General features: G+C 33.4%; 45 protein-coding genes, 2 tRNA genes and 1 pseudogene (2 of these 48 cut by a window edge). 26 read left to right on the forward strand and 22 right to left on the reverse strand.

Annotation, left to right across the window (positions count from 1 at the left end; translation table 11 throughout):
• From gldF to CHB80_RS08845, 8 genes are all read left to right on the forward strand, one after another.
• Positions 1-3, forward strand: the 3' portion of a protein-coding gene (gene gldF, locus CHB80_RS08810) for a gliding motility-associated ABC transporter permease subunit GldF (RefSeq protein ID WP_089371079.1). 723 nt of this gene lie to the left of the window's left edge; 3 of the gene's 726 nt are visible here — the last part of the coding sequence; the start codon falls outside the window, past its left edge; the stop codon is at positions 1-3.
• Positions 4-12: 9 nt separating this feature from the next.
• Complete coding sequence (gldG, locus tag CHB80_RS08815) at positions 13-1707, forward strand: gliding motility-associated ABC transporter substrate-binding protein GldG (RefSeq protein ID WP_089371080.1); 1695 nt, start codon at positions 13-15, stop codon at positions 1705-1707.
• A gap of 122 nt (positions 1708-1829) precedes the next feature.
• Positions 1830-2948, forward strand: a complete 1119-nt coding sequence (gene dnaN / locus CHB80_RS08820) for a DNA polymerase III subunit beta (protein ID WP_089371081.1) — start codon at positions 1830-1832, stop codon at positions 2946-2948.
• A gap of 124 nt (positions 2949-3072) precedes the next feature.
• Positions 3073-4146, forward strand: a complete 1074-nt coding sequence (locus CHB80_RS08825; RefSeq protein WP_089371082.1) for a M28 family metallopeptidase — start codon at positions 3073-3075, stop codon at positions 4144-4146.
• Between the two features lie 109 nt (positions 4147-4255).
• Positions 4256-4331 (forward strand) — tRNA-His (locus CHB80_RS08830).
• Positions 4332-4683: 352 nt separating this feature from the next.
• Positions 4684-5298, forward strand: a complete 615-nt coding sequence (locus CHB80_RS08835) for a DMP19 family protein (protein ID WP_089371083.1) — start codon at positions 4684-4686, stop codon at positions 5296-5298.
• A gap of 154 nt (positions 5299-5452) precedes the next feature.
• Positions 5453-5902 carry a hypothetical protein gene (locus CHB80_RS08840; RefSeq protein WP_089371084.1) on the forward strand — a complete coding sequence of 150 codons (450 nt, stop codon included), beginning with the start codon at positions 5453-5455 and terminating at the stop codon, positions 5900-5902.
• Positions 5903-5984: 82 nt separating this feature from the next.
• Positions 5985-6410: a VOC family protein gene (locus CHB80_RS08845; RefSeq protein ID WP_089371085.1), complete on the forward strand. Its 426-nt coding sequence runs from the start codon at positions 5985-5987 to the stop codon at positions 6408-6410.
• Positions 6411-6489: 79 nt separating this feature from the next.
• Here CHB80_RS08845 and CHB80_RS08850 read toward each other — a convergent pair whose 3' ends face one another.
• Positions 6490-7881 carry a CotH kinase family protein gene (locus CHB80_RS08850; protein ID WP_179218120.1) on the reverse strand — a complete coding sequence of 464 codons (1392 nt, stop codon included), beginning with the start codon at positions 7879-7881 and terminating at the stop codon, positions 6490-6492.
• Positions 7882-8099: 218 nt separating this feature from the next.
• Here CHB80_RS08850 and CHB80_RS08855 point away from each other — a divergent pair, with 218 nt between their 5' ends.
• The 3 genes from CHB80_RS08855 (at position 8100) to CHB80_RS08865 (ending at position 10554) form a co-directional block, all read left to right on the forward strand.
• The gene (locus CHB80_RS08855) at positions 8100-9197 is read left to right on the forward strand and encodes an acyloxyacyl hydrolase (protein ID WP_089371087.1); all 1098 of its coding nucleotides are present in this window, start codon (positions 8100-8102) and stop codon (positions 9195-9197) included.
• Complete coding sequence (locus tag CHB80_RS08860; protein ID WP_089371088.1) at positions 9194-10000, forward strand: head GIN domain-containing protein; 807 nt, start codon at positions 9194-9196, stop codon at positions 9998-10000. Before CHB80_RS08855 ends, CHB80_RS08860 begins: the two co-directional genes overlap by 4 nt.
• A gap of 176 nt (positions 10001-10176) precedes the next feature.
• Positions 10177-10554, forward strand: coding sequence for a LysM peptidoglycan-binding domain-containing protein (locus CHB80_RS08865; protein ID WP_179218121.1), 378 nt, complete (start codon positions 10177-10179; stop codon positions 10552-10554).
• Between the two features lie 133 nt (positions 10555-10687).
• Here CHB80_RS08865 and CHB80_RS08870 read toward each other — a convergent pair whose 3' ends face one another.
• The 5 genes from CHB80_RS08870 to CHB80_RS08890 all read right to left on the reverse strand — a co-directional run bounded on the left by CHB80_RS08870 (position 10688) and on the right by CHB80_RS08890 (position 17039).
• Positions 10688-12730: a DUF349 domain-containing protein gene (locus tag CHB80_RS08870; protein WP_089371090.1), complete on the reverse strand. Its 2043-nt coding sequence runs from the start codon at positions 12728-12730 to the stop codon at positions 10688-10690.
• 117 nt (positions 12731-12847) lie between these two features.
• Positions 12848-13594 carry a shikimate dehydrogenase family protein gene (locus tag CHB80_RS08875; protein WP_089371091.1) on the reverse strand — a complete coding sequence of 249 codons (747 nt, stop codon included), beginning with the start codon at positions 13592-13594 and terminating at the stop codon, positions 12848-12850.
• A complete protein-coding gene (locus CHB80_RS08880) occupies positions 13587-14606 on the reverse strand; it encodes a DUF368 domain-containing protein (RefSeq protein ID WP_089371092.1) in 1020 nt (339 codons plus the stop codon). The genes CHB80_RS08875 and CHB80_RS08880 overlap by 8 nt, the downstream gene beginning before the upstream one ends.
• On the reverse strand, positions 14596-15570 hold the full coding sequence (locus CHB80_RS08885) for a DUF368 domain-containing protein (RefSeq protein ID WP_089371330.1): 975 nt from the start codon (positions 15568-15570) through the stop codon (positions 14596-14598). Before CHB80_RS08885 ends, CHB80_RS08880 begins: the two co-directional genes overlap by 11 nt.
• 77 nt (positions 15571-15647) lie before the next feature.
• Positions 15648-17039 carry a tetratricopeptide repeat protein gene (locus CHB80_RS08890; RefSeq protein WP_089371093.1) on the reverse strand — a complete coding sequence of 464 codons (1392 nt, stop codon included), beginning with the start codon at positions 17037-17039 and terminating at the stop codon, positions 15648-15650.
• A 280-nt stretch (positions 17040-17319) separates the two neighbouring features.
• On the opposite strand from CHB80_RS08890, the gene CHB80_RS08895 reads away from it, so the two are divergent.
• On the forward strand, positions 17320-17736 hold the full coding sequence (locus tag CHB80_RS08895) for a DUF2141 domain-containing protein (RefSeq protein ID WP_089371094.1): 417 nt from the start codon (positions 17320-17322) through the stop codon (positions 17734-17736).
• Positions 17737-17888: 152 nt separating this feature from the next.
• Entirely contained in the window at positions 17889-18830 is a 942-nt protein-coding gene (locus tag CHB80_RS08900) for a LysR substrate-binding domain-containing protein (RefSeq protein WP_089371095.1), read from the forward strand.
• A gap of 54 nt (positions 18831-18884) precedes the next feature.
• Here CHB80_RS08900 and CHB80_RS08905 read toward each other — a convergent pair whose 3' ends face one another.
• Both CHB80_RS08905 and CHB80_RS08910 read right to left on the reverse strand, forming a co-directional pair.
• Positions 18885-19082: a hypothetical protein gene (locus CHB80_RS08905; RefSeq protein WP_089371096.1), complete on the reverse strand. Its 198-nt coding sequence runs from the start codon at positions 19080-19082 to the stop codon at positions 18885-18887.
• A gap of 173 nt (positions 19083-19255) precedes the next feature.
• Positions 19256-20056 (reverse strand): TIGR00266 family protein, encoded by an 801-nt coding sequence (locus tag CHB80_RS08910; protein ID WP_089371097.1) that lies wholly within the window; start codon positions 20054-20056, stop codon positions 19256-19258.
• Positions 20057-20393: 337 nt separating this feature from the next.
• On the opposite strand from CHB80_RS08910, the gene CHB80_RS08915 reads away from it, so the two are divergent.
• Complete coding sequence (locus CHB80_RS08915; protein WP_229746857.1) at positions 20394-20987, forward strand: YqgE/AlgH family protein; 594 nt, start codon at positions 20394-20396, stop codon at positions 20985-20987.
• On the opposite strand, the gene CHB80_RS08920 is transcribed toward CHB80_RS08915, so the two are convergent.
• A complete protein-coding gene (locus CHB80_RS08920) occupies positions 20984-21829 on the reverse strand; it encodes an aminotransferase class IV (RefSeq protein WP_089371098.1) in 846 nt (281 codons plus the stop codon). The genes CHB80_RS08915 and CHB80_RS08920 overlap by 4 nt on opposite strands.
• A 54-nt stretch (positions 21830-21883) precedes the next feature.
• Positions 21884-22276 carry an START-like domain-containing protein gene (locus tag CHB80_RS08925; protein ID WP_089371099.1) on the reverse strand — a complete coding sequence of 131 codons (393 nt, stop codon included), beginning with the start codon at positions 22274-22276 and terminating at the stop codon, positions 21884-21886.
• 163 nt (positions 22277-22439) lie between these two features.
• Here CHB80_RS08925 and CHB80_RS08930 point away from each other — a divergent pair.
• Positions 22440-22513: transfer RNA gene (locus CHB80_RS08930), tRNA-Met, on the forward strand.
• Between the two features lie 672 nt (positions 22514-23185).
• Here CHB80_RS08930 and CHB80_RS08935 read toward each other — a convergent pair.
• From CHB80_RS08935 to CHB80_RS08960, 6 genes are all read right to left on the reverse strand, one after another.
• Positions 23186-24883 carry a hypothetical protein gene (locus CHB80_RS08935; protein ID WP_089371100.1) on the reverse strand — a complete coding sequence of 566 codons (1698 nt, stop codon included), beginning with the start codon at positions 24881-24883 and terminating at the stop codon, positions 23186-23188.
• A gap of 128 nt (positions 24884-25011) precedes the next feature.
• Positions 25012-25752 carry a phosphodiester glycosidase family protein gene (locus tag CHB80_RS08940; protein ID WP_179218122.1) on the reverse strand — a complete coding sequence of 247 codons (741 nt, stop codon included), beginning with the start codon at positions 25750-25752 and terminating at the stop codon, positions 25012-25014.
• 18 nt (positions 25753-25770) lie between these two features.
• A complete protein-coding gene (locus tag CHB80_RS08945) occupies positions 25771-26973 on the reverse strand; it encodes a phosphodiester glycosidase family protein (protein ID WP_089371102.1) in 1203 nt (400 codons plus the stop codon).
• Position 26974: 1 nt separating this feature from the next.
• On the reverse strand, positions 26975-28615 hold the full coding sequence (locus CHB80_RS08950) for a LamG domain-containing protein (RefSeq protein WP_089371103.1): 1641 nt from the start codon (positions 28613-28615) through the stop codon (positions 26975-26977).
• Positions 28616-28624: 9 nt separating this feature from the next.
• Complete coding sequence (locus tag CHB80_RS08955) at positions 28625-29506, reverse strand: hypothetical protein (RefSeq protein ID WP_089371104.1); 882 nt, start codon at positions 29504-29506, stop codon at positions 28625-28627.
• Positions 29499-30245 (reverse strand): hypothetical protein, encoded by a 747-nt coding sequence (locus CHB80_RS08960; protein WP_089371105.1) that lies wholly within the window; start codon positions 30243-30245, stop codon positions 29499-29501. Before CHB80_RS08960 ends, CHB80_RS08955 begins: the two co-directional genes overlap by 8 nt.
• Positions 30246-30848: 603 nt before the next feature.
• Here CHB80_RS08960 and CHB80_RS08965 point away from each other — a divergent pair.
• From CHB80_RS08965 to CHB80_RS08990, 6 genes and pseudogenes are all read left to right on the forward strand, one after another.
• Positions 30849-31733: pseudogene (locus CHB80_RS08965) on the forward strand (IS982 family transposase).
• Between the two features lie 592 nt (positions 31734-32325).
• A complete protein-coding gene (locus tag CHB80_RS08970; RefSeq protein WP_089371106.1) occupies positions 32326-33285 on the forward strand; it encodes an ornithine cyclodeaminase family protein in 960 nt (319 codons plus the stop codon).
• Positions 33278-34348, forward strand: coding sequence for a proline racemase family protein (locus tag CHB80_RS08975; RefSeq protein WP_089371107.1), 1071 nt, complete (start codon positions 33278-33280; stop codon positions 34346-34348). Before CHB80_RS08970 ends, CHB80_RS08975 begins: the two co-directional genes overlap by 8 nt.
• 91 nt (positions 34349-34439) lie before the next feature.
• The gene (locus CHB80_RS08980; RefSeq protein WP_089371108.1) at positions 34440-36464 is read left to right on the forward strand and encodes an MGH1-like glycoside hydrolase domain-containing protein; all 2025 of its coding nucleotides are present in this window, start codon (positions 34440-34442) and stop codon (positions 36462-36464) included.
• A 103-nt stretch (positions 36465-36567) separates the two neighbouring features.
• Positions 36568-39708 carry a glycoside hydrolase family 2 TIM barrel-domain containing protein gene (locus tag CHB80_RS08985; RefSeq protein WP_089371109.1) on the forward strand — a complete coding sequence of 1047 codons (3141 nt, stop codon included), beginning with the start codon at positions 36568-36570 and terminating at the stop codon, positions 39706-39708.
• A gap of 5 nt (positions 39709-39713) precedes the next feature.
• Entirely contained in the window at positions 39714-40148 is a 435-nt protein-coding gene (locus CHB80_RS08990; protein ID WP_089371110.1) for a YybH family protein, read from the forward strand.
• Between the two features lie 34 nt (positions 40149-40182).
• Here the strand turns inward: CHB80_RS08990 and CHB80_RS08995 are convergent, their stop codons facing one another.
• Positions 40183-41475, reverse strand: a complete 1293-nt coding sequence (locus CHB80_RS08995) for an aminopeptidase P family protein (protein WP_089371111.1) — start codon at positions 41473-41475, stop codon at positions 40183-40185.
• A gap of 334 nt (positions 41476-41809) precedes the next feature.
• Complete coding sequence (locus CHB80_RS09000) at positions 41810-43192, reverse strand: vanadium-dependent haloperoxidase (RefSeq protein ID WP_179218123.1); 1383 nt, start codon at positions 43190-43192, stop codon at positions 41810-41812.
• Between the two features lie 323 nt (positions 43193-43515).
• Between CHB80_RS09000 and CHB80_RS09005 the strand changes: the two genes are divergently transcribed.
• Both CHB80_RS09005 and CHB80_RS09010 read left to right on the forward strand, forming a co-directional pair.
• Entirely contained in the window at positions 43516-44634 is a 1119-nt protein-coding gene (locus tag CHB80_RS09005; RefSeq protein WP_229746856.1) for a sensor histidine kinase, read from the forward strand.
• A complete protein-coding gene (locus CHB80_RS09010) occupies positions 44627-45307 on the forward strand; it encodes a LytR/AlgR family response regulator transcription factor (protein ID WP_089371114.1) in 681 nt (226 codons plus the stop codon). The genes CHB80_RS09005 and CHB80_RS09010 overlap by 8 nt, the downstream gene beginning before the upstream one ends.
• Before the next feature lie 180 nt (positions 45308-45487).
• Here the strand turns inward: CHB80_RS09010 and CHB80_RS09015 are convergent, their stop codons facing one another.
• The 3 genes from CHB80_RS09015 to gltB all read right to left on the reverse strand — a co-directional run bounded on the left by CHB80_RS09015 (position 45488) and on the right by gltB (position 52305).
• Positions 45488-46039, reverse strand: coding sequence for a hypothetical protein (locus tag CHB80_RS09015; protein WP_143337084.1), 552 nt, complete (start codon positions 46037-46039; stop codon positions 45488-45490).
• A gap of 296 nt (positions 46040-46335) precedes the next feature.
• The gene (locus CHB80_RS09020; protein WP_089371116.1) at positions 46336-47802 is read right to left on the reverse strand and encodes a glutamate synthase subunit beta; all 1467 of its coding nucleotides are present in this window, start codon (positions 47800-47802) and stop codon (positions 46336-46338) included.
• Between the two features lie 3 nt (positions 47803-47805).
• Positions 47806-52305, reverse strand: a complete 4500-nt coding sequence (gene gltB / locus CHB80_RS09025; protein ID WP_218823084.1) for a glutamate synthase large subunit — start codon at positions 52303-52305, stop codon at positions 47806-47808.
• A 438-nt stretch (positions 52306-52743) separates the two neighbouring features.
• Between gltB and CHB80_RS09030 the strand changes: the two genes are divergently transcribed.
• From CHB80_RS09030 to CHB80_RS09040, 3 genes are read left to right on the forward strand one after another with little or no spacing between them, the layout of a single operon-like run.
• Positions 52744-53772 carry a porin gene (locus CHB80_RS09030; protein ID WP_089371118.1) on the forward strand — a complete coding sequence of 343 codons (1029 nt, stop codon included), beginning with the start codon at positions 52744-52746 and terminating at the stop codon, positions 53770-53772.
• 15 nt (positions 53773-53787) lie between these two features.
• Positions 53788-54126, forward strand: a complete 339-nt coding sequence (locus tag CHB80_RS09035) for a P-II family nitrogen regulator (protein ID WP_089371119.1) — start codon at positions 53788-53790, stop codon at positions 54124-54126.
• A 5-nt stretch (positions 54127-54131) separates the two neighbouring features.
• On the forward strand, positions 54132-55427 hold the full coding sequence (locus tag CHB80_RS09040) for an ammonium transporter (protein ID WP_089371120.1): 1296 nt from the start codon (positions 54132-54134) through the stop codon (positions 55425-55427).
• A 217-nt stretch (positions 55428-55644) separates the two neighbouring features.
• On the opposite strand, the gene CHB80_RS09045 is transcribed toward CHB80_RS09040, so the two are convergent.
• On the reverse strand, positions 55645-57671 hold the 3' portion of the coding sequence (locus tag CHB80_RS09045; protein WP_089371121.1) for a phosphoenolpyruvate carboxylase. The gene runs 553 nt beyond the window's last position; 2027 of the gene's 2580 nt are visible here — the last part of the coding sequence; the start codon falls outside the window, past its right edge; its stop codon occupies positions 55645-55647.

Here is a 57671-nt window from a genome sequence, read left to right on the forward strand (position 1 = left end):
TAGTCCACTTTCGTGAAAACGTTTAAAAAAATACCTGCAATTATCCCCGCTCTCATCGTATTGATAGCGATTAACTTTGTGGCGACGCAATTCCATAAACGTTATGATCTTACACAAGACAAAAGATACACGCTTAGTGACCCTGCAAAAGCTATTATAGCCCAAGTGAAGAGTCCGCTTATTATAGATGTATTTTTAGAAGGAGAACTTCAACCTGAATTTAGAAAACTTCAAAATGAAACGCGTTATTTATTAGAGGAAATTTCAAATTATAATCCAAACGTATCTTTTGCCATTTCGAATCCTGTAGAAGATAATACAGATGCAAATGTCGTTGCACAGCAGTTTGCGAGTTTTGGGATGACTCCGCTCCCACTTACTGTAAAACGTAATGGAGAAGAAACTACACAAACGCTTTTCCCATGGGCGACGGCAAATCATAATGGAAAAGCAATCCCCATCTCTCTTATTAAAAATATTGCTGGAGCTTCTCGAGAACAATTTGTATATGCATCTATTCAAAATCTAGAGTATGCCTTTATAGATGGTTTTAATAGGTTACTAAATGCTAAATCGAAGCGTATTGCAGTATTAAAAGATAACGGAGAGCTTCCTGATGCTAAGATTGCAGATATGTTTCGTAAACTAGGAGAAACCTATAGTATCGCTCCGTTTCCTATGAGTACGGTATCTAAAAATCCTGAAAGAGCTTTACGCGCATTACAAAATACTTTTGATCTTGTCGTAGTAGCAAAACCCACCAAAGCATTTACAGACGAGCAAAAGTTTGTATTAGATCAATACATTCTTAATGGAGGGAATTCGTTATGGCTTATTGATGCTGTAGCAATGGAAAATGACAGCTTACGAAATCCAGATGGAAAAGCATTGGCCTTTCCTAGAAACTTGAATTTAAATGATCAGTTTTTCAAATACGGCATCCGAATTAACCCCGTGTTAGTTAAAGACTTATACTCCGCACCTTTAAGTCTTGCTTCAGGTGATGGTAGCCAATCAAAGTACCAACAACTTCCTTGGTTTTACCAACCGGTTACCCCTTCTTTTAACACACACCCTATCAATACCAATATAGAACGTCCAGTACGATTTAATTATGCAAATCAGATAGAATTACTTAACAATACTGCTGCCATAGAAAAGACCGTTTTATTAACCTCTAGTATTCTTACTAAGATTGAAGGAACTCCTAAAGAGATTTCTTTAGATGAAATTTCTATTGAGCCAAATGAACAGGATTATCAATCAGGCACACAACCACTAGCTGTACTATTGGAAGGTAAATTTGAGTCTGCTTTCAAAAACCGTATTCAACCTGTTACCTTAGACAGTATACGCTTTCGCGAAAGCGCAACAAAAGCTTCCAAAATGGTTGTGATTGCAGATGGAGATCTTATTGCAAACGAAGTAGACAGCAAAGGAAATCCATTAGAATTAGGATTTGATTATTTTACACGAAAACAATATGGAAATAAAGAGTTTTTGCTAAATACAGTCAATTATCTTCTTGATGATAATGGTCTTATTAACATACGTAGCAAAGAGATTGCCCTTCCATTTCTAGACACTCCAAAAGTTGTGAACAGCATTAACAAGTGGCAAGCCTTAACTATAGGGCTTCCGTTGGCGTTACTTTTAATTTTTGGTGCTTTATTTTTTACACTTCGCAAACGCAAATACGCAAGGTAGCTGTTAATAAGTTTCTTTCTTAGACCGTCGCATTTAAAATATATTTGTAGGTAGGTATTTCTATATCAGAAATTCCAATTTCAAATAATTCAAATTTTGCATTTGCAAACCCAACATTTACTATGAAATTTATAGTCTCTAGTTCATACTTACTTAAACAATTACAAGTTTTAGGTGGTGTTATCAATAATAGCAACACACTTCCCATATTAGATAATTTCTTATTTGAATTAGATGGTAATTCGCTTACGGTTTCTGCGTCAGACCTAGAAACGACCATGATGTCAAAACTAGAAGTTGAGTCTGAAGATCAAGGAACTATTGCATTGCCAGCAAGGTTACTTTTAGATACATTAAAAACATTTCCTGAGCAACCACTTACCTTTACTCAAGAAGAAAACAATACTGTAGAGATAAGTTCTAATCACGGTAAGTATGCACTTGCTTATGCAGATGGTGCTGAATTTCCAAATGCAGTATCCCTTGAGGATCCAAGTGTTGTAAAGATTCCTGGTGGTGTTCTTGCCACTGCTATTAGCAATACCATTTTTGCTAGTGGAAATGACGATTTACGCCCAGTGATGAGTGGTGTGTTTTTTCAATTTGCGACAGACGGACTTACTTTTGTCGCTACAGATGCTCACAAACTCGTAAAATATAACCGTACAGATGTAACGGCTTCTCAAACAGCTGAGTTTATCATGCCTAAAAAACCGCTTAATTTGCTAAAAAGCATTTTAGGGGCTACAGATGATGAAGTAACGGTAGCTTATAATGATTCTAATGCAAGGTATACTTTTGACAATGTAGAGCTTATTTGTCGTCTTATTGATGGGAAATATCCTAACTATGAAGCGGTAATACCTAAAGAAAACCCAAATAGACTTACCATAGATCGTAATCAATTTTTAAATTCTGTGCGTCGTGTTTCTATTTTCTCAAATAAAACAACACACCAAATACGTTTAAAAATTGCTGGAGCAGAACTAAATATCTCTGCAGAAGATATTGATTACAGTAACAAGGCAGAAGAGCGCCTTACTTGTGATTACCAAGGGGATGATATGCAAATCGGATTTAACTCGCGTTTCTTAACAGAAATGCTTAATAATATGAATGCCAATGATGTTTCTTTAGAAATGTCATTACCCAACAGAGCTGGTATTTTAACTCCTATAGACGGATTAGACGAAGGAGAAAGCGTGACAATGCTTGTAATGCCTGTAATGCTCAATAACTAGATTAAGTGTTAATTACTAAAGAGCGACTTCATCATAGGAAGTCGCTCTTTTTTTTGTACGTTGTTTTTCATCGTATTTTCCCATTAATTTTAAGTACTTTAGCTACTTTAATAATTTGATTTTAATGAAAAAAATATTTCTTGCCCTTGCCTGTGGTGCTATTCTAATGTCTTGCAAAGAATCAAAAAAGACAGTCACTACTCCTGAAAAACCTATTTATATTGATGTAACTTCACTAGAAGGTGATGGTGATAAAGTACTTCCTAAGTACATGGCTACTATTACAGAAGAAGAACTTAAGGAAATGCTCTATGTGTATGCTGGTGATGAAATGGAAGGAAGAAATACAGGAGAGCCTGGTCAGAAAAAAGCCGTTAAATACTTAACCGATTATTACAAAGAAATTGGCGTTCCTTCTGGAACACCAGATGGAAATTACCTCCAGAAAGTACCGAAAGAGTTTTTTAGAAGAAACAGTGGCTTAAATGATTCTGAAAATGTATTAGCTTTTATCAAAGGATCAGAAAAACCAGAAGAAGTTCTTGTGATTTCTGCACATTTAGACCACATTGGTGTAGACTCTAAAGGAAACGTATATAATGGAGCTGATGATGATGGATCAGGAACAATTGCATTATTAGAAATAGCAGAAGCTTTCAAACAAGCTATCAAAGATGGGTATCCACCTAAGCGTTCTATTCTGTTTTTACACGTAACCGGAGAAGAAAAAGGACTTTACGGTTCAAAATATTATGCTGAAAACCCAGTATACCCACTAGCAAATACGATCGCAAATTTAAATATTGACATGATAGGTCGTAATGATTTTGAGCATCCTAATGATAATGATTATGTATATCTTATAGGATCTGATAAATTAAGTACAGATCTTCACAACATCTCTGCAGCGGTGAATATGAAATATTTCAATATGAACCTGGATTACCGATATAATGCAGAAAACGAACCAAATCGTTTTTATTACCGTTCTGATCATTATAATTTTGCAAAACACAACGTACCTATCATCTTTTATTTTAATGGAGTGCATGAAGATTACCATAAGATAACAGATACACCAGATAAGATCAATTACCCGCTCTATCACAGACGCGTAAACCTTATTTTTGCTACTGCTTGGGAGCTTGCAAATCGCAAAGAACGCCCTGTAGTAGATAAGGCAGTGCCAAGACCATAATAACGCACTAACAATACACTAAAAGCTTCGTAAAATTTACGAAGCTTTTTTTTATAATAGTATTGCGATTGTAATGATATTGTTTATCTTTGCAGTCGCTAATTAAAATGGTGATTGTAGCTCAGTTGGTTAGAGCGCCTGATTGTGGTTCAGGAGGTCGCCGGTTCGAGACCGGTCTTTCACCCAAAACAGCAAAGCCTTTCAGAAATGAAAGGCTTTTTTTGTGAGTATACTTTCCTGAGTGCTTGACTACGCTTGAAATAGCGTTAGTATCACCGATGTACTTTCCTCCTACTTGAATCTTGACTTTTCTTTTTTCCGCTTTCGCGAAAATAACCACAACATGTTTTCTTGGTATTATAAGAAATTGTAAGGATGTAAATAGAAGTTACATTCAACCTAGTCTTTTATAACAAGTATATGACTATCAATTACATCCCTATATTTGGTAATAGACGCACAATAATGATTAATTCTATGTATGTGTGTTAGGCACAATGTAACCATCCAATAAATAAACAAAATATAATAACAATAATGATTCTATCTTCTATAGTAAGTTTTTTTGGCTTTAAAAAAGAAAAAGAGAAATCTGAAGTAGATCTTGAAATAGAAAAAGTATTGAACTCTGTAGATGATTGGAAAAACAGAAAAATCTATAAAGTTCTAACTAAAGAACTATTGGATTCTATTCCTGATGATGACCTTGAACAATCTATTTTCGATAATATTTACGAAATAATTGGGGGAGATTATAAAAATGAACTTGCGAATATTCAGAAACTGACTAGTGGACAACAAAGTTTTTGGTCAACGTGGATAATTGAAGGAGAAGTAAATAATGGAGGGTTTAATCAGTTCTATTTCAATTCGAGCGGACAGTATGCAAAAATGGCTGAAATTGGGTTTAAAACAATTGGAGCAGAGATGTATGCAGAATTAACTTCTCGTGCAAATAAAATTTATACAGAAAATAAAGAACAACTGGCTGAATTTGATGACGGAACAATGGAAAGCTTTAGTGAATCCTATAAAGATAATCCTTTGAATAAACTTGATGATGAGTTTTACGAATTAGAAAATACAGAAAGCATTAGCAATTTGCGAATTAAATATATTCGTAAACACTCAAAAGAATTTACAACTGAATAAAAACACAATAGATAATAATGACTATAATTCATCACTAGCACTCACTTACTCCTAAAAACCTACGTAAATTTTCTATTCGGTTTGTATTTACTAATTTAGAGCTAAAGCATCCTAACAAACCATACACAAACACGTCGTACACAATTAATAAAGAATGCACAAAGAAGACAATCCAAAAGAGGCAGCGATAATTGTAAGTAAAAAGTATATTAAGAAAGGTTATGCACTGGATTTTAGCATAGAGAGTTTAGAAAACGAGATAGATAAAATCTTAGAAAAAGAAAACCCGAAAGATTGGATTGAATCTGCAAAACTAGAATCTGAATTGACCGCATACATTGGAGAGACGATATGTCAAATTTTTGACGCAAAATGGAAAGGAGAATATTATTCAGAGAATAGTGGAATGAATTTCTATACTTGTAAAATTGAGAAAAACGGATTCGAATTCGGACCTAGTCATTTTGTTGGTTATTATTTGAGTAACGGAAAAGAAAGTGAAGGTAGTTTTGAAGAATATTTACATTCAAGAGATTATTCAAAAGGAATTTTTTACGATTTTTTAGGAGGCGGCCTGATAAATAAAATAAGTGGAAAGAAATGACTGCGTTTATAGTGAATGAAGTCTGGACTTCAATTGACATGCCTTCTGTTCACAAGAATAAATAGTCTTAAACTAAATATTTATGATAACAATAAATCCATACATCTACTTTGACGGAAATTGTGAAGAAGCATTTACTTTTTATGCATCCGTTTTTCGCAAAGAGATCAGCCATATTAGCAAATACAAAGACGTGCCAAAACCAAAAAGAACTATTTTTCAAGAGTCTGATGAAAAAATCATGCATGTTACCTTACCTCTAAGCAAAGAAACAATGCTAAATGGTTCAGATAACTCATTAGCTTATAAAGAAACTGTGCAGTACAAAACCTTTACACTTATCATTCATACCGATAGCAAAGAAGAAGTTGACCGACTATTCGGTGAGCTTTCTCAAAACGGACAAATAATAGTACCCGTAGGTTTGACATTCTGGGGTGCGTACTATGGTCAGTGTATCGATGCATTTGGCATCAACTGGAAAATAACATTAGCATCAGAAAATTAGCGTACATCACTCATACATAAAGAGAAAATCAGTCGTTAACATTGCAACAAGTCGTACATAATACATTACTTACCACTCTCTACTCCCCCATTTTCTTAATAAATCCATCCAGAAACAACAAGCGTTTTTCTGTCCAAGTTTGCATATATTCCAATCCTTCTTGATCATAGGCAAATGTGGACCATCGTTGCTCTTCGCGCTCATAGAGTAAATTATCTTTAAGCGATGCATAGATTTCTGATTGCCTTTGTTGTAATGCCTTGGTTTCAAAAATGCCTTTTCTAAGTTCGATCCAGCGATTTTGGAAACGCTGTATAAAGTTATCTGGATTTACAGCAATCAAACGCCTTAGAAGTCCATTAGTTAAGAAATCATCTGTAGTAGCTATTCGTTTTCCACTATAGATGGTACCGAAAGTTCCATCAAGATCCCAAGGAACATAGAAATACGGTTCATCTTCTTTATAACGTGCTACATAAATATTCTTTCCCATATTATCAGGTGCACGTAAGGCATTGATGAATAAAAAATAGTCAATCACATTCTCCATTTGGAATCGTGAGGAGATTTCTTTCGCGAAAGCGGTATCATCACTATGCAATACAAAATCGGTAAATGCATAGAGGTTATCCCATGGTGTATTAGTTGGAACGGGGTATTTAATGTCATAACCTCCCCAAGACAGCAGATAATTCTTTTTTTGAGGTATGGAGTCAAAAGACGAGGCGCCTAAATAACGAGCCCCTTGAAAAAGCTCTCCGCGTGTGGTATCTCCTTTTTGTTTTTTAAGCTTCAATAGTTTGCGGTCTACCTGTTCGCTTACTAGATACACCCCTTTATACCGATCATTGATAAATACCTCACAATAACGGGTGGTAACTCCTGCTTTGGCTTTAGGTTCTTCTTGAAGATAATAAGGCCTGTATATCTCTGTCCATAACTGATAAGACAGATGTGATCGCATTCTAAGCGGTTCGTTATGAATCGCATCTAGAATCCAATCATCATCACTACGCATCCTATCTATTTTGAGATCTTGATTAGACACCCCATCTGCCGAAGGATGTAAATTAATATCATACGTTTTTTTAGGAAATATCAACGAACTACTACCGCGTAACTCAATACCTGCATAGGTTTGTAGGATAGTATCTTTATCAGTATATGTAAGTGTTGCCATGCGTTTTGGCTCATTGATAATAGGTTTGTCAATGTAAAACTGAAACAACGGATGCTTTGCCACATATACGGCATACGCTTTTCCTCCTGCATCCGTAAGTCGGTATACATCTGATGTCGTTGCTTCCCCTTTGAACAACTCAAGTGTGTAGGGCTTATTTTTATAGGCAATCGTCACAGTACCACGCATATCTTTGAGTAGACTAGCATGTATCACCGCTATTGATAACGAATCATCAATAGCCATGGTTGGCATCTCAGATTGTGCATAGCTTGTTCTTACCGAAAACATACAACAAAGCAGCACAAAGCAACACAGCTTACAACTATTTGATATAATACGCTTTACACTATAGAGCATGCAGAAAATAAGATTGGTTAGGTGCGCAAGATATAGTATTGTTTTTTTAGCAACAAACAATGACATATATGAGATAGCTATCATAATTTAAACACAATCCTTAAAAAACCTTTCTATTTTTATATTTTCGCTTTTTATAAACACGTTTTATGCTCAAAAGAGTACTTCCCCTGTTGTTGATCATAGGCAGCAGTATTTGTATACAAGCTCAAGAATCTACCAACAAACCATTTGATGTAGATGTACAGTACTTTTATGGCAATCTCATTGAGCATAGTAAAGACATAGCACATCTTATTACTGAGCATCCTAAAGGGCTTCTTCTAAGCTATAATCGCAAAACCTATGGCTTGAACGAATGGGAACGTAGATATAACTATCCAGATTGGGGGTTTTCATTTATGTATCAGGATTTTGGAAATGAATTTGTCGGAAAGAACTATAGTCTTTTTGGTCATTATTCCTTTTATTTTTTAAACAGAAAGCTCCAATTCAGAATAGGACAAGGAATTGCTTATAATACCAATCCGTTTGATATTGATACGAATAAAAAGAACAATGCTTTTGGCACACATCTTTTAAGCGCCACCTACCTCCTACTCAATTACAAGCAACAACTCACCAACCAGATTCATGTACAGGGTGGTCTTACACTCACCCATTATTCAAATGGAAATGCACGAGCCCCAAATACTAGCCTTAATACTATTGCTGCAAATATAGGATTGACATACGTACCAAAAGATCAAGGAATACCGCCATACATCGCTTTAGAGAATAAGAAATATACTGAGCCTATTCGATATAATTTTGTATTACGAGGTGGTGCCAATGAGAGTGATAGATTGGGGCTTGGACAACATCCGTTCTTTATTGCCTCTGCTTTTGTGGATAAACGTATTTCCTACAAAAGCACGCTACAAGCTGGTATAGATGTATTTTTTGCGCGTTTTTTAAAAGAACAAATCGAATTTGAGGCCGTTGCTTTTCCGCAATTTGGCACACAAGGAGATGAAGATTGGCGACGTGTTGGGCTTTTTATAGGACACGAACTCCGTTTTGGTCGTGTTGCATTTGTGAGTCAATTAGGATACTATGTATACTATCCATATGATTTTGAAGGGCGTATTTATGAACGCATAGGATTGAAACGTTATTTTGGGGATCACTTCTTTGGAGCAGTTACCGTAAAAGCACACGGCTCTAAAGCAGAAGCTGTAGAATTTGGAATAGGATATCGATTATGAACTATATTATAAACTTACATAGATGGATGTTGGGTACGCTTTCGCGAAAGCGTATAACCCTATTTTCACTACTTATAGCAACACTTTTCTATAGTTGTGACTCTGAAGATGCTACCGATTGCTTACAAACAGATGGTGACGCTATAACGCGCACCTTAGAATTACCATTTTTTGATAAAGTGCGTACAGAAAATGATATGCGTCTTGAGATTACGCAAGGAGATACGCAAAGCATCACGGTAGAAACCAGAGAAAACCTATTTAATGATCTTGTTTTTAAAGTAGAAGATGACACCTTTATTATGCAAAATAAGAATGGATGTCCCATATTTAGAAACTTTGGACGGACACTTGTACGTATTACAGTGCCCAACCTGACCTTTATAAAAAACAGCGCCACCTATGAGATCACAAGTAATGGAACACTCTCTTTTCCTAGAGTACTTCTAGAAAGTGTGACCACACCAGGGATAGATAGTCCAAATAAAACAGGGGATTTCTTTTTAGATTTTGAATCAGAAAGAATCACAGTTGTTGCCAATGGAATGAGCGATTTTCACCTCTCAGGAACTACTGATATTTTAAATGTTAACTTCTCTGACGAATTCCCAAAATTATATGGAGAAGATCTTATAGCGCAAGATGTAATAGTGAGACACGTGGGAGCTGCCCCTATGATTGTAAATCCTCAAGCAAGTATCACTGGAGAAATCAGAGCTACTGGAGATGTTATTTCAAGAAATGAACCTCCTATCGTTGATGTACTAGAGCTATTTACTGGAAGATTATTATTTGAAGAGTGATCTAATCTATTAGATAAATAGTGTCATTTGCCTATCATCTTCTAAGAAAAGATTGCTATATGGCGTGATAAAATTACTTTTTACCGATAAAACCTGTTATTCCCTCCCCATAATACTGTTAATTTATAGCACGTATTTGTATATTTACGTGATTAACATTTAAAATTCAAACAATCATGGTAAAAGCAAAATATCAAGGAGTTCTTGATTTAGGAGAAAAGTTAGGCGTAAAGGATGGTGATGTAAAAGAAGAGAATGGAGTTTTACACGTAAATGGTACTGCAGTAAATCAATATCATAAAAACCAATTATGGGATGCTATAAAAGAAGCAGGTGGAGAAAATCCAACTGATATTGTAGCAGATATTAAAGTAGAAGACACATCTGTTTATGCACGTCATACAGTAGCAAGTGGAGATACATTAGGAAAGATCGCAAAACACTATTATGGTGATGCAATGAAGTATACAAAAATCTTTGAAGCAAATACTGATATTCTTAAAAATCCAGATGTGATTCATCCAGATCAAGAATTAATTATTCCAAATTTATAATCTAAAAAATTCAAACTTTTTAGAAATAAAAAAACCTCCTAATTGGAGGTTTTTTTATTTTTAGTCTTATCTAAAATAAATATCTAAATAATTATTTTCCAGATACTTAAATACATTTTTATAAACTATAAGTTTAATTTGAAGCGTCCGTAATCATTTGCCTTACTTTCTTAAGTTTTGCCACCCAGACAGCTAATGATTCTTTATGTTTATTAATGTTTTTATGCACTTCTTTTACTAGTGGATTATCATCTGCAACATGCTGAAAAAATCCTAAGTTATTTTCTAATTGATTAATTTCTGCTTTAATCTCTTGCACTTTTTTGGAGATGAAAAATTGTTCTTTTTCTAACGCTCTTGTATCATTCTCCCCTACCATAGATTGCATGCGATTTTCATATCGAATCATTTCAGACTCTTTTTTATCAATATCCAATTGACCAAAAAGATTGTCTAATTCTTTATTAAAAAGCTCATCTATTTTTCGTTTTCCATACGGCACTCTTCCTATAGCTTTCCAACTTGAAATATGTTCTTTTATCAATGTCAAATTCTCTTGATGGGATCCTTCAAGCTTAAGTCCTTTAACCGTTTCTAACAAAGCTTCTTTTTTAACATAGGCTTCTTCTTCTCCTGCATTTGCTTTCTTCTTTGAATCATGCAAACGATCAAAGAAGTGATTACAGGCGTTTTTAAACTGCTTCCAGATCTTATCGCTATCTTTTCTTGGTACATGTCCAATCTTCTTCCAATCGGCCTGTACCTTCTTCATAACTTCAATAGTTGCAGAGAAATCTTCATTATCCTTATTATCTTCTGCAATTTTGATCAGTTCTAATTTCTTATGTAAGTTTTCAAACTGTTGTTTCTTTTGGGATTTATAGAATAAGTTCTTTTTATGATTAAACTCTCTAACCACTCCTTTAAAACTAGACCAAACCTCTTCATTTACATCATTAGGTACGCGCCCTGATTTAAAGAATGCTTCTCTTAAGGCTTCTACTTCTTTTACTTTTGACTGTACATCTTGATGAGAAACCACATCTTGAGATTTGATAGCATCTAATTTTTCTATAATCTCACGCTTAACCTCTAGGTTTTTACCCCAAGAAGCCTCTACTTCCTTTTGTTGAGCATCTCTAGCATCGTGTATTTTCTTTGTAGCTGCACTAAACTTATCCCAAATTTCATCACTATACTCTTTAGCAACTGGTCCTATCTCTTCTTTCCACATACGGTGTAAAAGCTGGAGTTCTTTGAAGGCTTTACTTATTTTTGGTTCAGAAGCTAGTTCCTCTGCACGTTCTATAAGTTGTAGTTTTTTTGCTAAGTTATCTTGAAAGTGTTTATCTCTAAACTCCCTATTTAAATGTAATAACTCATAAAAATTATCAATATGATGATAGTAGTTATTCCAAACTAGGTTATAGCGATCTCTAGGAATATTACCTGCATTGTGCCAACGTTCCTGGATGTCTTTAAATTTATTAAATGTAGATTGTATACTTTCCGTACCGCCTAGTTCTTCTCTAAGCTGTTTTACCTCTTCTATAAGCTGTTGTCTATACTCTAGGTTTGCTTTTTGATCTTTTTGTTTATTCTGGTAATGATTAGCACGCTTATGACGATACGTATAATACGTCTCATTAAAGTCCTTTTTAAGTGGAGAGAAATATCTGAAGTCAATTACATTACCTCCTTCTTCTATAAATGCTGCTTTCGCCGTTTCTTGCTCTTCATTAAATTTTGCATCTATAGCACTTTTAATACCATCTACATGATCTTTTATAAGATGTACTTTTTCATTATCGAGTAATGTCTTAAATTCCTCTAGTAATTCTTCTTTAGATAAAGAAGGATAGTCTTTCTTAGGAATTTCTTTAGGCTCAACTGCAATCTCTTTACTAGAAACTTCTTCTACAACGGCTTCTTCTTTCACAACTTCTTTTGCCTCTTCAGTGACTTCAGCTTCAACATCCGCTTCAACTTCTGCTTCAGTTTCATCAATTTCTGATTCAACAGTTTCTTCTGTTGGTAGCTCTGTGGCTTCTGCTTCGGCAGCTAGTGCTTCAATTTCTTCTTCTAGACCTCTTTCAGGCTGAGGGGTTGTTTCCTCTACTGATTCAGCATCATTAATTTTTCCTTCGGTTTCTTGAGATTGTTTTTCTTCTGACATTTGTTTCAATGTTAAGGTTCATCTTTAAAGAGCTAAAGATACTAATCCCGCTCTTATAATTATAATATCCCATAAGGATTATAGGATTATCTGTTAAAAAACAAGAAAATCGTATTATTATTGCCAAATTTCCCAAGCAGCTTCTGCTTGCAATTCCAACATACGTAGTCCTGAAATGATTGTCGCTCCTTGCTGTTCTCCTTTTTCCAAAAAACGTGTTTTTTCTGGATTGTAAATCAAATCAAAAAGAACATGAGATCCATCCAAGTGATGATAAGGAATATCAGGAAAAGCTTCTATATTTGGGGAAGTACCCAATGGGGTGCAATTTACAATAAGCGTATTTTCTTGCATAACTGATGCTGATAACTCATTATAAGATAGCGTATTCTCTGATGGCCTTCTAGAGACGTACGTACAATGTACCCCTAATTGATCTAAAGCATACATCACTCCCTTCGAAGCTCCTCCAGTACCGAGGATTAATGCTTTTATAGTAACAGAAGTATTTAAGAATAGGTGATTACAATGTTCAAGGAGTGATTGTTTAAATCCAATATGATCCGTATTATACCCGATTAATTCTCCGGAGTCATTACGTTTTATTGTGTTTACAGCGCCTATGTTTTGAGCATCTGTATCTAAATGATCTAAATAGGGTATGACAGCTTCTTTATAAGGGATTGTTACATTAAAACCACTAATAGTCTCATTAGAAAGATATTCTTTAACCTCTTCTAATGTTTGACAATCAAAATTAGCATAACTCGTATTCCTTATGTGTTCTCTCTCAAATTTAGAAGCAAAGTAATGTCTAGAGAAAGAATAAGAAATATCTTTACCTATAAGCCCATAATTAACCATGTACTCTCGTTTTATCTCCGTATTTACCTAATGCTACAACAAGTAATATTCCTATCCCGATAAAGAAAATTGCTAAGGTATTTTCTAAAGTAATTTCTGATGGAAGAAAACGATTATAATTATCCAAAATAGGATTTCCATTGATATCTAACAGTATCTCTCCATCTACAATTTTATATATTTCCTTCTTCCATGGCCAAACAACTCCCAAGGAACCAGCAATAAACCCTAAAATAACAGCATTTGTATTATTCTTAAATTTCTTAAGTAAATATCCTAAAAAGTGAGATAATGTTACTAACCCTGTAAGTGAGCCTGCGGCAAATACGAGTAGTACTTTTAATAATCGCATCTGGTCAGGGTCATCTGTAAAACTAAAATCAAGAGTAATAATATCTAATAATGTTGTGTATAATGCATTAACAGAATCGACTAGTAGTAATACGTAGTTCCCAAACAAAATCAATATAAAAGATCCAGACAAACCTGGCAGTGTCATCCCTGAAACACCAATAATGCCACAAAAGAAAACGAATAATAAGTGATCATTCTCTTGTGCTGGTTCTAGAAGGCTAATACTTACACCTCCAATAACTCCAAGAATTGTAAACAAAACCATTTGTCTGCTCCAATTTTCAAAATCCTTTCCGATATAATAAATAGAGCCTATAATCATTCCAAAAAAGGCACTCCAAACAAGTAAGGGATAGTGTTGCAACGCTATATCCAAAAGCAACGAAACGCTAAAGTAGCTGATAAGCATCCCAAGAATAAGTAATCCTAAAAATTTACCATTAATGTATGCCCAGAAACTTTTAAAGCGTCCATTAAGAAGAAGACGTAACGCTTTCCCGTTAAATTTCTGAAGAGAGGTAATAAACTCCTCATAAAAACCTGCTACAAATGCCACAACTCCACCAGAAACTCCAGGAACTTTATTGGCTGCTCCCATCGCTAATCCTTTTAGGACAAGCCAGATTTTATCAGTAAGAGTTCTTGTTTTAGTTTGCATTTATTTTTTTTCGTACTGCTAATCGTTCAAGTAAGAATATCGCTAAAAAACCTATTATCGCAAAAATAATTGCATAAAGAACAAATGGTTCTCCTTCAAAAGAAGAAGGTAAAACGCTTTCTTCTAATAAAGGCACTTCCTCTCCATGTCTATCCGTTCTTGTAGAAAGCACATTTTTCCATGGCCATATTTTATTGAGTGAGCCTATCATAAAGCCTGTTAATATCGCTAAGGTGATCTCTTGCTTATTAGCAAACATCCATTTCAGAGCTTTTGAAAAAAGTTTTAATCCTAAAATACACCCAATAATAAAAAGGAATACTTTCAAAAAACTGGTTTTAACCAGCTCCCAATTGCCAGAGGTAACTCCATCAATAAAATCTGTTAGTGACGCTAATACAATACCATAAGATCCTAGTAACACAAGAATAAACGATCCAGAAACTCCCGGTAAGATCATTGCTATAATAGCGATACATCCTGATAAAAAGAAAAAGTACAATGCATCTGGAGCTTGAGCAGGAGTTGCTATTGTGATATAATAGGCAACAGCTACACCTATGATTGCTGTAATAATAATCATAGGACTCCATTTTTCAATTTGTTTTCCTATGTAAATAATACTAGCAACAACAAGACCAAAGAAAAACGACCAAACAAGTACGGGGTGATTTTCTAGTAAATAAGATATTAAGTTGGCTAGTGATAAAATACTTATAAAAACACCTAAGAATAATGAGATAAGAAAACCTAGGTTATAATGAACAAACATCTTCATAAACCCTTCTTTCTTCCACATTTTAATGACACCAAAATCTAATGTATCTATTGTTTCTATAAGTTCTTGATAAATACCAGAAATAAAAGCTATCGTCCCTCCTGAAACACCTGGGACTACATCGGCAGCTCCCATTGCCATTCCTTTAAGAAGAATTATAACGTACGAAAAAACAGATTTTGACATAGGCATATACTAAGTATATGCTAAAATAGTAGGTTTGATTTAGAAGACCTACAGAAACCGAAAAAATAACAGGATATCTAGACGTTATATTTGGCTAAAAGTTGTTTTACTTCTTTTTTAGCATATGCATACGGGAATAACTCTTCTAGAATAATTGAAAAATCAGGATCGATCATAAGAGCTGTCTTTAAGAAAAAACGCCCTTGAATATCATCACATTTTGTGTAATTCAACCCTGATAAACGAAACATAATTTCTACATTTTCAGGATAAAACTCCAATGCCTGCGAAAGAATAGTAATAGCAGCGTCCGTTTCCTCTAGATACAACAGTATATCTGCATGTGTTAACCACGTCTCTAATTCATAATTCCCTAGTTCTAATGTGCGTCTATACCCATGCTCTGCCTCTTCATAGAACTTTAGACGGTGGTTAATCTTTGCATAACGCTTCCAGTACAACACATTTTCAGAATCAATATGTATCGCTTTATTTATATAATAAAGTGCTTTTTGAAAATCTAATCTTTTAGTATAGTAATCGGTAATAGCAATCCATCCATTATCTAATAATGGATCTTCATGCACACATCTTTTGTAATGTTTTAATGCCAACTCGTCATTACCCAGTTGGTCATAACATTTCCCCATGCGTAATAATGCAAAAGAAGTAGGATCATCAAGTTCTAAGGTGATTTGATAGTTCTCTAAAGCTTCATTATATCTACCTAATTTTTCAAGAACTTTCCCTTTTTCTAGATAGGCACCTATAAAATGATCATCACTTATCACTGCAAAATCAAATGCAGAAAGTGCTTTTTCATACTGTTTTAAATCAAAATATTGTTTTCCTACTTGATGCCATGCGACTTCACAATATGGATTTTTATTCAAAAACATATTCAGATAGTCAATAGCCTCTTCTCTTTGCTCTAAAAAATCAAAACAGTATATAATATTGTAAAGCGCACTATAATCCGTATCATCTATTTCCAAACACTTCATAAAGTTATACTTCGCATTTTGAAAATCATCTATAAAGAGATACTCCATTCCTATTAAGGAATATACATCAGAAGGGTCCTGTGTAAGATCTATAGCCATCTCCAGTAAGTCAATAGCTTTTTGATGCTTATCTTGTTTACTATATATATTGGCCTTTTGAATATAAATTTCTTCGTTTCGAGGCTCTAATTCATACAGTTCATTTAAAATGACATTTGCCTCTTCAAATTTATTTTCAAAAATAAAAATCTCTGCCTTGTACAATCTAAGGTTTATAGACGTTGGGTGTTGTTCTAGCCCAAGCTTTACGGCCTTTCTAGCCAAAGCTATTTTGCCCTCTTCTATATAATAATTTGTGATACGTTCAAACTCTTCAGAGTCAAAAAACGATACGTTATTGGTCTTTAACATAGACTCAAAACGCGTCAAGGAAAAATTTTCTTCTTCTTCAGGATTATAGTTCATACACATTCGTTTATGTATTAGTATAAATTTAACAATGTTTTAGTGCAATGCCATTCTTCATACTAAGAGTTGTCAACATAATAATGAACATTCAACAATCACGCCGAAAAGAAAAATAGCGAAGTGACCGCAATAGATTTACATTTTTTGTCAGAGATATCCCTTCTTTAACAGTTCAATCTCAGTTTTTGACAGTTCAGAAGGTTTTGTTCGCTTTCGCGAAAGCGTATACATACTTTTACCCTGTCAATCAACATTAACACTATAAAAACAACACATTATGAGAACTTTTATCTATTTAATCGCACTTTTATGCACTTCCTTAACATTTGCTCAAGAAAATAAAGGAGTAACGGTAACTATAGAGATTCCTAACCTTTTAAATAATGACGGAAAAGTATCTGCTGCTTTGTATGATGAGGCAACATTTATGAAAGCTGCACCCCTTGATGCTTCTGAAACGACTCCAGAAAACAAATCGGTAACATTAACTTTTGAAAATGTACAGCCAGGAACGTATGGGATTATCACTTTACACGATCTTAACGCTAATGGACGTATGGATTTTGAACCAAGCGGTATGCCAAAAGAACCTTACGGAATCTCTGGAGCAGGAGCTGGTTTTGGACCTCCAACATGGGCAGATGCTAAATTTACAGTAGAAGGAGAAGATATTACCATTAAAATAAGCATGTAAATCATATCTCACAATTATATAAAAAAGGCTTCATATACACATGAGGCTTTTTTTATTTCATAACATTATGTATAAGAAAAACTAATTGTTTTCTAATATATATAGTTTTTGCCAATAGCTTCGTATTTTTGCATATACCAAGATACCATCTTATGACTATTACGCAACTAAAATATGTACTAGCTGTTGCAGAGCATAAAAACTTTACAAAAGCAGCTGAAAAAACGTTTGTGACACAACCTACCTTAAGTATGCAAATACAAAAGATAGAAGACGAGCTTGATATTTTAATATTTGATCGTACAAAAAAACCTATTGAACTCACTGAAATAGGAAACAAAATAGTAATTCAAGCAAAAAATATTGTAAATGAAGCAAATCGAATTTCTGACATTGTAGATCAAGAAAAAGGATTTATAGGAGGCGAATTCAAGTTAGGAATCATCCCTACTATTATGCCTACACTATTACCAATGTTCTTGCGTAACTTTATCAATAAATATCCTAAAGTAAAACTTAAGATAGAAGAGTTAAATACAGAAACAATCATAGAAAAGTTAGAAGAAGGGCATCTAGATGCGGCTATTGCTGCTACACCTTTGGAAAGTGAGAATATAAAAGAACGTCCATTATACTATGAACCTTTTATTGCTTATGTGACGGAAAATCACCGCCTATTTAAAAAGAAAAGCTTAGAAGTTTCTGATTTAGACTTAACAGACATGTTACTCCTAGAAGATGGTCATTGTTTTAGAGATGGTGTTATTAATCTATGTAAAGCTGTAGGCAACCAAGAAGAGGATCACTTTTCTTTAGAAAGTGGAAGTTTTGAAACGCTTGTAAAACTAGCCAATGAAGATTTAGGAATGACCTTATTACCATATCTACATACTATAGATTATAAAGGGAAAGATATGGAGTTCCTAAAAAACTTTAAAGAACCTTCTCCTGCTAGAGAAGTAAGTCTTATTTATCATAAAAGTGAATTAAAAATGCAAATTATAGAAGCTCTCCGCTCTACCATAGCGAGTGTTATAAAAGGAGCTATTGCATTTCAAAATGTCCAAATTATTAGTCCTATTAATCATAAGTAGATAGAACTACGTATATATAACAACTAAAAAGAGCCTTGTTTCCAAGGCTCTTTTTTATGGGTTTAAATAAATTAGACATTGATTAAGATTTGGTTTCTCCTTAATAAGGTTGTCAATCCAAATACGAAGCTCCTCAATTTCATAAGGAAGTAGTCGTTTAACTGCTTTTTGTAGCTCTTTACAAAATAATACACTGTCAAAACTCACCTTATTAAGGATTGTTTTTGTGTATTCAAACATTGCTCTCGCCATATTCGAAATTAGGTTTAGGTTAGATCTAAATAAAAAGTAGTTTTCTGTATAGGCAGGTGTTTTTAATATATCTTAAATATACACCTTTTGTTCTACTTTTTAAATGAAAACTTACACTTTAACAACAATTTTTGATCGTGTTAAATTTCAGTTTCCTGATTTTAAAGGAATTACTAAAAACGATTATCACCATCTAATAAATCTCCTAATCCTCCTAATATAGAACCTTCACCTCTAGACTTGCCTCCTCCTGAAGGAGCCAATGCAAGTACTCTATTTGCTAATCTACTAAACGGTAATGATTGAATATATACAGTTCCTGGACCTGATAAGGTTGCAAAAAACAGCCCTTCTCCTCCAAAAATGGTGTTTTTTATCCCACCAACAAATTCAATATCATAGGTTACGGAGTGATCAAAACCTATAATACATCCTGTATCAACTTTTAGTTTTTCTCCTGGAGCAAGTTCTTTCTTTAATGTCGTACCTCCTGCATGTACGAATGCTACACCGTCTCCTTCTAATTTTTGCATAATAAATCCTTCTCCGCCAAAAAGCCCTCTTCCTAGTTTTCTTGAAAATTCAATTCCGACAGAAACTCCTTTGGCAGCACATAAGAAAGCATCTTTTTGACATACAAACTTTCCTCCTATAGCTGCTAGATCTATAGGGATTATTTTACCTGGATATGGAGATGCAAAGCTTACTTTTTTCTTTCCTACTACATCATTATAGAATGCCGTCATAAAAAGACTTTCTCCTGTAAGTAATCGTTTACCTGCTCCAAATATTCTTCCCATTACGGAGTTATCTTTTTGTGAGCCATCTCCAAAAATTGTATCCATCCGAATACCATCTTCCATCATCATAAAACTTCCTGCTTCTGCAATAACGCCTTCCTGAGGATCTAATTCTATCTCTACATATTGCATTTCTTCTCCTATAATCTCGTAATCTATTTCGTGTGCTTTCATTGTATTTGTATAAATAATAAATAGTATATCAATAAGTAAATAATCCAGCTGTTTTGTTACATCATTATTCTAAATAAATAAAAAATTGTTTCCAATCCTTAAATCACATCTAAAAACTTGTTTAACAATTGTTTAAAATCAAAAAATAACTTTTTTCTCCAAAAACAAATACCAAAAAACAAAAAACACAACACATAAATAGCTATAAAACATACACTTACTTGAAAAATTTATCTATAAATTTAAACTTATCTATAACGATCTATTCTTTTAAACGTCTGAAATAAAAAAAGATACCCTTAAACATAGGACGCTTTATTTTGATATGGAGAAAAAAATGACTAGGTTTATTTATCTAATTAAAAGTGCCATGAAACTACCTCCAAATAAAGGGTATTTATTAATCGCCGAACCATCTATCATAGGTGATGTGTCTTTTAATAGATCTGTTGTTTTACTTGCCGATCATAATGATCAAGGTACCGTAGGATTTATAATGAATAAACCACTCGAACAAAAGCTTAAAGATTTTATTCCTTTTCTTACACGCAGTGACTTACCCATTTTTAATGGAGGCCCTGTAGAACAAGACAACATTTATTTTATACATACCATTCCTAATCTTATTAAAGGAAGTACAGAGATTGCATCTGGAATTTTTTGGGGTGGCGATTTTGACGCGGTCATCCAACTCATAGAAGAAGATAAAATTAAAACTGATGAAATTCAGTTTTTCCTAGGGTATTCTGGATGGGATGCACAACAACTCAACAAAGAGTTACAAGAAAAGTCTTGGGTCGTAGTTGAAAATAATTACAAGGAAGACATATTGACTAAATGTGGTCAAAAACTTTGGAGAGAAAAGATTATTGAATTGGGTGGAGATTACCTTATTTGGTCTAATGCTCCTGAACATCCTCATTACAACTAACCTAATCTCGCTTTTACATTCAATTTTTGCAACAAAGCACTTGCTACAGTAGTAGTATAGGTTTTCTTTCTATACTTTGTGATAGGACGAATTCCCTTAATCACATTTGTAATAAATAACTCATCTGCCTTCTGTAATTCAAAAGGTGAAATAGAGGCTTCTTCAAATGTATACTCGTTCATTAAAGGGAGTATTGCAAGTAATTGTTTTCGAATAATTCCTCGTAAACAACCATCATCCAATGGAGGTGTTTTAATATGCGTTCCTTTTACTAAGAATATGTTACCTTGTAGCGCTTCTACTACGTTCTTCTTATTGTTAATTAACAAGCAATTATCATATCCATTATCTTCTGCAAAAATACTGCCTGTCACATGAAGTACCTTATTGGTTGTTTTTAACGTCGATAAAATATCTGCGTTTACATAATGGTCTTTATATAACTCTACTTCATATGGAGTGTCTGATAACACATAAAAAGGGTTAGAAATCTCTTTTGCTTGTATAAAATACCCCACTCCTCTATCTTCAGGTAAATAAGCACCACCTTCATTACGATAGACTGTAATACGTATACGAGCTGGCTTATCAGACAAATCACTTGCTTTTAACGTATCAATTAACTGCTCTTCTAAAAGTTCTGGAGTAAATTCCATTGGTATTTCCATACGTAAAATACGCATAGAAGCCATTAATCTAAAGTAGTGATCTTCCCAAAATAGTAATTTAGAATTTACTGCTTTTATGGTTTCAAAAACACCATCCCCATACAATAGTCCTCTATTCATAGGACTAAGGGTTGCTTCGTTGCTTTGCACTAAGGTACCGTTATCATTAATCATAAAAAATCCCGCCCTCTTTTAAGAGCGGGACAAATATACTATTTAGCATAGGATTTAAACAGATCCTATAACGTGTTTTAATTCTGAAATTTGATTATCCCAAAACATTTTTCCTTCATCTACTTCATCCTCTTCAGCATAATCAGTAATAATTAGGGATACATCTTTTGTAATCTCATCTACTTGAATACGAAGTTCAAAATAGTAATCTTCCCCATCTTCCTCATCTTCTAACCATCTAAATCGGATACGCTCATTACTTTTCTTAGTAATTAACTTTGCCTGTTCTTCAGATCCATCCCATATGAAAGTATATAATTCACCTCGGGAATTTACATTGTCGGCAAACCACTCACTCATTCCAGAAGGTGTTGCCATATATTGGTATAATAGATTAGGTGACGCTCGAATCACAAACTCCATTTCATATTTTATTTTATCGCTCATAGGTCTGTTGTTAGTATAGCCCAATATATTGAAAGAAATCGCGAGAACAAAAAAATAGTTTTGATTTTATTTTAAAATATGTGTTTGTAGTAAGATGAATTGTTTTTATATTTGCACCCGCTTACGGGATAGTATCTATTACGTATCTAGAAAAGCAAATAATGGCGAGGTAGCTCAGTTGGTTAGAGCGTCGGATTCATAACCCGGAGGTCACGAGTTCAATTCTCGTTCTCGCTACTTAAAAATGAAGAGGTTACGTTTTTAGCGTAACCTCTTTTTTATTTTAGGTACATATGTACAACACTTTCATTATACTTTTAAGTTTACTAAATAAATAGATTCATTTATGAATCGTATTGAAATAATAAACCATTATGTAAAAAATATCCATTTCTTTCACTTACTTACTATTATGATCTAGTGTATTTCAGTAGAAAAGCTTTTCATAAAGTTTTTTTACATTTCGAATATTAACTAACCATCGGTTACTCCTAACATTAATCTGTATACTATTCTCAATAGCATTAACTTATGAACAATTCTTAATTAGATGTATTTATATACGCTTTCGCGAAAGCGTATATATTAATTTTTGCTTTTTTAATTTATATATTTTCCAATAACGATTGCTAATTCAACTTTATAAAATTTCAGTAAATCAGTATTATGAATAAATTTATTTACTGAAATTTTAAGATGATTTAACTTCTTTTACTATTTTTTGAAGGTTAAGTTCATAAATCAAAATAGATAGAGCTTATATAAAACCTCACTCTTATATTGAAATCTGCTAGAATAAACTCAAGGCACAACTTCTTATTATCAAATAATTAAATTAATTTTAACAGATAAATAATTACACGACAAATAAGATAAAATGAAGACTTCTTGTATATATCAAAATAGTCATTATCTAGTAACTGATTTCAAATACTTATATCTTTGCTTATTAATACGCTTGAAAAGATTAAAACCTAAACCAAATTGAACTGATTTGAAATAATGATTATAAGTTGTTTCAATATTAATACCATTAGCAATAAAAGATATACCAGTTACATAGTTTGAGGTAAAATCATTAATCATGAGGGGTTTATTATTTTTTATACAATACCCAACTTTTCCATATAGATTTCCAAGGAATCTAAAATATAAACCAGCGTCATAACTTTCTATATTTGTAAAGGTGTTAAAATTACCAGCAAACACTCCAAACCTGTTGTAAATAATAAAAGTAGATATACTTGAAGTATCAAAATTATTATAAACATCTTCTAGGTCATTTAAAATGTTGGATGAATCATCAAAGTATGTATTTAATCCATCTATAGGTTCATTAACAAAATTATATGTTACCCCTAGTTTTAACACTCGGTGCTTTAGTTTTTTCTTTTCATAATTGTTTTTTATTCTAGCTAATTCGGCACTTGAATTGTTATTAACTATCTTGCTAATTTTAGTCTGTTTATAAATTAGTTCTGATTTTATTTTTTTTAGTTCAGTATTATTAAGGCTATAGGGCTTAGAAGTATAATCGTTAATTTTGTCTATTGCATTATTTAAGTTGATCAACCCGTTCTCATAATCTCTGTTCTTGCATTCTTTTTTCCCTTTTTTTACATTCATTTTAATACTTTTCAACCACGCTTCCTCTAACTTTTTAACAGACGCTTTTGTATTAAAATAATCATGCTTTTCTTCAAAATAATATAAGTTTTCAAGACTAGAGATTGATTTGTTGAGCTTAACTTCGTTTTTTAATTGTGCATGTAATTTTAATAGCTTAGGCAGCTCCATTTTTTTAAGTTCTCTATCACACTTCTGAATTTCTGTTAAGAGTTTTTTATCTCCTGTTAGTTTATAGAGTTCATTAAAAACTTTTTTAGCGTATTCAAAATCTTTACTAATAAAGCTATTGTTTACTGCTAATTTGGCTTTTATAATTAATGTGCTTTCAGTGTTTTGAGAAAGATAAACGTTAATATTTGCGTTGTAAACAATTAGAGCTTCAAGAATATTATTTTGACTAATTAATACATCTAATTTGTTTTTTATTTCAATCCTTTTTTGCTCCTGTATAATTAACGCTATTTCCCTTTTTTTAGAAGCTAATTCTGCAGGCAAACTTGGAAAAAGCCTTTCTGCTTCATTAATAAGTTTAGATGCTTGTTGTATATCCAATGAAGACTTTAAAGAATTTAAATAGAAATCTAATGCTTTATTGTGAATGTTAGAGCGCATTTTAGTTATTAAAGTAGAATCTTTAATAATTGATGAATTATCTTCTAGTGTAGTCTTAGCTTCTAAAAATTTATTGTTTTTAACTAAATCTTCAATTTTTAAAATATAGAAATCTTTAGAGTGAGATTCTAGAAAACCAGCAAATCGTTGATCTAAATTTTCATTTCTTCCTAAACTCGCATTTTTACCTCCTATAAAAATATTTTTATTTTCAATTTGTTTGTTTCCATTACAGTCAATATACTCTAGTGGCCAATTTATAGATTTATTATAATTGTATAATTGTCCAGATATGATATAAGTATATTTATTAGATTTTATAGGATCAGTGCAAATAGTGTAATATAATTTAAATTCTACTTCCACCTTTACCTGATGGTCTGAATATATTTCTGTTTTGAATAATTCATAGTTCTTGGAAACCGAATGCCCAGTATGACTTATTAGACAAAGACAAATAAATAGAAGTTTATATTTATTCTTTCTTGAGTTTGTTAATTGTTGTAGGTAATGTATCGACATACTATGTTTGTTGATTGATTAGAAGGATTTTGAATATATGGAATTGACATAACAGATCTTACACTTTCAATAGACAGGGCATTAAAACAATCATACTGTTTGTTGAAAAATTGAGCTATTTCATAGAAAGTAACTTCTTCATGAGAAATGGCAAATACAATAAAAGCGTCTCCATTACTGTTTTTGTATTTACCCACAGCACTTCTAATATGTCTGTTTTGAGAATTAGGGTTAAACGCAGGATGAATTTTACCATTAGTAATTAAAGCAGGGCCAGATTGAATGCCAAATATGATATTTTGATGGTTTTGGATTTCTGATGTTTGACATATTATTACATCTTTATCTGTTACTAAAAATGCACCATTAGGTTTTAAAAAAAAATTGCCAGTGCCATCAGCTATTTCTACATTTTTAATAAGCGTATTATTATTTATAAATAAGCCTATTGGCTCACAATTAGAGTCTACAATGCTGGCTGTAGATAAAAAGATGTCATCTGTATTCAATAACTTTATAAAGTCATTATGTGGAACGCTATTATTGTTTTCAAGGATTGAAAAATTTTTAACCGAATTTGTGTCGAGTTTAATTTTAAAAATATCAAATTTCTTCCCGTTAAAAATTGGTGTATCAGACTCTATTTGAGATTTTAGTATATATGTGTTTGTTAGCATTATTACAAAAAGAAAAAAGTATTTCTTAAGGATCATATTCATTTGGTTTTAATCTTAGTCATTTTTAGCTTTTACATATATTAATGATCCAAAATTCCTGCCTCTAGTTTTAAGACTTTTCTTGTTTTTAAGATACATTTGAGAAATTGCCCCGTCTAGATATAAAGCATCATTACATGAAAAGACATCTTTGAATATGGATGAAAAATCGAAAAAGTTAGTATTTTGATTTTTAGATATTATAAATACAGCTCTATTATTAGGCATGATACCAACGCCAGATCTATTGTAAACGTTAGGAGAACCATAATTGAACTTATCATGCCTTTTGCCATTATTTAATAATAAAGGACCAGATTGAGTAGCAAAATTGGGTTTGATTTTTTTATTGATAAAAGTGTTGGTTTCTGAAACAAATACACTGTCATTTTTAGTAAAAAAAATGCCATTTGGTAGCATAAAAAAATTATTATTCGCACTTTTTCCTTTGTTTACATCTTTAATGATACTATCATTTGTAACTAGTAATCCCACTGGAGCTAGATTTCTATCAAACATACCTCCATTTGTAATCATTAAAATGTCATTATTACTATTGTTTTGACTTTGTATAAACTTATCAATTGAAACACCTCTCGCTTTGTTTTGTATAGGATTATCATTGCCATTTGTAATTTTTATTTCCTGTTTAGCAGGATTAGTAATAAAGGCATAATACGTTTCCTTTTTAAAAATAAAAGAGTACTCTCCTTCAGGAAGGCTCTTAACAATTGTTGTCATGTTTTTTCTTGAGGTATTCGCCTTTTCCTTTAGTTTATCAAGCTTAATAAAATCTTTAATTGTTTGTTCTTTTCTATTTATTAGTAAAATGGTGCTTACCCATTCGTTATAGCAACTATCAAACTCTTTTTTTTGTTTTTTTAAACCCGCTATTACATCTATACTTTTAGAAGAATCACTAAGTGATTCTGAATTTGATAACACGGTAATGATCTTTTTGCTTAATTCTTTAAGCTTAGTAGTTTTTTCAGTTTTCTTTTTTGTTAGAGATAACAGTTCATTTTCTAAACTTTGTTTGTTATTAAGTTTAAGTTTGCTGCTTAAGATATAATATTGCTCAATCTCAGAGTAAAACTGATCTATTGAAGCTTGTAGTGTTTTACTGTGAGAAGAAGGGCTTGCTGTTAAATCCTTGTTTTGTGCATTTAGTTTTAAAACAAAAAAGAAGCTTATTAAAAGTGTTAATATAGGTTTCATGTTATTTTAGTATTAGATTAATTGCAGAAGCTATACCTATTTCTGAATCAATGGTATTATTATATACGGGGCTTTTTCGTTTGGATAAGAAATCTTTTCTGGTAGCCTCTCCTTCATATATTTCTATACTTACAGTATTAAGGCCTTTGGTTCCAGTATTCCACGCTTTTATTGTTAAAAAATTGCTTCCTGTTTTTAATTCTATTTTTGCTGTTATTACGTCTTTTTTCTTGTTGTCTTTGTTATATATTTTCTTTTTATGAATAATCTCTTCTGAATTAAAAAATAGAGAAATGATGTCTCCATCTTCGTATTTATGATCATATAAGAATACAGTGTGAATTTTTTTTGTTAATTCAAAAGAATCTTTTGTAATAATTGAATCTTTAATTATAGGTTTTGTTGGTTTAGGTTTAGATATGGGAGGTAGTTCTGCAGTTTCTTTTTTAATTTCAATTATTTGTTCACACATTGAGGTATTTCCAGAATCATCGGTAGCATAGTAGAATTTATGGTGTTTTCCATAATCTGTAAATAAAGTATCTAATTTTTTTAAGTTGATAGCACTGCAATTATCATAGACTAAAGGCTGTTTTGTAAATACTTTAACAGGAAGGCTTTTAGCAATAATAACTGTATCTTTTGGGCAATTAATTATAGGAGAAATAGTATCAATAACTTCAATGGTGAATTGACAAAATTTGGTTCTATTATTATTGGTTTTTTTTAATACAACTTTGTTTATGCCTACAGGAAATAAAGAACCACTAGGAAGCCCTTTTACTACTGAACTTTTAGAGTTTACACAGGGACTATTTGATGTAGTTAAATAATCAACCTCTGCGTCACAACTATTTTTTGAGCAATAAACTTTGATATTGTTGGAGCAGGTTATTTCATTTGAGAAATCTACATCATTTATTGTATACATCTCATTAATAATTTCTGTTTCAGAAAGCGATCTATTAAATAGTTTTAAATCATCAATAGCACCAACAAAAAATTCATCGGCTCCAGGAATATCTCTACCTATATACAGAGGAGAAAAATTTGAGTTAAAATTATTGTAGTATTGGAATGACCATACTTTATTTCCATTAAAATAAACAGATACTATGTTTTGACTACAGACCAATGAAAAATGAAACCATTTATCAGTTTCTATTTTGTGTTTTGCAAAGTCAAAATCGTACTCGGTGAATTCTGTATTCACAGATACTGTACTTTGATAGTTATTCTGGAAAGCCTGTGCTCTAAAATGAGGGTTTGATGTTGTTTCGTTCAAATCATCTCCCTTACAAATTAAGGTAATCCAATGGTCATCATTTGTTGTCTTTGATACTTTTAGCCAGGAAGTAACTGTAAATTCATTTTTAATTTGATTAAAAGCGTCATCATGTAATACACTTAAGTAATTACTGCCATTGAATTCTAAAGCGTTGCATGCTAGTCCATTTCTACCTTCTGTAAATGATGTATTTCCAAATTTTTCAACAGTAAGGTTATAACTACTTTTATTTTCAACATCATGATTAAAAGTAAAGTGTAGTAGTAAATCTTTTTGTCCAAAAGAAAAACTTGTTATAGAAACGCTAATAAGCGTCAATATTTTGGCTAATAATATGTTGCTTTTTTTCAACATAAAGAAGTTTTATTGGTAGTAATAAACTAACAAATTGATAGCCTTGTCTATAGGTATGGTTCCTTTTATTCGTTCATCAACAGTGCCATTTTCATCAAATAGTTTAAAGGTGTTTTGAGCTCCGGTATCTAGATTGATCATCCAAATCACTTCCATATCTTTAAAACCATTTAAAAAACTAAGAACTTTTTTACTCCCTTCATATAAAGTGGTATGTTCTTCAGAATGCACAATACAATGAACTACATTTTTATCCTCATCATACCCTACAGCTAAAAATCTTCTTTCACGTGATTTAGGACTTGAATTATAAGGTGATATTTTTAATATATCATTGTAAGCTAATAAATGTGTTTGAAATACAGTTGCTTCATTTTCTTCACACCATTCCAAAAACTTTGATAAATGATAAGAGTTTCCTTTTAAGTCTAATGGTATACCAGAAATAGAACCGCCTTGAACTTTTAGGTTTTTATCTTCAAGGTTGGTGGCTACTACGCCTCCTGTAGCATAAACAATAACAAGTCCGTCAAAATCAGCAATATTCTTGTTTACAACCACGCCGTTATCAACAGTTAAACCTACAGGTAATGCAATTATGGGGTCATATTTACTCATATATGTGCCACTTGTTACACAAATAAGGTTTTTATCTTGTGACCAATTTAAAAAACGATTAGGCACAGATGTGCCATTATAATCTTTTGCAGCAAAATATTTTGCTTTAATTTTTTTTCCACTCAAGCCTCTGTCCATATATATCACTTTATAAGGATAGTTTGCATCAGTTACAGATGATACTTTAACATGTTGAGGGTTGTAAGTTTGAGCGTCTAGATGTAAAGAAAAAATAGAACATATACCCATTGTGAATAAAATTTTTCTAATCATTGCTTTTAATTTTTAATAGTGATTTTAAATTGTGGCTTTTTAAATACTTTATTCCAAAAAAACTTAATAAGGACAAGGAAGCGGCTATAAGTAGTATAAAAATCTTACATATCCATGGTGTACTATACCAAAATCGTTTAAGCATATAAAGCCATCTTTGATCTATGATATTCAGAAGTACTTTTTCAAATGTAGAATTACCAGTATTAGGAAAATACTTTTTTTGTATACAACGTTGTGCTAAATAGCGGTATTTAAAACCATATTTAGAGTTTGGTTGTTTTTTTGCCTCTGCCGATAAGTGGTTAGTAATTTGGTTGTACCAATATATTTCAATTGATTCTTTTACACTATTATCTTTAAAATCTAGTTTGTCTACCCAATTAGCAATTTGATTTATAGTATCTAGATTTGTTGACCAAATTTTAGGGTAGAGTTCTGATGTTAGTGCTTTTATAAAAACATTATTCGACAAAAAATCATTTTTAGTTATTTCTTGCAGATTAATGAGGTCATGATTTAGATCTTTTGATTCTTGTAAATTTGCTTTTTCTAAGTAAACTTTAAAAGGGAAGTTATCTAATGCTAATGTGTCATAATTGCTAAGATTTAATAAAAGTGAAGTATCATTTACTTTACCTTGTGGAAATAAAGTTATGTTTTTGAACTCATCATTATCAACCGTAATGACTTTGATAATTAAATACAAAAAAAATATTAGAAATAATGTGTTAAACATAAGACTTATAGTAAACTTGTAATCAATAGATTTATACATTTATTATGTATTATAGTTATAAATGAGTTCAAGGTAAGAGTCGCAGCATCTCCAGCTACAGGAGCATTTCTTTGTCCGTTTACAGTGGTTTATAGCAAGAACAAGATGATAATTAGATTTTTTATTTGTTAATACGAAAAAAACAGTAACAAAGCTTTCTTGACAAGGAGAAATCCGATAGTAGTATTCCATACGAAAAGGAAACTGGGCTAATTTCTAGAGTGTTTTTGTGATCATACATATTGTTACGAGTTATTATTTTTAAGAGAAATAAAAATTTTTATACTAGATATTTTTATTTGATAAAATTATTTATACGCATCCTTTGATTATACCACAATTCGCACATAGTCAAACAATTACTATATTTTATATGCCTCAAATTTATTAAGATAAAATGTTCCTCCCTTACGGGAAACCGTAAATACTATCTAAATGAATAGTAAATATTGTAGATTATTACTTTTATATAGTTAATATCCGTTGTACATTTTGATTTAAAAGTAAAAAAGTTATTCATCTTGCTGATAATCAGTAATTTGTTTTAACTGAAAAACATTTACAATGAACAACTTAACTGCAAATCACAAAAGAATATTAGAAGTATTAAGAGAAATATCAAAAGAACAGCTTTTACCCTATCAGCGGCGTCAACCAAGATTGAGTGATCTTGAATTGATCTGTTTGAGCCTAATTGCCGAATTTATGGGGATGGATAGTGAAAATGATTTATTTAGAAAACTTCCCGAGAATATATCATCAAAAATAGAGCGAAGTGTTTACAATAGACCCAGAAGGAGGCTTATAGGCAACCTTGATAGAATTCGATTGAAATTAGCCTCGCACTTTAATGAATTCGAGAATTACTTTGTTGTTGATAGTACGCCATTGGAGGTGTGTAAACTTTCTATAAGTTTGAGGTCTGAAATTTGCAAAGAGACTGTTTAAGCTAGTCCCGATAAGAGGTATTGCGTCGCACAGAACTCATATTACTATGGTTACAAACTTCATGCTATTTGTTCTGTAGAAGGTGTTTTCGAGCTATTGACCTAAGTCTAGCTTCGGTTCACGACATCAACTATCTTAAAGATATTAAAATGCAAATAAATGATTGCACATTAATTGGAGACCGAGGATACTTATCAGCAGAAATACAACTAAACTTATTTGAAATTTGCAATATCAAGTTGAATGCACCAATGAGAAACAATCAAAAGTAATACAAACAACAATCCTATGTCTTCAGAATGAAGCACAAGAGAATCGAAACCTTGTCATCATAACTGTGTGATCAGTTTATAATGAGACGCAACTAGCAACTATGCAAAGTCATTTGATGGGTTTAAAACAAGAATACTATCTAAAATAACAGTCTTAACAACCATTAAATATACAAACAAGTTCATTTTTAATAGAAATATAAGCAATATTAAAATTAGTATTATTTAAAATGCACAACGGGTTAAATAAACAAAATTGACACAAAAACTAATGTCAAACAAAGATAATTATCTATAAATATGATAAGAGATAATGAAATTATCTAACGTAGGGTTTTGCATGCTATCATATGTTATTAAATACTATTATTTGTAGTTTGACGTTGTTTAAAATGCTTGATAATTAATGTGTTGAATAATTCGCTTTACAGTTCATAACCCGGAGGTCACGAGTTCAATTCTCGTTCTCGCTACTTAAAATGAAGCAGTTACATATATTTTGTAGCTGCTTTTTTATTCTCCTATAAATAGATCTGACTATTTCCTACTTTATAATGGGTCATAAATTTCTTCCTAAAAGCCTTTTTAGATTACCATTACTCAACTTACTCTTCTAAATATACCCGAAAGACAAATTCATATAATATGACAACACCTATACATTATTTTTATAATAAGTACCAAAAGATCACTTTCTCATCTTAAATCATTATGCTACTTAGAAAACCATAATAAACACTATATTATCCATGTCTAATACTATTTATGCCAATATAGACATAACATAGTATTAGAATTGTAAAATTCTGTACTTTTAAAGTATGGATAAAATTGCTCAAATAAGCAACCAATTCATTGAAGAAAACACTCATTTTCCAAAGTTAATTAATGAAATACAAAAAGCATTTTCTTCAAAGAAAACAATTGCCCCTTTACGTCACCATCATGACTTTCCAAACCCAACAACTGGAGCAGATACCACGCTATTATTAATGCCTGCATGGAATCCTAGCGAAGATGCTGGTGTAAAAATAGTAACGATAAGTCCTGAAAATGTACAGTTTGACTTACCCTCTATTCAAGGAACGTATATCTATCTAGATGCTACAAAAGGAACTATAAAAGCTATTTTAGAAGCAAAAGAATTAACTGCAAAGCGTACAGCAGCTACTTCTGCCCTAGCCTCATCATTTTTATCACGTACAGAAGCTTCTTCTTTATTGATGATAGGAACAGGAGCACTTTCCATCAACTTAATAAAAGCCCACGCTTCAGTTAGGCCCATAAGAGAAGTATTTATTTGGGGACGTAACTTTGAGAAAGCAAAAGCACTCTCCAAAACACTACAAAATGAAAAATACACCGTAACTCCTGTTCAAACCATTGAAGAAAAAATAAAAGAGGTCGCTATTATTTCTTGTGCTACTTTATCTAAAAGACCTTTAGTATTAGGAAAACATCTAAAGCCTGGACAACATATAGATCTTGTAGGGGCCTATAAAAAAGATATGCGCGAAGCCGATAATGAAACGGTCACAAAATCTTCTGTTTTTTTAGATACCTACCAAGGAGGACTAAAGGAAAGCGGTGACATTGTAATTCCCTTACAAGAAGGGATTATTCAAGAAAGCGATATGAAAGCAGATTTATTTGAGCTATGTGCTGCCACAAAAAAAGGAAGAACTTCTAAAGAAGAAATTACCCTATTTAAATCGGTAGGTCATGCCATAGAAGACCTTGCAGCAGCCAATTATTACTATAAAAAATACACGAATGCCTAAGACTACCTATCAGAATACTATAAAAAACACCATATATACACCTCCCAAAGATTGGTTGCAGATAAAAACTATCGATATGCATACGGGTGGAGAGCCATTACGGGTTATTATAGATGGATTTCCAGTATTAAAAGGAGATTCCGTATTAGCATACCGTAGCTATTGTAAAGAAAACTACGATGTGTTACGTACAGCATTAATGTTTGAACCACGTGGACATGCAGATATGTATGGATGTATTCTAACACCTCCTAATGATGACGAAGGTGATTTTGGGATCATCTTTTTACATAATGAAGGATATTCTACTATGTGTGGACATGCTATTATCGCAATCTCTACACTCGCTATAGAAATGAATTGGGTATCCGTTATTGAAGGAGACAATACATTAAAAATCGATGCGCCTTGTGGACGTATCACTTCATATGCTCATGTAAAAAACGGAGAAATCACGAGCGTTCGTTTTCACTGTGTTCCAAGTTTTGTTGTGAGTCTGGATAGTACTGTTGATGTTCCTGAGTTGGGCATGGTCACCTATGATTTAGCCTATGGAGGTGCATTCTATGCCTATGTAGATATGGCAAAAAACACATTTGATTTTGACCTAACTCCTGATTCATATCGACAATTAATCACCAAAGGGATGGATATTAAGCATGCCGTGATGAAAGAAGATACCAGTATCCTGCATCCTTATGAAGAAGATTTAAGTTTCTTATATGGAACTATTTTTATAGACAATACAAAACAATCTTCAGGAAATGATAGTAGAAATGTGTGCATTTTTGCCGAAGGCGAAGTAGACCGCTCCCCTACGGGTTCTGGAGTTTCTGGCAGAATGGCCATTCATAAAAAACGTAATGAAATTACATATGGAGACACTATGAAAATTGAGAGTATCACCGGTTCGGTATTTAAAGGTTCTGTGATTTCAGAAGAAGAATATGGACCATTTACCGCTGTCATCCCACAAGTAGAAGGCACAGCACATATTACAGGAATGCAAACTTTTGTCATTGATCCAAAAGATCCCATGAAGAATGGTTTTATTCTAAGGTAATCCGTTTTCTATGGTATGTCATTGAGTACGTTGAAAATTGAGAAAATTATTTTATACGCTTTCGCGAAAGCGTATACAGACACATTAAAAGATGATTAAATATACATACGTACTACTTATCACCTTATTGATTATAAGTTGTTCTCAAACAGAGCAACAAGCTCCAAAACCTAGTTTTGATCATTTGGCATTGAGTCAAAACATCTTAGATTACCGCATCTCCCCAAAGGATTCATTGGATAAATCTGGGCTTATGTTTTCTGATCAAGGCGCTTGGTTTGCCTATAGTCTTCCCAAAACAGAAAATATCATACTCGGTTTTTCTGGACCGTTTTTAATGACACAACAAAATGGGATTTGGAGTAGTAATCTATTATCACGTTTAAATCTATACGAAGGTAATCATAATGACCGATTGTTAAATTCTGATACGGATGTCGTTGTACGTAGGAGTGAAGCCAGTCATCTGAGTCAGTATTTAAAAAATGAAAAGGTAGAAATAAAACAAGAACTTGTATTTCTGTCTGGACATACAGTGCTACAAAGAACTACGATTCATAATAGCAGCGAAAAATCCATTCGATTTAATGCAATCTTCCAAGGTTCGGTTTATGACATTGGGATTCAACTAACTCAAGAAAATAATAGCATCAAACTTGTTTCTGAAAAATCTCCTGCTGTTGGGTATATACAAACACAGAATGATGTTGGAAATGTATATATTTCTGAGGATAAACATTTTTATGCAATTCAAATAAATCCCATAAAACTACAACCGGGAGAATCAACTGAAGTGATCATATCTCAAAGTTTCATTTTCCCTGAGTATTCTTGGGAAGAAGAACAGCAACGCATAAACACTATAGCTTTTGATTCTCTTTTACAGCATCGTAAAACAGAAAAAGAGGCGCAATTAGCACAACTAATAACCAATCAAAAAGAAGCTTTCTCAGAAAAGAAATATAGTGAGGTCTTGGCTAAAGCACATCTTACACTACAAAACAATTGGCGTATTCCTGCTGGAGAAATAACCTATGAAGGGTTATTTCCTAGTTATCATTACGAATGGTTCAATGGTTTTTGGTCTTGGGACTCATGGAAGCATGCCGTTGGGCTTTCCTATTACAATACTGATCTCGCAAAAAAACAAATCAAATTAATGTTTGAATTTCAAAATGAGGATGGTTTTATCGCAGATTGCGTTTACAGAGATACAACTATAGAAGCTCATAATTATCGAGATACCAAACCTCCTCTTTCGGCTTGGGCAGTGGCGAAAGTATATGAAAAAGATAAAGACATCAATTTTGTGAAATATATGTATCCAAAATTGAAAAAATACCATCAATGGTGGTATGATAAACGGGATCATGATCAAGATGGAATGTGTGAATATGGGTCAACAGACGGAAGTCTTATTGCTGCAAAATGGGAAAGTGGGATGGATAATGCTATTCGTTTTGATAATTCTAAAATTGTAAAGAATAGTGAAGGTGCCTATTCTATAGATCAAGAAAGTGTAGATTTAAATGCGTATTTATATGCTGAAAAGTTATATCTAGCAACATTAGCAGAAACTTTAGAACTACATCAAGAGTCATTCTCGTATAAACATGCAGCTGAGCGATTACAACTAAAAATCCAAATACAGTTTTATGATGAGAATGATGGGTGGTTTTATGACACCACACTGGATGGCAAAACATTTATAAAAGGAGAAGGTAGCGAAGGGTGGACTCCACTTTGGGCACAGGTTGCAACACAAGAACAAGCACAAGCTGTAAAAAATCGGATGATGGATACAGAAAAATTCTTTACCACAGTCCCATTTCAAACGATGAGTGCAGATCATCCAAAATTTGCTCCATTAAAAGGATATTGGCGCGGTCCCAATTGGTTAGACCAAGCATACTTTGGAATAAAAGGATTACGTAACTATGGGTTTAAGAAAGAAGCAGATAAAGCAACTATCCAAATTATCAAAGGAGCAGAAGGGATTTTAGGCAAAGGAAAAGCAATTAGAGAAAACTATCATCCCATAACTGGAGAAGGATTACATGCTCAAAATTTTAGTTGGAGTGCAGCACATCTTATAATGCTATTACAAAAGGAGTAAAATGAATTATACGACTATAAAAACAACTATTTCTGAAGCTAAAGAGCAAATCTCTTATTTAAAATTGATTTTTAACGAAGATTTTATGCAACTTTAATGTATTATGAAAAAGAATAAGCTCCTCATACTCCTACTTTTAATTTCTCTTTTGGGATGTAAAGAAACTCCCCTACCTGAGGTTGCAACACAAACATATCATTTTAATCATCAAATATTTGAAGAAAATAAATTACCTCCGAGAGCCAGTTATTTTGCATATGAATCGGCAACTGTTTCAAAAAAAGAAAATTCTAGTCGATTTTTAAGTTTAAATGGAGATTGGAAATTTCATTGGGTGAAAGATCCAAAGCAACGCCCTACTATATTTCAACATGCAGATTTTAATGATAGCGATTGGACAACCATTCCTGTTCCTGCCAATTGGGAAGTTCAAGGTTTTGGAAATCCAATTTATCTGGATGAACGTTATCCATTTACTACCACTTGGCCAGATATACCAAAAGACTATAATCCAGTGGGCACCTATCGTAAGGAAATAACTATTACAAAAGAATTTTTATCAAAGGATGTTATTCTTCATTTTGCTGGCGCGAAATCTGCCATGTATGTGTATTTGAATGGTACATATGTAGGGTATTCACAAGGCAGTAAAACACCCGCAGAGTTTACTATCACTCCTTATCTAAAAGAAGGAGAAAACATCATTGCGCTACAAATGTTTCGATGGAGTGATGCCAGCTATGTAGAGAGTCAAGATATGTTACGAATGAGTGGTATAGAAAGAGATGTGTATTTATATACGCAGCCTAAAGTAGCAATTACTGATTATCATGCGATAACTACGCTAGATGACACCTATACCAATGGCGTTTTTAATGGTACTATTTCCATTTCAAACACTTCTGAAGAAACTGTTTCTAGGAAGATTTCTCTTTCCATTATAGATGGAGATACGACTCTTTATAATTTTTCTAAAACAATAGACATACAAAGGAATTCTATTAAAGAAATACAAACTAAAAAAATAATAGACACTGTACAGCAATGGTCTGCAGAACTTCCTAACTTATATGAATTAAAAATTACACTAGAGGATGCATCCAACCCGAACAACAATCAATTTATTACTAAACCTATAGGTTTTAAGCGCGTTGAGGTTAAAAACGCACAAATTCTTATTAATGGAAAACCCATTTACTTTAGGGGTGTAGATCGTCATGAGACAGACCCACATACAGGGCATGTTGTTTCTAAAAAATCGATGTTAAAGGATATCTTGTTAATGAAACAAAACAACATTAATGCTGTACGTTCTGCTCACTATCCTAATGATCCGTATTGGTTAGACTTATGTGATAAGTATGGTCTGTATGTTATAGATGAAGCAAATATCGAGAGTCATCCATTGGCTATTGATGAAAAAACACAAATAGGTAATGAGATGAGTTGGTTACCAGCTCATATGTCACGTACACAGCGTATGTATTATCGTGATAGGAATCATCCTTCTATATACGCTTGGTCTCTAGGTAATGAAGCAGGAGAAGGTGATATTTTCATAACTACCTACAACTGGTTGAAAAAGCAAGATGCAAATAGAATTGTACAATACGAACCTGCCGGCAAAGATGATTATACCGATATTTATTGCCCTATGTATCCAAAACCAGAATACTTAATAAATCACGGGAAATCAAGTTCTGATAAACCCTCTGTTATGATCGAATATTGTCATGCCATGGGAAATTCTGTAGGGAATTTACAAGATTATTGGGATATTATAGAAGAATACCCCAATCTACAAGGTGGTTATATTTGGGATTGGGTAGATCAAAGTTTAGAATATAAAGATGAAAATGGAAGCCCTTATTTAGCATATGGGCATGACTACCATCCTGATTTACCTACTGATGGCAATTTCTTAAATAATGGTTTGATAGATCCTTATCGGAATCCACATCCTCACCTTTCTGAAGTAAAGAAAGTATATGAACCTGTTCAATTTAATTATATAGGCAACGGAAAAATACAAGTAACTAATAAGAACTTCTTTGCTGACTTTTCTAATAACACAATATCGTGGCAGCTATTAAAGAATGGTAAAGTCATTAAAAAGAAAAAGGATATATCTATACAAGTACAACCACAAGAAAGCGTCATTTTTACGCTTCAGGAGTTACCCAAAACACTAGCTTTAGATAGTGAATATATCTTACAATTTAGTTTAATTCAAAAAGAGGCAAAACATCTTATTTCAAAAAATCATGAAATAGCTTGGGATGAGTTTGTGTTACAGAAAAGTGCTTCTTCTCAATTTACTTCTAATTCACAAACAACATTTGCTATTACAGAAGACGCTACCTCTTTTACAATTAAAAATGATAAAGTACATTTAAGAATTAATGCAACAACTGGAGAGATTATATCTTGGAGTCAGAAAGGTCATGAAATCACAAAACAGCCTATTCGTCCTAATTTCTGGCGCCCTCCTACAGATAATGATTTAGGCAATGGTATGGATACATGGGCAAAAGTTTGGCAAGAAGCAACGTATAATTATACAAGTACATTGGTAAAAAAACCTATCGTTACAAATACAGGTGCTTTTTATGGGGTTGAATACCAATTACCCAATGACATTGGTTTTATAAAAACGCTATATGTAATACAAGATACAGGGAATCTCTCTATTGACTATACATTCATCCCAAAACAAAAGGAATTACCGGTTATTCCAAGAATAGGTATGTATCTTACATTACCAAATGATTTCACAGAGATCTCTTGGTATGGGAAAGGACCACAAGAAAGTTATTGGGATCGAAAAACTGGACAAAAAACAGGGATTTACACGGGGAAAATTATAGATCAATTTGAACGCTATTCACGTCCACAAGAAACAGGAAATAAGACAGATGTCCGTTGGGTGAAGATTACGTCAGATGCACTATCCTTAAAAGTAAATAGTTTGCAATTACTAAATACTAGTGTGTGGCCATTTGATATGAAAGAGCTTGATTTTACAAGTGAAGAAGCAGGTAAATCGGCATCAGGATTAGTTCCCGTCACCAAAAAACATGGAGCAGATATTAAATTAGGAAATACCATACAATGGAATATCGATTATTTACAAATGGGACTTGGCGGTGATACATCATGGGGACGATTAGTGCATCCCGAGTATACAATTCCTGCAAATACTAAGCATACCTATTCATTTACTATTCAACCAATTTTAAATTAAAAATTATGAAACATCTTTTTTTAATACTAATAACAAGTACCCTTTTTCTTAATTGCCAAGCGCAAACGACAGAGCAAGACGATAAAAAAGCAATTAGAGCAGTTATGCAAGCTCAACAAGAAGCCTGGTCTCAAAATGACTTAGAAGGTTTTATGAAAGGGTATTGGAAAAGTGATTCTCTAAAGTTTTATGGTAGCCGAGGACTCACAAAAGGGTGGGAACAAACACTAGCCAACTATAAAAAAGGATACCCTACAAAGGAGCATAGTGGAACACTTACATTTACGATAGAAGATATTTCAAAAATAGAAGCACATAGTTATTGGGTAATGGGACAATACCATTTAAAACGTGGTGTCGGAGATGCCAATGGTAATTTTCTAATCATCTTTAAACGCATAGATGGCGAGTGGAAAATTGTCGCAGACATGTCTTCGTAAGATTTATAATATTTAGGTTATTTACAGAAAAGGATCAATGCTTCATCATTGCCTCTATAGCTTCTATTTCTATAGGCATAGCTTCGGTTAAATTACGATTACCATTTTTTGTAATGAGATAATCATTTTCCAATCGGCAACCAATCCCCTCTTCTGGGATATAGATTCCTGGTTCGCATGTTAGTACCATTCCTTCCTCTAACGGACGTGAATACAACCCTACATCATGTACATCTAATCCTATGTGGTGTGCGGTACCATGCATAAAATATTTTTTATACAAGGGTTTCTTTGCATCTTGATTAGCAATTTCATCTGCACTTAACAAACCTAATTGTATCAATTCCGCTTCTACAAGACCTACCATTTGAGCTTCATAATCTGAAGGAAGGATACCTGGTTTTAAAAGCTTACTTCCTTCTTTTAAGCAATGTAACACAGCGCTGTATACTTCCTTTTGTCTTTTAGAAAATATTCCATTTACAGGAAAACATCGCGTTGTATCACTATTATAGTTTGCATAACAGACACCAAAATCTAATAATATCATATCGCAATCATAACAAACAGCATCATTCGTATTATAATGCAAGGCACAGGCATTTTTTCCTGATGCAACAATGGGTTTGAAAGCATGACGAGATGCGCCAGATTTGACTAAGTTATAAGCTAACTCTGCTTCTAATTCGTACTCGTTAATATTAGGTTTACAGCTTTTTAATACTCGCTCAAAAGATGTTACACTAATAGCAATTGCTTTTTCTATCAATGCAACCTCTATATCGGATTTTAAGGGACGTAATTCCCTTGTTATTTTTGCTGCTCTATGATATTCGTGTAAAGGGTATTTTTCTTTACACCATAAAATCATTCGGTCTTGCTGTGTTTGCTGATCTTTTGTTACTCTTTTGATATGCTCATTATGCCCTAGATAAAATCCATCAGCTTCAAAAGCCATAAGCTGTAGTATTTTCTCAAAGTCATGTAGCCATTCTACACGTGTAATACCTGAAATTTCAGAAGCCTGCTCTTTTGTTAGTTTCTCACCGTCCCAAATTTTAATCTGTTCATTAGTTTCTTTTACAAAAAGAATTTCTCGGTTTTCTTTTTTATATGCATCGGGATATAACACCAAGATAGTATCTTCTTGATCAATGCCTGAGAGATAAAACAAATCAGCATTTTGAGTAAACCCCATTACGTCATCAGCATTGGTATGTTTAACATCATTTGAAGTTAGAACAGTAATGGTATTTTGTTTCATTTTGGAAACAAAACGATTTCTATTATTTATAAATAAACTATTGTTAATCTTCTTATAACGCATATTAGTTTTCTATTTAAATAATGAAAAAGAGATGTAGAAAGGTAACAAAAGTAATATATTATTCATTCTTTATTAGCTATTACCAAATAGCTCATTATAGTATTAGTATTAGGTATTATATGTTATTACTTTCAAATAAAAAACATCAATTAACAGATTACAAGTACCAGTATTCTCATGGATATAAAAAAGCAGCTACATTCAAAATGCAACTGCTTTTTATCACAAATACTTATATCTAACTTTCAGAAGTGGTTTAAAAGTAATGTTTCAAGTATACGCTTTCGCGAAAGCGTATATAACATGGGCGCTATTAAGGGGTGAAAAGCGATTATTAGTTTGTAAGATCAAAATCATTGACAGCATCAGAAATCTCATAGCCCAAACGAATTCCTTCATCACTATCTATTTGAACGTGTACGCCTAGAGGCACTCGAGAATAGGCGTTTTCTTGTGCCATTTCTGAAAAAGAACTGTACGTACGTGGATTTCCATTAAACTCTACTCTTCCATCGTGACTTCTATCTGTAAAACCGATAGCATCACCTCCGAAAAATTGAGCAAAAACACCAGCCGACACTCCTGCAAATGTCGCATGACCCGATGGGTAGCTTGGAAATGCAGGGTTAGGTGAATCAATAAATAGTGATAGATTCGTATCAAAATCTGCATTCATATTTGCTCTTATATACGTACTAGGACGTTGGGTATCATACGTGTACTTATCATCCCAAGCAGAAACTGCCGCATCATTTATCGCAAAACCAAGTCTAAGTAAAAGCTCTAATGTCTGCGCATATTCTAAATCTTCCTGTGCAATCAATTGATTTGCAATAGAAAATTGTCTTCCCGGAGGACTCATCATCAAGCTTTCTACATCGTCAGACCAAAACTCAGCAATCCATAAATCTTCATTATCCTCTTCTCTTGCTACCGTTGCAATATCATTTACCTCTTCCATGGCTATATAATATTCACTTGTTGTGTCTGTACTATAGTCATATGCAGGAGGGATACTCGTAGTTTCATCTGGAGAGATCACAAATGTTCTCACACTATTCCAATAAGGAAACCATGCACTTTCTCCTTCTGCTGCTATCCATAAACCATCACCTACAGGTGCTATGTAAGACGCTGGGTTTGGGTCTAGAATCTGAGTCTCAGCATCTGTATCACTTTGACTATATGCGATCACACGTTCTGCAACATACGTACCCCATTCTATAGAATTTTCAATTTCAGATTCAGACAAATCTGTCGATAACTCACTTGCCATACTTTCTTGTAAAATGGCTATAGCAGCTTTTTCATTGTTTGATACACTAAACATAAAGTGATCAAAAACCAAAGCATAACAAGTGTTAAGTGCTAGATCTACGTCTACATTGTCTTCACGCTGATTCTCATTAATAGTAAATCCTTGTAATCTATCCTCATTTGAAGTATATCCATCCATATCAGCTACAGCGGTTTCATACCCTGCTAAATGAATATAAGCAAGTGCTCTTGCAGTAGAATTAGGTCTCATAGCATCTGTATAGCGGTCTAAATCTAGCCAAAGATCATTCCAGTCTGTAATCAATTGTGTGGTTGCATTTGTTACTACAGGTGTATCTACAACAGTTGTGTCTTGAGCATCGTCATCGTTTGCACAGGATTGTAATAACACTACAGTCACTGCTATGGCAAATATTATTTTAAAATATGGTCGTTTCATAAGTAATTGTGTTAAATGGTTAGAAAAAGCATATAAGTCATTCATATTTATATGCCTTCTTAAGCATTATTTTGGCGCCAAATAGTGTTTAAAAAGTGTAGTGTTTTTTTCATAAACTAACTGAAATTATATAGGGTTATCTACTGTAAATAACTGAATATTCATTGTATGTATTATGGCTAGAATTGGGTTTTCAGCGAAGTTGGTATTCTTTTCAGTAAATGACATCTTAGCTTCTGTAAAACCACTTTATTGTAGCAATCAAATAATCATTATTGAAAGCTCACTAATCTTATTTTACTTTAATTTGCGATATGAAAGCAATGAAAAGAATCCTATTTCAGGTTTTGTTTTGGACTATTGTATGGGTAATTATGGCATTAGGACATAAGGACATCCCCAATTTCATAGCACAAAATAGTGTTATTTATGTGCTTCAGATCGCACTTATTAGTATTATCACTTTAAGCCTGGCTCCTACCTTTTTAAATAGAAAGAAAAAAACACCTTTTATTATTATTGGTCTTGGAATTATCATTCTATGTGCTTTTTTATCCTATCAGTTTTCGGCAGATGGGCCTTTTAAAAACAGACCAGATAGACCTTCCAAAAACATTCAAGACCAAAGACCTCCAAACCACTTAGAAGGATTACCTCCTGGCCCGCCTCCACAGGATGGTAGAAGAAAACCACCTCCAAATCCTCAAAAAAACTTAACCCAATTTGGCAAAGCACTTAACTCCCCTTTTCTTATTAACTTTTTATTACTCTGTATCACTTTTATTCTAACTACCGTTATAGAAGTTTTCTTGTTTGCCAAAAGAAAAGAAGCTGCACTCATATTAAGTAAAACAGAAACACTAGAAACCGAATTAAAGCTCTTAAAATCACAGATCAATCCGCATTTTCTTTTTAATGCACTAAATAATATCTATTCCCTATCTGCTATAGATACTCAAAAAACACAAGAAAGTATTAGTTACTTATCTAATATGTTACGCTATGTATTGTATGAATGTGAACGACCCTTTGTACCGCTTCAAAAAGAAGTAGACTACATCAATGATTATATCAAACTATTTTCTCTTAAAAGCAGTAAAACATACCCTATCAAGACTCAATTTACAATGGATGATCCTAACATAGAGATTGCTCCTATGTTACTTATTCCATTTGTAGAAAATGCTTTTAAACATAGTAACATAGAAAGCATTCAAAATACTTTCATTAAAATATACATAAATGCTACTCAAGATACGATTACCTTTAAAGTAGAAAACACGATTGCCAATGTACATACCGAAAAAGATACTGTGGGCGGTATTGGATTAGAAAATGTAAAGAAACGACTTGCCATAGTATACCCCGAAAAGCATACCTTAACCGTTTTAGAAGGAATCGATGTATTTCAAGTTCAATTAAAAATAAAAACCAATGCTTAAGTGTATCATTATAGATGATGAAGAGTTAGCAAGAGCTTTGCTTAAAAGTTATGTAGATAAGCTTGATTTTATTGTTTCAAAAGGAGCATATGAAAATCCTTTAGAGGCATTACCTATCTTAAAATCAGAAGTGATTGATGTTGTATTTTTAGATATCCAAATGCCACAACTTAAAGGTACAGACTTTGCAAAGATGATTTCACCAACTACTAGAGTGATTTTTACAACGGCATATTCAGAATATGCGCTAGATGGATATGAACTCAACGCCATAGATTACCTCTTAAAACCAATTACTTTTGAACGTTTTTTAACGGCCGTAAACAAAGTACAAACAACTACGAGAAATATAACAGACATAGGCTCGCAAACTATCACAATAAAGTCTGGATACGACTTACACAAAGTACGCTTATCAGAAATTTATTATATAAAAAGTGATAGTGAATATGTGACTTTTTATCTAGATAATAAAAAGATCATGTCTTATCAAAGTTTAAAATCACTGGAAGACAGTTTACCTCCTTCCCTATTTATGCGGGTGCATCGTTCTTATATCATTAATAAAAACAAAGTGCAGGCCTTAAAGGATAAGGATATCATCATACAAGATCACCGTATTCCTGTAAGTACCACTTATTTTGAGACTGTAAAAAAAGAGTTATTTTCATAAGGTATACGCTTTCAAGGAATTTATGACGTAGAAGTTTATACTAAGCTTACCGAAGTGCGAAATCGAGCTTGCAAGACCTGTCTGCTGGCAAGCAAGTTCACGACCGAAGGGAGAATGAAATGGTAAAGCGAATAAAGAATAACATTAAAATTATAATACTCAAAAAAATAGATATCCAACTTAATCACAATAAATTAGGGTGCTGTCTGCAAATGTATAGGCATTTGTTGGAATCACAAGTTCATTGCAATTTAAAGACGCATATATATCAACACATGAATCAACAAGAATTGATTTATTCCCTATTTGCCTACAAGTACAAGAAAATTCTGTACTATTAGGAATATAGATATCGACACATTCTTGAATGATATCGTTAAGGTTTTGGTTAGGTACCACCCCTTCATAAATTAAATAATATCTATTGGGGTAAATAGGGTGTTCTTCTGCACCAATAACACGTGTAAAAACACAACCAAAGACAGGGTGTATAACATCATAAGAACTCCTCTGATTAAAATATAGAAAATGATCAAGAAAACTATAACCTTCATCTGAGAAACCAACATTAATTCTTAAGGTTATATCTGATATTTCACAGTCATTTTCAAAGGACGCTTCCAAGTTACTAATATCACTAGATGTTCCATTATCTGAAATTTGTTCTGTTGTACAAGTCATAAATAATAGAGCAAGCATTGCAAATAAGAATAAACATATTAATTTTTTCATGGGAACTATTTTAAAACTAATAATAACAAGAAATACCTAAACAAAAATCTGACATTCAACAATATACATCATTATTCTTATATATTAGCCCATTGCCTTTTATTTTTATTATGCCCTAACCAACGATCATTAGCCTCATCGTAAGCTACACTTTCTACTGATTGATAATTTTATAAAATGCCTTCCATGTAGGCCAAGGCGCATAAAATTGCGCATCGGATTTTCATGAATTATAGTTTTAAGTGAAGGCACAAAAGATACTTTAGATATAATTAATGATACATATATCATAAGGTTTACACTCTAGGCAAATCACTCTCATCTTTTAGTGGTAATGTAGAACTACCCATTAAATATGTATCTACGTGATGTGCCGCTTGTCTTCCTTCGGAAATTGCCCATACAATAAGGGATTGGCCTCTACGCATGTCTCCAGCTGTAAAAACACCAGAAACATTGGTTTTATAATCTTTAGTAGTAGCTTGAATATTTGTTCTCCCATCCATCGTTACTCCAAACTGTTCGGCTAGGGTTTTCTCTGCTCCTGTAAAACCAAGTGCTAATAAAGCTAGATCGCACTTCCATTCTTTTTCGGTGTTGGGTACTTCTTTTAATTGTGGACGCTCTCCATCTTTAAAAATCCATTCTACCTGAGTAGTTTTTAATGCTTTTAGATTGCCTTTTGTATCTCCTATAAACTCTTTAGTAGAAATACTAAAAAAACGCTCTACGCCTTCTTGATGCGAAGACGTTGTCTTGAGTTTCATAGGCCAATAGGGCCAAGGTTGATGCGCAGGTCTGCCTTCTGTGGGTTTATTTAAAATCTCAAAATTGGTGACTGATATAGCGCCATGGCGATTAGAGGTTCCAATACAGTCAGATCCCGTATCACCGCCACCAATAACAATGACATGTTTTCCTTGCGCAGTGAGCACTTCTTCAAAATCTGAAATGCCATCTACTCGCTGATTGTTTTGTTTTAAGAAATCCATAGCTTGATGCACGCCTTTTAGATCGGCGCCATCAATAGGTAAATTTCTCTTTACAGTAGCGCCGCCGCATAATACCACCGCATCAAATTCGTTTTGCAACTCACTAGCTTTTATTGTTTTGCCAACTTCTATATTGGTTTTAAAAATAATTCCTTCTTCTTCTAAGATTTTAATACGTCTATCAATAATGTGTTTTTCTAATTTAAAATCTGGAATACCGTAACGTAATAATCCACCTACTTTTGCATCCCGTTCAAAAACAGTAATAAGATGTCCCGCCCGATTGAGTTGTTGAGCTGCGGCAAGTCCTGCGGGTCCTGATCCTATAATGGCAACTGTTTTACCGGTTCTTTGTTTCGGAGGGTTTGGGGTGATCCACGCTTTCGCGAAAGCGGTTTCTACAATATTTTTTTCAATATTCTCAATAGTAACGGGGTCTTCATTAATGCCTAACACACATGCTTCTTCACAAGGTGCAGGACATAAACGTCCCGTAAACTCAGGAAAATTATTGGTTTTATGTAAAATCTGTGCAGCTTCTTCCCACTTACCCTTATACACCTTATCATTAAAATCAGGAATAAAATTACCCAAAGGACATCCGCTATGACAAAACGGAATACCACAATCCATACAACGCGCTCCTTGATCTTGAAGTTTTGAGGGTTCTAATGGAATGGTAAATTCCTTATAATTTTTGATACGTTCTTTAGGAGATTCATAGGCCTCTTCTTGACGTTCATATTCTAAAAATCCTGTGATCTTTCCCATGTTTTATGCTATTTGTAATTGTTCTTGTTCTAATCGTAACAAGGCTTTTCTATATTCTTCCGGAAGTACTTTCTTAAACATTGGTAAATAGTTTTCCCAACCTTTAAGAATTCGTTTTGCTAATGGACTATCGGTAGCTTGATAATGCTTTTTAAGTAAGTCTCTCAATTGCAATTCATCATCTTCTATAGTTACTGGACCAATATTTAAATCTGTTGCATTACAATGTTGTGAAAAGGTATTCTTTTCATCAAAAATATAAGCAATACCACCACTCATACCGGCTCCAAAATTGCGTCCTACTTCTCCTAAAATAACTGCAATACCCCCTGTCATATACTCACAGCCATGATCTCCAATTCCTTCTACAACGGCTTTGGCCCCTGAATTACGAACACAAAAACGTTCTCCTGCCTTTCCATTTATATATACTTCACCAGATGTAGCGCCATACAAGGTCACATTTCCGGTAATAATATTATCTTCTGGGACAATGGTACAGGCTTCTGGAACTTTGATTACTAATGTTGCGCCAGAAAGTCCTTTTCCTAAATAATCATTGGTATTACCATGAACTGTCATACGTAATCCTTTAGTAGCAAAAGCTCCAAAACTCTGCCCAGCTGAACCTTCAAAATCAATATCAATAGTATCTTCTGGTAATCCTTGTGCGCCATATATTTTTGAAATTTCATTACTCACAATAGCACCTACGGCACGGTTGATATTAGTAATAGGCAAACGTAAATGTGTTTTTTGTCTTCTAAATAATGCTTGGTGTGCTTGCTTAATAATTTTAAAGTCCAAATGTGTTTCTAAGTCATGCTCCTGCTGTGTAGTATTATAAAAAGCTACTTCATCAGAAACGGATACTTTATGTAAGATAGGTGTCAGGTCTATACCTGATGCTTTATAATGATCAATGGCTTTATTGCGATTTAGTTTCTGTACTTGGCCCACCATTTCGTTAACGGTTCTAAAACCAAGCTTCGCCATAATCTCACGCAGTTCTTGCGCAACGAAATACATATAATTTACAACGTGCTCTGGCCTCCCTTTAAATTTCTTGCGTAATTCTGGGTTTTGAGTAGCAATCCCTACTGGACATGTATTTAAGTGACATGCGCGCATCATGATACATCCTGATGCAACTAAAGGTGCTGTAGCAAATCCAAATTCTTCGGCACCTAATAAACAAGCAATAGCTACATCTCTACCTGTTTTAAGTTGGCCATCACATTCTAAGACAATACGATTACGTAAATTATTCATGACCAATGTTTGTTGTGCTTCTGCAATACCAAGTTCCCAAGGCAATCCAGCATGTCTGAGTGATGTTAAAGGAGAAGCTCCTGTTCCTCCATCAAAACCAGAAATTAAGACCACATCTGCTTTTGCTTTTACAACACCCGCTGCAATAGTCCCGACACCTACTTCTGAGACTAATTTTACATTTACACGTGCCTCTCTATTGGCTGCTTTTACATCATATATTAGTTGTGATAAATCTTCTATCGAATAAATATCATGATGTGGAGGTGGGGATATGAGCCCCACATAGGGGGTAGAATTTCTAGTTTTTGCAATCTCATGATTTACTTTTGGACCTGGAAGCTGCCCTCCTTCACCAGGTTTTGCTCCTTGTGCAATTTTTATTTGAATCTCACTTGCATTGGTAAGATAATTTGAGGTTACACCAAATCGTCCAGAAGCTACTTGTTTGATCGCCGAGTTTTTCCAATCTCCTTGTGCACTTTTATAAAAACGCTCTTGATTCTCCCCTCCTTCTCCTGAATTACTTTTCCCTCCAATTCGATTCATGGCTACAGCAAGGTTTTCATGAGCTTCTTTACTAATAGACCCATACGACATTGCTCCTGTTTTAAAGCGTTTTACAATGGCTGTCCAAGGTTCTACTTCATCTAGAGGAATGGGATCAAATTGATCAAATTCTAATAACCCACGAATGGTCATAAGACTTTTAGATTGATCATTAATTAATTGCGAGTATTCTTTAAATGTAGCTGCTTTATTAGTTCTTACAGATTCCTGAAGTTTTGCTACGGTTAACGGATTAAACATATGCTTTTCTTGTCCGCGACGCCATCTATAATCTCCTCCTATTTCTATATCGACATAAGCATCATTTGTTTGAAAAGCTTTTTTATGTTGTTTTACAATTTCTTGTTCTATTTCTCGTAATCCTATTCCTTCTATACGCGTAGGTGTATTAGGAAAATACTTAGCAACCGTCTTTGCATTAATTCCTATACATTCAAACAATTGGGAACCTCTATACGAGTTTAATGTAGAGATTCCTATTTTATTCATGACCTTTAGAATTCCTTTTCCTATGGCCTTATTATAATTTTTAATGGCTGTTAGATATTCAATATCTGTAACATCATTTGCAGAAACTTGCTCTTGTACTATCTCATTAACGATATATGGATTGACAGCACTTGCTCCAAAGCCAAAAAGTAATGCAAAATGATGTACTTCTCTTGGCTCGGCAGATTCAATGATTAAACTCGTTTGCGAACGTTTTTTTAATTTGTGTAATGCATGATTTACAAATGAACAAGCTAGTAATGCAGGAATGGGAGCATGATTATCATCTACATAACGATCAGAAAGAATGATAATATTTGCACCATTCTCTATGGCTTTTGAAGCTTTAGTAACTAAATTTTCAAGAGCAATTTCAAGTTCATTTAACCCTCTATTCACTTCATATAACATAGAAATAGAAGCTATCTTAAAATTAGGATTACTATCATAGTTTCTAATTTTATCTAAATCATGCTTTGAAATAACTGGGTTTTGAATTTTAAGTTTCTTACAATGTGCCGAATTAATATCAAAAAGGTTTACATCACTTCCTAAAGTAAGACTTATATCGGTGATTAATTCTTCACGAATTCCATCTAATGGTGGATTCGTTACTTGTGCAAATAGTTGTTTAAAGTAGTTATAGATTAATTGTGGTTTTTCAGACAATACAGCTATAGGCGCATCACTTCCCATAGATCCTATTGGCTCTTTCCCTAATTGCGCCATAGGGCGAATAAGTGTATTGATATCTTCTTGGGTATACCCAAATATAATCTTGCGTTTCTTTAACTCAATCTCATTATAAGTAATAGGTCCTTTCTTTGCCGAAATGTCTTTAAGGTGTACCAAATTTTCATTAAGCCACTTTCTATAAGGATACTTAGAGGCTATTTCTTCTTTGATCTCTTCATCATTGACAATACGTCCCTCATTCATATTGACGAGAAACATTTTTCCTGGTTCTAGACGCCCATGAAATTCAACATTTTCTGGTTTAATATCTACGACTCCTGTTTCTGAAGACATGATGACATTCCCGTTTTTAGTGACGGTATATCGGGAAGGTCTTAGTCCATTTCTATCCAATACAGCTCCAATATAATTCCCATCTGTAAATGGAATAGATGCGGGACCATCCCATGGTTCCATGAGGCAAGAATTATATTCATAAAATGCTCTTTTTGCATCAGACATACGCTCATTCTTCTCCCAAGCCTCTGGAACCAACATCATCATAGCTTCTGGCAAAGAACGTCCGGACATCAGGAGTAGTTCTACCACCATATCTAATGTAGCAGAATCTGATTTTCCTCTTAGGATCGTAGGGATAATCTTTTTAATATCATCACCAAATGCATCACTCTGCATAATTTCTTCACGGGAAAACATTCTAGATACATTACCGCGTAATGTATTAATCTCTCCATTATGACAGATATACCTAAATGGCTGCGCTAAATCCCAAGTAGGAAACGTATTTGTAGAAAAACGTTGATGTACTAAAGCTAATCGTGTATCTAACGCAGCATTATAGAGGTCTAAATAATACCCATTAATGTCTTCAGGTTTTAAAAGACCTTTAAATATGATAATCTTAGTAGAAAGACTTGGGATATAGAAAAATTTAGATTCAGAAAGTTTAGAATTATAAATAGTATGCTCAGCAATTTTACGAGCAGCAAATAGTTTTAAACTAAATGCACTTTCTGATTGATCATTAGAAGATTTTCCAATAAACAATTGTTTTACATATGGCTCAGTTGTTTTAGCGATCTCTCCTAATACATCGCTATTTACTGGTACATCTCTCCATCCTATAAGTTGTAACCCTTGATCTTTAATGGCAGTCTCTAATACTTCAATACAATAAGCACGTTGATTTTCTTTTCTAGGAAGGAACACATTACTAACTGCATAGTTTCCTATTTCAGGTAAATCAAAATCACAAAATATTTTAAAGAACTTATGAGGAATGTCTATCAATATACCAGCTCCATCTCCTGTTTTGCCATCGGCACTTACTGCGCCTCTATGTTCTAACTTCACTAAAATTTCTAGCGCTTTATGAATAATATCATTAGAACGTTTTCCAGTAAGACTACAAATAAAACCAGCACCACAATTATCATGTTCAAACTCTGGTAAGTAAAGGCCTTGTTTCTTTAGCATAATTCAATGTTTTTTAAAGATTTTTCACTTTAAATGAATCTCGAATATAGAAGCAAATTTTTAGTAATCGAAAAAGGGAAAACACTTTTAGGGAATTAAAAAATTACAGTGTATATAAATGATAAATATGCATTTTAAAGCCTCTATATTGCTAAATACGCAATTGAAAAATATGTAATAAAAACAACCTTTTACAACTAAAACGTTTTCGAAAAAAACTTTTTCTTAAAAATAAATTACACAAAGTGGTTTTTCTTTAAAAACTACACAATGAACTTATATCATTTTCTTAAAAAAACTAATTTTATTTACATACCCCCTAAAAAAATAGGGGTTAAAAATAAATATTCATAAAAATACACCTAACACCCCTATTTTTTATAATGTTAATTTTCTTTTTACATAGATTTGAACCATCAATCAATCAAAACGAATACTATGAAATTAAAATTACTATTAGGGATGAGCCTATGTACTACATTACTTTTTGCGCAAGATTCAGAAAACAAAAAAAAGTTTTCAATATCTGGTAGTGTTGACACTTATTTTAGAACGAATCTTACAGGTCCTAATACTGCATTTGAAGAAGATGGAGAAACTTTCTTTTTAAATCCCGGGACTTCATTTGCAGACAGAAGCGGATTTAGTATTGGAATGGCAAATGCCATTATATCTTACGAAGGCGAAAAAATAGGATTTGTAGCAGATTTAGCATTTGGACCTAGAGGAGAAGATGCCGTATTTCTATCTGTAGGTTCTAGTGCCATTGTAAATCAACTGTATGCTTACTACAACGTAAGTGATAAAGTACAAATAACACTAGGAAACTTCAACACTTTCTTAGGGTATGAAGTTATATCACCTGTAGGTAATTTTAATTATAGTACATCCTATATGTTTTCTAACGGACCTTTCTCTCACACAGGGCTTAAAGTTGGAATTGCTGCTACAGAAGATTTCTCTATCCTACTTGCAGTAATGAATAGTACCGATTTTACCGAGACCAATTTTGATGGCAGTTACACATTTGGAACGCAATTAGGCTATAAAGATCAATTACTCAATTTTCTATACGGAAATCAAACAGGAAACTCAGATCCAACATTTCAAGTAGACTATACAGGAGGTACTGATATAAGTGAAAAATTCTTCTTAGGAGTGAATGCTACATACAATGATACCGATGGAAGCGGGTTTTATGGAGCTGCCCTGTATCCACAGTATGCATTCTCAGAAACATTAGCGCTGGGATTACGTGCCGAATATTTTGGATTCCACGAAGAAGATATCGATGATGAAACTGTTTTTGCAGCAACCTTATCTGCAAATTACAAAATAGGTGACTTAACAATTATACCAGAAGTGCGACTCGATACGTGGTCTGAAGAAGTATATGTTGACAATGATTTAAATCCTACAGATAATTTGGCATCATTTCTTGTTGCTGCTGTTTACAAATTTAATTAACCATATATAAACACAATGAAAAAAGTTGAAGCTATCATTAGAAAATCTAAGTTTTCTGTTGTTAAAAAAGCATTGCACGAAGTAGGGGTGAATTTTTTCTCCTATTGGGATGTTACTGGACTAGGCAATGAGAAAGAAGGTCATGTGTATAGAGGTGTTTCCTATAGCACCAGTGATATACAAAGACGCTATTTATCTATTGTTGTCAATGACGATTTTGAAGAGGTGACTATCAAAGCCATTCTTGAAGCTGGCTCTACAGGAGAAGTAGGTGATGGAAAAATATTTGTCTCTCAAATTGATGAAGTCTACAGAATTAGAACTGGTGAAAAAGGCGGTAATACTTTAAAATAAAAAACATGGAAATACTTACTACAAATAATGTATGGATGATGATCTGTACTGCTCTTGTATTCTTTATGCATTTAGGGTTTGCATTTTTAGAAATTGGATTAACAAGACAAAAAAATACCATCAATATTTTATTCAAAAATATATTTATCATCACGGTAGGACTCCTACTTTATTGTTTGGTTGGGTTCAATCTTATGTATCCTGGAGATTTTAATGGGTATATAGGATTTGCAGGGTTTGGACTGGACGCACCGCTTACTGATGCAGGTACATTAGATTTAGCATATAACGAAGGGTACACTTATTGGACAGACTTCCTATTTCAAGGAATGTTTGCTGCAACTGCAGCTACCATTGTATCTGGAGCTGTTGCTGAGCGTATGAAAATTTTACCTTTTATGATATTCACCGTAATATATGTAGGATTTATATACCCAATTGCAGGTTCTTGGAAATGGGGAGGTGGCTTTTTAGACTCATTAGGCTTTTATGATTTTGCAGGTTCTACATTAGTTCATTCTGTAGGAGGTTGGGCAGCATTAGTTGCTGTTTGGTTATTAGGTTCCAGAATCGGAAAATATAAAGACGGTAAACCCCAAGCAATACCAGGACACAACATCCCTTTAGCAACTGCGGGAGTTTTAATCTTATGGTTAGGTTGGTTTGGTTTTAATGGAGGCTCTGTTTTATCTGCAGATGCGAGTTTAACATCTTTAACACTCGTAACCACATGTCTTGCGGCGGCGGCTGGTGGAGTTGTTGCAGCTATAGCATCTACCGTTATGTATAAAAACTTAGACCTTACAATGTTCTTAAATGGAATCCTTGGAGGATTGGTTGGTATTACTGCGGGTGCAGATGTAATGTCACCTACAAGCGCCATTATTATTGGCGCAATCGCAGGTTTATTAATCGTTTTTGCAGTAAGCTTTATAGACAAGATTAAATTAGACGACCCAGTAGGTGCCATTGCCGTACACTTGATATGCGGTATTTGGGGTACACTAGCTGTAGGTATATTTGGTTTTAGCGCGTCTACCAATGATGCTGGTGAGTTCTTAAATGCAAATGGTGACGTTGTAGCAACAGCCTCTGAAGCGGCTAATACATTAGCTTTCTTACCTCAACTTTATGGAGTACTTGCCTATGCAGTTATTTGTATACTATCATCCTTCTTAATCATTTTTATACTCAAAAAGACCATGGGTATCAGAGTTTCTGAACGTGAAGAATTAGAAGGATTAGATGCACACGAACATGGAATGGATGCCTATCCAGATTTCAGATTAAACGAACATTAATCTTCTTGAACATACCTACTAAAAAAAGAAACCTCAAAGCATCCCAAGCTTTGAGGTTTTTACATTTTATATGCTTTCGCATTTCTGCTAAGTTTATTCCGAATTTATTTCGGAATCTCATCATCTTAATTAACAACTATGATGTGAAAGTTTGACGAAAAGTATAGATATATACGCTTTCGCGAAAGCGTATAGAGCATGTATAAAATACCCTACATCAAGCCGAATTACGACTCGCATTGATATTACCAAATAAAGAACGGGTGACTATTTTTTCAAAAATAGCAATCTGCGCTTCGTCTCGTACTGGTGCTTTTTCTAATTCTTGAATTTTCTTAAGCGCGTACTGTTGAATCGTCAATAATGGTAATACAATAGATTCTCGCATTGCAATAGAAGCTCTTCCAGCAGGTTCTTCCTCCATTAATTTTTCATAACCCGTAAGCTTTAAAATAAGACGTTTTGAGGTTTCATACTCTTTATAAATGACATTCCAAAATGCACCATATTCTGGATCTTCAGACATATACTTGGTCAAATCAAAGAAAGACTTAGACAATGACATCATACTATTTTCTATAAGTGTTTTAAAGAAGCTAGACGTCTTAAATAACTGTTGCACTTTATCAAATTCGCCTTTATCTTCATAATGCTTTAATGCTGTTCCCACTCCAAAAAAGCCTGGGACATTCTGTTTTAATTGACTCCAAGATCCTACAAAAGGAATGGCTCGTAAATCTCCAAATACTAAACCTTCTGATTTTCCACGCTTGGAAGGACGACTTCCAATATTTGTTTTTGCATAATACTTAAGCGTACTCATATGCTCTAAGTAGGAAATGAACTTTGGATGTGCTTTAAACGCGCTATATGCCTCATAACTTAACTTAGCAAGCTCATTCATAACTTCTCTATTCTCTGGAAGCATACTGAGGTTTACTTCGCTTAAGCTGTTATAAATCCCAGAACTGATCAACTGTTCTAAATTATATTGTGAGGATTCTAGGGTTCCAAAATTAGAACTAATGGTTTGTCCTTGAATGGTTAACTGCACTTCTTTATCTTCTATAGTTGGTCCTAAAGAAGCATAAAAATTATGTGTCTTCCCTCCTCCTCTAGCAGGTGGGCCACCACGTCCATCAAAAAAGATAACCGTTACATCATATTTTCTAGAAATAGCAGTTAGATTTTCTTTGGCTTTGTAAATTGCCCAGTTTGCCATGAGGTATCCCCCATCTTTTGTTCCATCACTAAAGCCTAACATAATGGTTTGTCTATTGCCTCTTGATTTTAAATGAGCAGCATATTCAGGATTCGTATAAAGCTCTTCCATTACAGCAGGTGCATTCTCTAAATCGGTAATCGTTTCGAATAATGGTCCAATATCTATTGTAAGTTTGTCTTGAAATGCTACTAGTTTCAGCATCGCAAACAACTGCATTACATTAAGTGTCGTCTGATTATTACTAATAATATATCGATTGGCAGCTTGCTCGCCATTTGTTTCTTGAATGGTTTTAATAGCTTTCATCGTATGAAGTGCCTTCAGCGTTTCTTCATCTTTTATCCAAGACAAGTCTACTTTCCCTTTTACTTTTGAGAGGATACCAATCTGTTCTTTTTCAGATAACTCATGATAATTCTTAGGGAATAAATCACTACCACCTTCTATGGAGGCATTCACCATGTCATTAAAAAACTGATCATGCTTACGGCTATCCTGTCGGATATCTAGGGTAGAAAAATGAAAACCAAATAAATGCACTCTATTTAAAAGGCTATTTACTTCAGACACATACAAAGATTGATGTTCTGAAATTAGTATTTCTTTAATCCCTTGCAATTCAGACGTAAAATGCTGAAGTGTAATTTCATCCTCTTGATGTATAATCGCATTATACAAAGCTCTTTCCAGAGCAGTAATTCGATCTTCCACTCCTTTAAAAGATAGCTTTCTCTTAAGACGTCTTACATCTCTATAATAATTTTTAATAATAGTTTCTCGTAATCGTTGTGCAACTTTTAAAGTAATCTCTGGAGTTACAAATGGATTTCCATCACGATCTCCGCCTGGCCAGAAACCCACATTAATGATGTCATTGTCAATATGTTTTCCATCAAATATATTTTGTTGGATATAATCATATATCGTCCCAAAGGATCTATAGAATACATTTTCTAAATACCAAATTAAACTCACTGCCTCATCATAAGGAGTTGGCTTTTTATGTTTAAAGAATGGTG

Source organism: Dokdonia pacifica (assembly GCF_900188275.1).
GTDB classification, from domain to species: domain Bacteria; phylum Bacteroidota; class Bacteroidia; order Flavobacteriales; family Flavobacteriaceae; genus Dokdonia; species Dokdonia pacifica.

Coding starts and splice junctions, on each gene's coding strand:
- dnaN (WP_089371081.1), top strand. CDS start 1,830: ATGAAATTTATAGTCTCTAGTTCATACTTACTTAAACAATTACAAGTT.
- CHB80_RS08825 (WP_089371082.1), top strand. CDS start 3,073: ATGAAAAAAATATTTCTTGCCCTTGCCTGTGGTGCTATTCTAATGTCT.
- CHB80_RS08835 (WP_089371083.1), top strand. CDS start 4,684: ATGATTCTATCTTCTATAGTAAGTTTTTTTGGCTTTAAAAAAGAAAAA.
- CHB80_RS08840 (WP_089371084.1), top strand. CDS start 5,453: ATGCACAAAGAAGACAATCCAAAAGAGGCAGCGATAATTGTAAGTAAA.
- CHB80_RS08845 (WP_089371085.1), top strand. CDS start 5,985: ATGATAACAATAAATCCATACATCTACTTTGACGGAAATTGTGAAGAA.
- CHB80_RS08850 (WP_179218120.1), bottom strand. CDS start 7,881: ATGTTTTCGGTAAGAACAAGCTATGCACAATCTGAGATGCCAACCATG.
- CHB80_RS08855 (WP_089371087.1), top strand. CDS start 8,100: ATGCTCAAAAGAGTACTTCCCCTGTTGTTGATCATAGGCAGCAGTATT.
- CHB80_RS08860 (WP_089371088.1), top strand. CDS start 9,194: ATGAACTATATTATAAACTTACATAGATGGATGTTGGGTACGCTTTCG.
- CHB80_RS08865 (WP_179218121.1), top strand. CDS start 10,177: ATGGTAAAAGCAAAATATCAAGGAGTTCTTGATTTAGGAGAAAAGTTA.
- CHB80_RS08870 (WP_089371090.1), bottom strand. CDS start 12,730: ATGTCAGAAGAAAAACAATCTCAAGAAACCGAAGGAAAAATTAATGAT.
- CHB80_RS08875 (WP_089371091.1), bottom strand. CDS start 13,594: ATGGTTAATTATGGGCTTATAGGTAAAGATATTTCTTATTCTTTCTCT.
- CHB80_RS08880 (WP_089371092.1), bottom strand. CDS start 14,606: ATGCAAACTAAAACAAGAACTCTTACTGATAAAATCTGGCTTGTCCTA.
- CHB80_RS08885 (WP_089371330.1), bottom strand. CDS start 15,570: ATGTCAAAATCTGTTTTTTCGTACGTTATAATTCTTCTTAAAGGAATG.
- CHB80_RS08890 (WP_089371093.1), bottom strand. CDS start 17,039: ATGAACTATAATCCTGAAGAAGAAGAAAATTTTTCCTTGACGCGTTTT.
- CHB80_RS08895 (WP_089371094.1), top strand. CDS start 17,320: ATGAGAACTTTTATCTATTTAATCGCACTTTTATGCACTTCCTTAACA.
- CHB80_RS08900 (WP_089371095.1), top strand. CDS start 17,889: ATGACTATTACGCAACTAAAATATGTACTAGCTGTTGCAGAGCATAAA.
- CHB80_RS08905 (WP_089371096.1), bottom strand. CDS start 19,082: ATGGCGAGAGCAATGTTTGAATACACAAAAACAATCCTTAATAAGGTG.
- CHB80_RS08910 (WP_089371097.1), bottom strand. CDS start 20,056: ATGAAAGCACACGAAATAGATTACGAGATTATAGGAGAAGAAATGCAA.
- CHB80_RS08915 (WP_229746857.1), top strand. CDS start 20,394: ATGACTAGGTTTATTTATCTAATTAAAAGTGCCATGAAACTACCTCCA.
- CHB80_RS08920 (WP_089371098.1), bottom strand. CDS start 21,829: ATGATTAATGATAACGGTACCTTAGTGCAAAGCAACGAAGCAACCCTT.
- CHB80_RS08925 (WP_089371099.1), bottom strand. CDS start 22,276: ATGAGCGATAAAATAAAATATGAAATGGAGTTTGTGATTCGAGCGTCA.
- CHB80_RS08940 (WP_179218122.1), bottom strand. CDS start 25,752: ATGATCCTTAAGAAATACTTTTTTCTTTTTGTAATAATGCTAACAAAC.
- CHB80_RS08945 (WP_089371102.1), bottom strand. CDS start 26,973: ATGAAACCTATATTAACACTTTTAATAAGCTTCTTTTTTGTTTTAAAA.
- CHB80_RS08950 (WP_089371103.1), bottom strand. CDS start 28,615: ATGTTGAAAAAAAGCAACATATTATTAGCCAAAATATTGACGCTTATT.
- CHB80_RS08955 (WP_089371104.1), bottom strand. CDS start 29,506: ATGATTAGAAAAATTTTATTCACAATGGGTATATGTTCTATTTTTTCT.
- CHB80_RS08960 (WP_089371105.1), bottom strand. CDS start 30,245: ATGTTTAACACATTATTTCTAATATTTTTTTTGTATTTAATTATCAAA.
- CHB80_RS08970 (WP_089371106.1), top strand. CDS start 32,326: ATGGATAAAATTGCTCAAATAAGCAACCAATTCATTGAAGAAAACACT.
- CHB80_RS08975 (WP_089371107.1), top strand. CDS start 33,278: ATGCCTAAGACTACCTATCAGAATACTATAAAAAACACCATATATACA.
- CHB80_RS08980 (WP_089371108.1), top strand. CDS start 34,440: ATGATTAAATATACATACGTACTACTTATCACCTTATTGATTATAAGT.
- CHB80_RS08985 (WP_089371109.1), top strand. CDS start 36,568: ATGAAAAAGAATAAGCTCCTCATACTCCTACTTTTAATTTCTCTTTTG.
- CHB80_RS08990 (WP_089371110.1), top strand. CDS start 39,714: ATGAAACATCTTTTTTTAATACTAATAACAAGTACCCTTTTTCTTAAT.
- CHB80_RS08995 (WP_089371111.1), bottom strand. CDS start 41,475: ATGCGTTATAAGAAGATTAACAATAGTTTATTTATAAATAATAGAAAT.
- CHB80_RS09000 (WP_179218123.1), bottom strand. CDS start 43,192: ATGAAACGACCATATTTTAAAATAATATTTGCCATAGCAGTGACTGTA.
- CHB80_RS09005 (WP_229746856.1), top strand. CDS start 43,516: ATGAAAAGAATCCTATTTCAGGTTTTGTTTTGGACTATTGTATGGGTA.
- CHB80_RS09010 (WP_089371114.1), top strand. CDS start 44,627: ATGCTTAAGTGTATCATTATAGATGATGAAGAGTTAGCAAGAGCTTTG.
- CHB80_RS09015 (WP_143337084.1), bottom strand. CDS start 46,039: ATGAAAAAATTAATATGTTTATTCTTATTTGCAATGCTTGCTCTATTA.
- CHB80_RS09020 (WP_089371116.1), bottom strand. CDS start 47,802: ATGGGAAAGATCACAGGATTTTTAGAATATGAACGTCAAGAAGAGGCC.
- gltB (WP_218823084.1), bottom strand. CDS start 52,305: ATGCTAAAGAAACAAGGCCTTTACTTACCAGAGTTTGAACATGATAAT.
- CHB80_RS09030 (WP_089371118.1), top strand. CDS start 52,744: ATGAAATTAAAATTACTATTAGGGATGAGCCTATGTACTACATTACTT.
- CHB80_RS09035 (WP_089371119.1), top strand. CDS start 53,788: ATGAAAAAAGTTGAAGCTATCATTAGAAAATCTAAGTTTTCTGTTGTT.
- CHB80_RS09040 (WP_089371120.1), top strand. CDS start 54,132: ATGGAAATACTTACTACAAATAATGTATGGATGATGATCTGTACTGCT.